Raw genomic sequence first — 57,671 nt, forward strand, 5'->3', positions numbered from 1 at the left:
ATGTTATTATATATATGAAGTAGTAATAAAATTACACTTCATTATCAATAAAATAACCATAGTTGAGAATGATAACTGAGATTCAATGTCATACACATTTGAAAATTTCAGTTTCACATTGGATTTTCAACTTTTTTTACTCGTTATTCTTTAATTAATGAAGGATTTAAAATGGCTTAATTATAGCTTTTTATACTTTCATAGATTTTAAGAACTTCTAAAGTTGACTATTCAATGCCAAGATGTAATAATACTAAACAAGAGATTAGAATTATTATAAACAAACAATTATTTTTAAGTAATTCTAATTAACACTTAACTTTTCAGGAGGAATTTATCTATGTCTTTAATTAACAAAGAAATTTTACCTTTCACAGCACAAGCTTATGATCCAAAAAAAGATGAGTTTAAAGAAGTTACTCAAGAAGATCTTAAAGGTTCTTGGAACGTTGTATGTTTCTATCCTGCTGACTTCTCATTCGTATGCCCTACTGAATTAGAAGATTTACAAAATCAATACGCTAAATTACAAGAATTAGGCGTTAACGTGTACTCAGTATCTACAGATACACACTTCGTACACAAAGCTTGGCACGACCATTCTGATGCAATCAGCAAACTAGAATACAGCATGATTGGTGATCCTTCTCAAACAATCACTCGCAATTTCGATGTGTTGGATGAAGAATCTGGTCTAGCACAACGTGGTACTTTCATTATCGACCCTGATGGTGTGGTACAAGCAGCAGAAATCAATGCTGACGGAATCGGACGTGACGCAAGTACATTAGTTAACAAAATTAAAGCCGCTCAATATGTACGTCAACATCCAGGTGAAGTTTGCCCAGCTAAATGGGAAGAAGGTTCAGAATCATTACAACCTGGTTTAGACTTAGTAGGTAAAATCTAAGGAGGCATTAAAATATGCTTAATGCTGATTTAAAGCAACAATTACAACAATTACTTGAGCTTATGGAAGGTGACGTTGAATTCGTTGCCAGCCTAGGCTCTGATGATAAATCAAACGAACTCAAAGAATTATTAAATGAGATTGCTGAGATGTCAGCACACATAACAATTACTGAAAAATCTTTAAAACGTACACCAAGTTTTTCAGTTAACCGCCCTGGTGAAGAAACAGGTATTACATTTGCTGGCATACCTTTAGGCCATGAATTCAACTCTCTAGTATTAGCTATACTACAAGTGAGTGGTCGAGCACCTAAAGAAAAGCAATCCATTATCGATCAAATTAAAGGGCTCGAAGGTCCATTTCATTTCGAAACCTTTGTAAGTCTTACTTGTCAAAAGTGTCCTGACGTCGTTCAAGCGTTAAACCTAATGAGTGTTATTAATCCTAACATCACTCATACTATGATTGATGGCGCTGTTTTCCGTGAAGAATCTGAAAACATTATGGCAGTGCCTGCCGTCTTCTTAGATGGTCAAGAATTTGGTAACGGACGCATGACAGTTCAAGATATTTTAACTAAATTAGGAAGCACGCAAGATGCCTCTGAATTCAACGATAAAGATCCTTATGACGTGTTAATCGTTGGTGGCGGACCTGCAAGTGGTAGTGCTGCAATTTATACAGCACGTAAAGGGCTACGTACAGGTATTGTCGCTGATCGCATTGGTGGTCAAGTTAATGATACTGCTGGTATCGAGAACTTCATCACTGTTAAAGAAACGACAGGTTCAGAGTTCTCATCAAATCTTGCAGAACATATTGCACAATATGATATTGATACAATGACTGGTATTCGTGCTACAAATATCGAAAAAACAGATTCAGCTATTCGAGTAACTTTAGAAAATGATGCTGTTTTAGAAAGTAAAACTGCCATCATTTCTACAGGTGCAAGTTGGCGCAAACTAAACATCCCAGGGGAAGACCGTCTAATCAATAAAGGCGTGGCTTTCTGCCCTCACTGTGACGGACCTTTATTTGAAAATAAAGATGTCGCTGTCATCGGTGGTGGTAATTCTGGTGTAGAAGCAGCTATTGATTTAGCCGGCATCGTTAAACACGTAACATTATTTGAATACGCTTCTGAATTAAAAGCTGATAGCGTATTACAAGAACGTCTACGCTCACTACCTAATGTTGATATTAAAACGAGCGCTAAAACAACAGAAGTAATTGGTGACGATTACGTTACAGGTATCAGCTATGAAGATATGACTACCGGAGAGTCACAAGTAGTTAATTTAGATGGAATATTTGTACAGATTGGATTAGTTCCTAATACATCTTGGTTGCAAAATGCTGTCGAATTAAATGAACGTGGCGAGGTTATGATTAATCGCGATAACGCAACAAACGTTCCTGGTATCTTTGCAGCTGGTGACGTTACTGATCAAAAAAATAAGCAAATTATTATTTCTATGGGTGCTGGTGCCAATGCTGCACTTAATGCATTCGATTATATAATTAGAAATTAATTTTTAAAACGTTACTTATCATAAATATTTTAACCTCACAGAGTTCCCATGGTGGAGCTCTGTTTTTTATTATAAAAAACCTATTGAAACAAGTATATTATTCATATAATCCGACATAATTTAGTCATATCTAACGGTAAATGTAGTTCTAAAATATTCAAATATTTTTCGACAAATGATACTCTAATAGATGTATAAATTTAAAACACTGTTTAATGATAGAGACGTAAAAGGAGTTACTCAATTCTATGAAAAAGAGAGTCATTACATACTTGATACTAGCATTGTCTTTAACACTTGCAGCATGCTCAAATACGAACGATAACAATAACCAAGAGCATCACAGCAACGCTCATGCACCTAAAAATGCTAAAACTTTAAAGGAAAAAGATATTTTTTCTTCAAACAAAAAAGGACAAAAAATTAGCGAAAAAGAGATGACGCAAGCTTTAGAAAAATATTTACAAGCGAATAGCGATGTACTTGATAATAAGTATGTCATGCAACATAAATTAGATAAGCAAAGTGATAGTAATCCTAAAATCACAGAATCACAAGCTGATCGTCTTAGCAAGTTATCCAATTTAGCAGTTAAAAATGATTTGCATTTTAAAAAATTTATAAAAAACAATCACATCCCTGAAGAATATAAAGATCCAACAGATCGTATAATTAATTATTTTCACGCTTTAAATAGTACTATTTCAAACGTAGATGAAGACATTGAGAAATTAAACTACCAACCACAAAATTCAATTAACGTTGTTGATGTACCCACAAAATATTCAGGTGATGTAAATAAAAAACAACAAGATAAAATCACTACTTTCCTTAAGAAAAAAGGAATAGACACAGAAGTATTTAATAAATAAAACAAAAGGCTTTTTCTATAGCACATTATTTTACTTGCCCAAAAAAGATGTTGGACTAACATCTTTTTTGGGCTTGTTTGATATTCGAGTTAATTCATCATCTCATCTTTTTGAAACATGCTTTCGCTATTTTGACAATTCAATATATTTAATACACAATAAAATTAATATAGCATATATATTTTTCTAAATAAAAAGAAATGAGGAAAATCATTATGAAGATACGTTTAACATTTATTATCTTAGCAATACTATCTACCATCGGCTTAGTACTTGTTTTAGCAAAATATCCAACAGGCCCACACACAATCAACTATAACGAACCTTATACAGTACTCATAGCCATTACGACAATAGTTATAATGGCTTTACCAGCACTCATATTAGGTATATTTAATCATCTTGCATGTAGAATCATATCGGCGATATTACAAATAAGCGCACTGATGATATGGGGGTTTTTAGTAATCATTAGCTTAATGATGGGACAAATTGTCATTACGCTTATGGCTTCCTTAACGATACTTGCATTACTTGTTAGTTCTATTGTCACACTTTCAGTACACCCATCTACTTCAGATAGAATAAATTAATCAAGTAAAGGGGTAAGAGAGGTAGAATTTACATTATAATCCTCTTTGTTGAGGGCCCATCCCCAACTTGCTTTGCTTGTTAAATTTCTCGGTGAAATTCTCTTTGTTGGGGCCCCACTCTCTTGTAAAAAATGGTTTGATATTTGTGTATATTTTTAATTCTATCATTGACTGATTGTATGTTATGAAAGCCTGAGGCATCGATAATCAATGCCCCAGGCTTCACTCACAATCCTATATTATATATAACAATATTGCTACGGTTGTTGATAGACCTCAATCATACCTTTTGATAGAGAATTAATATCAATTTAGCCAGCAATTGCAATTTTACAACTCAAATGATTATATATCTATTCAAAACTTCATTTCTTTTTTAATTAAATATGGATAACAATTAAGAATTTCCGTCGATAAGGCTTCTTCCTTAGTTATCATTTTAAAATAGACGAAAAAACATCTAATTACAACTTGGTGCGCAACTATCACTACACATCTTTGCCGTTGATTAAGCTCATTTTCAATGAAAGTAACCACTCTATCATAGACATCTTGATAACTTTCTCCTTGTGGTGCTTTTTGTGAAAAACTATGTCTAAAGTATTTATAATTAGGATCATGGAAATATTTTTCGAACCTTTTGTCTTTACAAACTTCTTCTTTATTTTTCCCTTCAAAAACACCTAACGAACGCTCTCTTAACGTCTTAGTATATATTGTTGGAAGATCATAAGGAAATAGCTCATCATACGTTTGCCTTGTTCTTTTTAAATCTGATACATATACAGTGTCAATGTATTTATTTTTTAAATAAGCAGATAGTTCTCTAGCGCTTTTTATACCTCTTTCCGTCAAAGGGATGTCTAACTGTCCACAAAAATATAGATACCCGTGCTTATTATCATAATTGGACTGCGACTCACCATGCCTCACTAAATAAATTTCCATTCTATCTCCTCATTTCTGACTTAGCTACTTTTACTTAATAATAAATTAATAGATAAGCCAATTAAAACAAACCCTACAATATAATCAAATATAGCTTTGAATCTTGGTCTGCTGAATAATAATTTAATATATTGAAAGATAAATACACAAAATAAAAACCATAAGCATGTAACTACAACAACTGAAAAAGCAAATAACGCAATCTCAGATTTCATATGTATATTACCGTTAGAAAGAAACTGAGGGAATATACTAACATAAAATAATAAAGCTTTAGGGTTAAGACTTGTACTTAAAAAACCTTGTCTAAAAGAAGTGATATAACTCACATTTCTGACATCAGCTAAAGCTTGTTTACTAAAATCAACAGAACTGTGCGCACTTAAAATACTTTTGATTCCGAGATAAATAAGATAACAAGCACCCAATATTTTTATTGTTAAAAAAACAAAGTGTAAACTCGTAAGTATGTATATAATTCCAAAAATTGCTAATGAAGAGTATAAAATATGCCCCGTAGTGATACCAAATGCGGCCATAAAACCATTCATTTTACTTGAGTTAATAGTATTTTTCATTACAATAATGAAATCTGGCCCAGGCACTATAATAATCAATAATGTAATAATGATAAATGTAATTAAACTGTCCATAAGAAACCTCCTCGATGTCGTTTTACAATTCATTATTACATATCACCAATGGCTTATGAAACCGAATAGAGGCCTTTAAATCAAAGTAATAATTTTCTCAATTTTGTTGGAAATTTTAAAAATCAAAACCTTTAATGTTGTCAGATAAATAGCAATCTGATAATATTAAATTGTAGTTATTAGTAACTACAAAGTCTTTTATATTCATGAACATAATACTCCTGGATGGCGTAACCCAGCGCCATCCTTTTTTATGTTTTATAACATGAAAAAAGCACCCACACCATTTTTATTGGTTTGGATGCTTTGATAACTATAATTAATGTAACTCAAACGATTAAAGACATCATCAATATCTATCATTGAGTTACGTGCGTATAGATAAACACACATACTTTAACTGTATTAATTGATTACTTTCAAATAATCAAGCAACACATTTTCTACCTAAATTAAACTTAATCTATAATTATTATTTTTTTCTTAGTGCTTTTAAAATTAATGAAATAATAAAGATTAAAATAATTGAACCTAATAATGCTGGAAAGATGTGTATTTTACCTAATTGTGGTCCCCATTCACCTAAAATCATAGTACCAACCCATGATCCTACAATACCAGCAATAATATTTCCTAGAATACCTCCTGGTACGTCTTTACCTAAAATTAAACCTGCGATCCATCCAATGATACCGCCGACAATAATCATACCTATTAATCCAAACATAATTGATTGTCTCCTTTATTTATATATTTTATTCACTAGTATGAGATACCCCATGTCAAAAATGATTAAACGCTTTGTATAAATTTTTATTTTACTGATAAAAGCTATTTTACTTTTATTTTTTCAATATTTATTATTATCAACCTCAATCCTATTGTGTTAAGCTATTGAAGATGACTAAAATGAACTATTTCTAAAAATATTTAAAGTAGGTATTTTACATGCAACATAAAAATAAATTTCAACGTATTAACCAAATTATACAAATTATAGGTTTCCTTTCATTTTTAGCAATTCTCACTATCATTACACTTAACTTTTTTATAAAAGGACACTTACAAGGTCATTTTGAAATAGGTTTTAATATTCAAAGTAATCAAGTCTATGTAGTAACGACACTAATCATGGTTACAATCATCTGTACTATATTATCAGCTATTCTAAACATGCTTTCTAATAAAAAACAAAATTACAAACATTAAATGTTAATCATGGTGCCACAACTTCAAAGTATAACCCCTTGGATATGCTAATTGATAAAATGACATCTTGATGTCAACGTAGATACTTTCATCATGAATAGAAGATGTGGCACATAAATTTACATATTTTATATAACTTAAGAACTAAAAGACATATAGAGATTGAAGAATTAACTACTCAACTTAACAAGAAAAATGGCACGCATAACAAACCACTTCAAATTTGGGAATGGTAAGTCATTATCATGAATCAATATTTAAAGATGTCATGCACCTAACCCATTTTTTCAACGTACCTTATCAAATGCTTTAAAAAATAAATTAATGACGTAGTTTTAGGAAGGTAAATATAATAAACTAAGATGTTCCGTTTTAAACCACTTTACAACGCATAATCTTAACTCATTTTGGGATTCAATCTCATAACATCACTGAAAAATATCGTCAAAGGATATGTATCTAAAAATCTAGCTTTCAAATTCCCGCCCTTTTTAAATATTCAAAAACACAAAAACAACCCCGTAAGCCTATACTTACGGGGTTTTACAATAAATAATATATTATTGTTCTTCTTTAACATATGGTAATAAAGCCATATGACGAGCACGTTTGATAGCTGTAGTCAACATACGTTGATATTTCGCTGAAGTGCCTGTTACACGACGTGGTAAAATTTTACCACGTTCTGAGATAAAACGTTTTAATAATTCAGTGTCTTTATAGTCGATGTGTGTAATACCATTTGCTGTGAAATAGCATACTTTTTTACGACGACGTCCGCCTCTTCTTGGTCCACCTGCCATGGTTAACTGCCTCCTTTGACTCATTTTATTTTATTCGTTCATTATTAGAATGGTAAATCATCATCACTGATATCAATCGGCCCATTAGCATTTGCAAACGGATTATCCGACTGATTTGAGTTTGATGAATTATTGTTGTTGTAAGACGTATTTTGTCCTGATTGCTGACCACCAAATCCTTGACCGTAGTCTTGGAAATTATTGTTCTGTGAACGTTGGCCACCTTGTTGTGCGTTTTTAGGTTCAAGGAATTGAACACTATCACATACGACTTCAGTAACAAAAATACGACGACCTTCTTGATTTTCATAACTACGTGATTGTATGCGACCATCAACGCCAGCTAAACTACCTTTAGACAAGTAGTTATTTACATTTTCTGCTTGTCTACGGAAGACTACACAGTTAATAAAGTCAGCTTCGCGTTCCCCTTGAGCATTCGTGAAAGTACGATTAACTGCTAGAGTAAATGTCGCTACACTTACGCCTGAGGGTGTGGTTCTGTATTCTGGATCTTTCGTTAGACGACCTACTAATACAACTCGATTTAACATTTAAACGCCCCCATCTAAATTATTACTTATCTTGGTCTTCACGGATAACGATGTAACGAATGATATCGTCATTAATCTTAGCTAAACGTTGGAATTCGTCAGTTGATTTATTGTTATCAGTTTTAATACGTACGATGTTATAGAAACCTTCTTTGAAATCATTGATTTCATAAGCTAGGCGACGTTTACCCCAGTCTTTTTCTTCTAAAACTTCTGATCCTTCTGAAGCTAAGATACCATTGAAACGTTCAACTAACGCTTTTTTAGCATCCTCTTCAATGTTAGGACGTACGATATACATAATTTCATATGTTCTCATAGTTTATTTGCACCTCCTTGTGGTCTATACGGCTTATCAACATTTAAAGTGATAAGCAAGGAATAATTTTCATTACTCACAGAAAAGAATTATAGCATAGAGCTTTACTTTTTACAATCAATTTCAGATGAATCTTACCCTTAAATATTGATGAGCATTATTTATTTTTGAAAATATCAATACAGATTATTGGTTTAAGACTCCTCTGAGACTTCCCTCGTTGTTCAAACGCAATCATCCTATTTATGTTATACGTTACTTTATATTCAAATTATATTAATGTTACTTAATAGATAGTTGATGCTTCATTTTAGTTATAATAACATCAAAATTATATTTCATATAATTGCACTTGATACTAAATTCATTATAAAGGAGTCGTTTATGTTAAAGAAATTTTCTTACTCAATCATTTCACTTTCAATTTTCGCTACTAGCCTTAATTTTATAGATACTCAAGCACAAGCGTCTTCATCTTCTGTAAGCGAAAAAGGTACAATGGGGTATGGCTATCAACAATACTTAAAAGACCATCCTAAAAAGCAACCTCATAAAACACAAAACCGTTCTACTTTCTCTGCTGAATCTAATATTACTGAAACAAATAATGGTGAAAGAGTCTTAGATATTTCTGAATGGCAAGGGCTTTTAACTAACGAACAAATAAAACAACTAAAGAAAAATTATGATTTTATTATTTTAAGAGCACAGTACGGTTCAGAATATGTTGATAAGACTTTTGAAAAAAATGCAGCATTATTAGAACAAAATAAAATGAAATACGGCGTGTACTCTTATAGCATGTACGAAAGTCCAAAAGATGCACGTTATGAAGCTAACACTTTATCTCAACGTGCCCCCAAAGCCGCCTTTTACATCAATGATTATGAAGAACAAACCGTTACATCCGGAGATGATGAAACAGCGACACAAGCATGGGCAAACGAAATGAGAAAGCTTGCTGGAAACAAGAAGATCCTTTTTTATTCATATGAAAACTTCATGTTAAATCATGCATCAAATGCTGTCAGTTCTTATGATGGCTACTGGTTAGCAGCATATCAAGCTAAGGAACCAAACCGAGAGAAAGTGCTATGGCAATATACAGATAGTTACTACTCTCCTGAATTAAATCAAAATGTCGATGCAAATTACATTGACGAAAATGTGAATTCGTCTTGGTTCACTTCATAAATACGAACGCATACGAACAAAAACACTTCACTTCAACGAACATTTGTTCTAAAATACATATGAGGTGTTTTTCATGAGATTAAATTTAGATTGGAATAAAGATTTCCAAGAGTTTCAAGATATCTTAAATAGTGGCATTCACCCAGAATGGCTATACTGCGCTAAAGCAAATTTAGTTCTTGAACCCGCATACACTGGTGAGGGCAAACAATTTTTTAGTACACAAGACATCATTAAAGCAAGTAAAATCATTCCATTTTTTTAAGAATTTGGAATCCTTACATAAGAGCAATGAAAGTTTAATGGAAAGCTTCATTGCTCTATTAATCAATGATTCTATTTCCTAACTACAAATGATCGCCTCATTAATAGTTGTCATTGTAGTATGCAGATTAATTTATCTCCTAATTTTCAATTTTATTATCAAAAAAACACCCTAAAACTAGAATTTGCTTCTAATTTTAGAGTGCCTCATTAATATAAATACATGCTTTAAGTTAAACATTAAAACGGAAATGAACAATATCCCCATCTTGCATGATGTAATCTTTACCTTCTAAACGTTGTCTTCCCGCTTCTTTAGCACCATTTTCGCCACCATGTTGTACATAATCTTCATAGCTTGTTACCTCTGCACGAATAAAACCACGTTCGAAATCAGTGTGAATAATTCCAGCACATTGTGGTGCAGTCATTCCTTGTTTAAATGTCCAAGCACGCACTTCTTGCACACCGGCAGTAAAGTAAGTAGATAAACCTAGCAAATCATATGTTGTTCTAATGAGTCTGTCTAAACCTGGTTCTTCAATGCCTAAATCTTCTAAGAACATTTCTTTATCTTCATCATCTAATGTGGCGATTTCTTCCTCAATTTTTGCACTAATAACGATAACTTCTGAATCTTCGTTTGCTGCATATTCACGAATTGCCTTCACTTTATCATTATCTTTATCTCCAATTTCATCTTCACCAACATTAGCAATGTATAACATTTTCTTAGATGTTAATAACTGAGCTTGATTAACCCACTTTTGATCATCTTCATTGAAATCAATACTGCGTACTGGTTTACCGTCTTCTAACGCTTCTTTAATTTGTGTTAATATACGTAATTCCATCTCAGCTGTTTTATCTTTTTGGCGAGCCATCTTCTCTATTTTCGGTAAACGTTTTTCAACAGATTCTAAGTCTGCTAAAACAAGTTCCATATTAATGACTTCTATGTCATCAAGCGGATTAACACGCCCTGATACATGTGTAACATTCTCATCGTCAAACGCACGAACCACCTGACATATAGCATCTACTTCACGAATATGTGAAAGGAATTTATTTCCTAAACCTTCGCCCTTAGATGCACCCTTAACAATACCTGCAATATCAGTAAACTCAAAAGTAGTAGGAATTGTTTTTTTAGGTTGAACCATTTCTTCTAATTTTATTAAACGTGAATCTGGCACTTCAACGATACCAACATTGGGATCAATCGTTGCGAAGGGATAGTTTGCTGCTAATGCGCCAGCTTTAGTAATTGCATTAAATAGGGTAGACTTACCTACGTTAGGCAAACCTACGATACCTGCTGTTAAAGCCATTATTCATTCTCCTTACTTTCTTTGTCTTGATGAAATTCAAGAACTTTTTTCATTTTCTTATTAAACACTTGCCGTGGAATCATGACACTGCGCTGACAATGTTCACATTTAATACGAATATCAGCGCCCATTCTAATAATCTTAAAACGATTTGTTCCACATGCATGTGGTTTTTTCATTTCTACTATATCATTTATTCCATACTTTGACGTCATGAAATGACCTCCAATGATGATTAGCTTTTTCCTTCATTATAATTTGAAATGACTGGTTGTGGCATGCGAATACCTTCTTGTCTAAACATTTTTTGAGTTTCTTTACGAATAATACGAGCGCCTGAAAATCCTTCACCAGGAATTGTTTCTGCTGAAATTCGTATAGTAACCTTATTAGATTCTATCGCATCAATGCCATCAACAACTGGATCGCTGACAAATAAGTAATATTTACTGCGTAAAGAAACAAATAAACGATTGAGTTTCTTTTCAACTTGATCTATATTTTCATCAACTGATACTGGTAGTTCTACAATAGCAGTCCCATTTGTAATTGAAAAGTTCGTAATTTCACCCATGCTACCATTAGGTAAAATAGTCAGTTCTCCTGAAATTGTATTAATTCGCGTTGATCTTAAACCAATAGATTTCACAGTACCTTCTGCTACCGTAGTTCCTGAACTATTAATTTTAACATAGTCACCCACATCAAATTGATTTTCAAAGATAATAAAGAAACCTGTAATAATATCTTTCACTATCGTTTGCGCACCGAAACCAACCGCAATACCTACAACTCCAGCACTAGCAATAATACCTTCGACGCTAATACCAAACTTACTTAAAATTGTTGTGATAACAACAAACCATACGATATATTTTACTATGTTTTGTACAAGAGAAATCAGTGTTTTTGAACGCTTTTTATTCCCTTTTTTACTTTTATTTTGAATTTTAAATGCTTGCTCAATAATCTTATTCAAAATTGCTATAACAACAATCGCTACAAGGATATAAATTAAAATCATTATTACTTTAGTAATTAAATTTTCATATGTTTCAACCTTTGTTAAAGGTTCGAACAATGAAGATAAAATATGTTTTAGTTGATTCATATATAATATGCCCTCCTTTTCATTTTTTCATAATTCATTTATTATAACTTAATTTATTCATTTAGATAATACGTCTATGGTTTTAAAATACTATCCTTTTGAGGGATATTTATAAAACTATGTATATGCTTCCTGTTTATAGAGGGCTAACCTTTTAATATTCCATATAATCTTTATTAAGTTGACGAATCAAGCGTTTGAATTCTGCTTCAGATTTAAATTCAAATGTGATTTTTCCAACATTTTTTGATGTCGAAATATCTACTTTCGTACCATATTGCTTTTTTAAAAATCTTTCCTGCTGTTGAATCATTTTCGGTTTACTTCCCTTAGTCTCTTTGTCAAGTTTCATTGAGATGTCTTTACTGACTAAACCATTGACGTACTCCTCTAAATACCTTACACTCCAAGACTCCTGGGCCGCTTGTTTTGCCGTCTTTTTTATTTTACTGGCGTCTTTCAAAGTTAATAACGTACGCCCATGAGCACTAGATAACGCCCCGTGTTGAACCATCTGAGCAACATCTTTAGGTAACTGTAATAACCTAAGCATGTTGGCAATATAAGGACGTGACTTACCTAATCGTCTCGCAACTTCTTGTTGGGTAATGTTCAAATCTGTCATCATTTTTTTATAACTTTCTGCTTCTTCAATGGCATTTAAATCTTCTCTCTGTAAATTTTCAATAATTGCCAATTCCATCATATCTTCATCAGATAGTTCTTTAATAATAGCTGGCACTTTTGTTAATCCCGCCAATTGAGATGCTCTAAATCGTCGCTCACCCACAACAATATAGTAACCTTGAACAGTTTGACGTAATACAATAGGCTGTAGTATACCATGTTGTTGAATTGATGAAGCTAAATCATTGAGTCGTTCTTCTTCAAACGTCTTACGTGGCTGATAAGGATTAGGTCTAATTAATTCTAGTGCAATAAATTGCACACTATCATCATTATTCATTTTCAACCTCTGATCATCTGTATATGCCATCTCTTTTCCACATCTTTCTATCTTAGTTTAAGTACCTCTAATGAATAATCAATCCTCATTGATTCATTCCTTATTTTAAAAAAGTTCAATCCAATAATACAAGCCTTTCAAATTAATACTAACAGCTTAATATGAAGCTTATTACGTCATATATTTTCAGATGTATTTCTGATAATAAATTAATAGTTAAATCAAAATTTTCAGAAAAATCATTGACAAATAAATTCAAACTATGTAATCTATGTATTAACAATTTAAAAAACATTTTACACACTGTAAAAAGGAAAGTAAAACTTACACTGCTTATACAGAGAGTCTTCACACGCTGAGAGAAGGCATTGAAAGAAAGTTTGAAAATGGCCTTGGAGTGTTGATGCCAATATGAGGTGTCAACGGGTTCGCCCGTTATAGCGATACAGTATTAACATTGATGTTAAATGGCGTACTGGAAATTTTATACGTCACAATTTATCGTTAATACTCATTTATTCACATATGGATTAAATGAGTTTTTGTTTTATTTAATGATGTTACGATAAGAAAATTGTGTATCAGCTATTTTCAGTATACTGTTTTAACACTATGGCGTACTGATTGAGGTTACTTTAGTAATAAAGTAGCAAACAAAGGTGGTACCGCGAAGTTTAAGCTTTCGTCCTTTACATCCGAATCATTCGGGTCTAAAGGACGGAAGCTTTTTTATTTTTACTGAATAGGAGGAGCTAGCTATGAAGGATACAGATTTAGCTCAAATTGCTTTAACACAAGATCACACTGGCGCAATTGCCAATCCAATATATTTATCTACTGCATATCAGCATCCTCACCTAGGTGAATCAACAGGCTATGATTATACACGAACGAAAAACCCTACAAGAATAGCCTTTGAAGAAGCTTTTGCACAGCTTGAAAAAGGCATTGCTTCATTTGCTACTTCCAGTGGTATGGCAGCGATTCAGTTAATATGCAATATATTCAAACCAGGTGATGAAATTCTCGTTGCATTTGACCTTTATGGTGGAACGTTTCGGTTATTCGATTTTTACGAAAAACAATATGGGTTGAAGTTTAAATATGTAGACTTTTTAAATTATGAAGAAGTGGAAAAAAACATCACGCCACAAACTAGAGCATTATTTATTGAACCAATCTCAAATCCGCAAATGATTGAAATTGATGTAGAACCATATTATATCCTTAGCAAAAAACATCAACTGTTAACAATTATCGACAACACTTTTTTAACACCTTATCTTTCGACACCACTCGAAGAAGGTGCAGATATCGTTCTGCATTCAGCAACAAAATATATTGGCGGACATAACGATGTGTTAGCTGGAGTTGTAACTGTTAAAGATGCTCAATTAGCTGAACAATTGAATCAATTCCATAATATGATTGGAGCAACGCTATCACCTCTTGATAGTTATCTTTTACAAAGAGGTTTAAAGACATTACATCTTCGCATAGAGCGTTCCCAAGAAAACGCTCAAAAACTTGCACAACGATGTCGTCAGTCAGATTCAATTGATGAAGTTTTATATAGCGGACGAACAGGCATGCTTAGTTTAAGACTGAACCAAGCATATAGCGTCGCTAAATTTTTGGAAAATTTAGATATTTGCATATTTGCAGAAAGCTTAGGTGGTACAGAAACATTTATCACCTTCCCTTATACACAAACACACGTTGATATGCCAGATGAGGAAAAAGACAAACGTGGCATTGATGAATATCTCATCAGATTGTCTGTAGGTATAGAAGATTATAACGATATAGAAGCTGACATAATTCAAGCATTAGAGAATTCTAAAGTAGGAGTGATTTCATGAGTTTATCTAAAGAAACAGAAGTAATATTCGATGTACGTAGAGGTAAAGACTACGACTCAGCTAACCCACCACTTTACGATTCATCTACGTTCCATCAAAAAGTGTTAGGTGGTGAGAGTCAATATGATTACGCACGAAGTGGTAACCCTAACCGAACTTTACTTGAAGAGAAATTGGCACGCTTAGAAGGTGGTAAATATGCATTTGCTTATGCTTCAGGCATTGCCGCAATTTCAGCCGTTTTACTCACATTAAACGCAGGGGATCATGTTATTTTACCTGATGATGTTTACGGGGGGACATTTAGATTAACTGAACAAATACTCAATCGATTCAATATTGAATTTACTACAGTTAACGCCACACATATAGATCATATCGCTGAAGCTATTCAATCAAACACAAAACTCATCTATGTAGAGACACCTTCAAATCCACTTTTCAAAATTACAGATATTCATGCTGTAGCAACGCTAGCAAAGGAACATAAGTTACTATTAGCTGTTGATAATACGTTTATGACACCTTTGGGTCAATCACCTTTAGCACTAGGCGCTGACATAGTTATTCATAGTGCAACTAAATTTCTAGGTGGACATAGCGATTTAATCGCAGGTGCAGCAATTACTAATAATAGAGAGGTTGCAAATGCATTGTACTTATTACAGAACGGCACGGGCACAGCCCTTTCTGCATATGATAGTTGGGCACTTGCAAAACATCTTAAAACATTACCAGTTCGTTTTAAACAATCTGTTCATAATGCTGAACGTCTTGTTCAATTTTTGAGTCAAAGAGAGGAGATTTCTGAGGTGTATTACCCAGGAAATAATCCTACACACCTCAAGCAAGCTTCAACTGGAGGTGCAGTGATAGGTTTCCGACTTAAAGATGAATCTAAAGCACAAAAGTTCGTCGATTCTCTTACTTTACCGCTTGTATCAGTGAGTCTCGGTGGTGTAGAAACTATCCTATCACATCCCGCAACAATGTCTCATGCAGCAGTGCCAGAAGATGTGAGACGTGAACGTGGCATCACTTTCGGGTTATTCCGTTTAAGTGTAGGTCTTGAGAATCCAGAAGAACTCATCGCAGATTTTAACTACGCTTTAAAGGAGGCTTTCAATGAGTCATTTACTGAACCAATTAAAGAGCAACGTTTTAGTAGCTGATGGCGCTATTGGAACAATATTCTACTCGGAAGGACTTGATACTTGTCCGGAAGCCTACAACCTTACTCATCCAGATAAGGTCGAGCGGATTCATCGTTCTTATATCGAAGCTGGTGCAGACGTCATTCAAACGAATACGTATGGTGCCAACTTTGAAAAATTAAAGTCCTTTGGTCTTGAACATAAAGTTAAAGAAATTCACCAAGCTGCAGTTCAAATTGCCAAACGTGCAGCAAATGAGGACACAATTATACTTGGAACGGTAGGTGGATTTAGAGGCGTCCGGCAAGAGGATATTAGCCTTTCAACAATTCAATATCATACAGAACTTCAAATCGATACATTAATTGATGAAGGTGTAGATGCCCTTTTGTTTGAAACTTATTACGATTTAGATGAATTAACTCGCATCGTCACTGCCACACGACAAAAATACGATATTCCAATCATCGCTCAACTCACCGCTTCAAATACGAATTACTTAGTTGATGGCACTGAAATTAATGAGGCATTGAAATACGTAGTTGAATGTGGCGCCAATGTAGTTGGATTAAATTGTCACCACGGCCCACACCATATGCAACGATCATTTTCACATATAGAACTTCCTAAACATGCGTATTTATCGTGTTATCCAAACGCGAGTTTATTAGATATCGAGAATAGTGAATTCAAATATAGTGATAATGCTCAATATTTTGGAGATATAGCTCAAGAATTAATTAATGAGGGAGTCAGATTGATAGGTGGTTGTTGTGGCACAACCCCTGAACATATTCGCTATATTAAATCAGCAGTTAAACATTTAAAACCCGTTAAAGATAAAAAGGTAATCCCTATTAATAAAGCTTCATCCAAAAAGCAAACGCGAGTTCTTAAACAAAACCTTACTTCTAAAGTTAAAAATGGCCCAACAGTCATTGTAGAACTTGATACACCCAAACATTTGGATACTGATACATTTTTCGATAATGTAGGCAAATTAGACGAAGCTGGCATAGATGCTGTTACATTGGCGGATAATTCATTAGCTACCGTAAGAGTGAGTAACATCGCAGCAGCAAGTTTAATCAAACAACGCTACGATATTGAGCCTCTTGTACATGTAACATGTCGTGACCGTAATTTAATAGGATTACAGTCTCATCTCCTAGGTTTATCACTCATTGGCGTCAATGAAATACTGGCTATTACCGGAGATCCTTCTAAAGTAGGCCATTTACCTGGAGCTACAAATGTTTATGACGTGAACTCAAAAGGCCTTACAGAACTTGCACTAAGATTTAACAAAGGTATTAACACTGACGGCGATGCGCTGAAGAAACATACTAACTTTAACATCGCTGGTGCGTTTGATCCTAACGTACGAAAATTAGATGGAGCCATTAAACGACTTGAAAAGAAAGTAGCAAGTGGCATGAGTTATTTCATAACTCAACCCGTTTATAGTAAAGAAAAAATTATTCAAGTATATGAAGAAACAAAACATTTAAATACACCTTTCTTCATAGGTATCATGCCAATCGCAAGTTATAACAACGCACTTTTCTTACATAATGAAGTGCCTGGCATCAAAATGTCAGACGATGTACTTAACCAATTCAAAGCTGTTAAAGATGATAAAGAAAAGACTAAAGAATTAAGTTTAAGACTTTCTAAAGAACTCATTGATACAGTACACGAATACTTCAACGGTCTGTACATTATTACACCTTTCCAAAAGGTAGATTATTCGTTGGAACTCGCAGCATACTCTAAATCAATCACTGCCAACAAGGAGGCAATATTATGACAACAATTAAAACTTCAAACTTAGGATTCCCAAGATTAGGTAGAAAAAGAGAATGGAAAAAAGCAATTGAAAATTATTGGGCACATAAAATTGACAAAGCAGAATTAGATCAAACACTGACTGATTTACACAAAGAAAATCTTTTACTTCAGAAAAATTATCATCTTGATAGCATTCCAGTTGGAGATTTCTCTTTATATGATCATATTTTAGATACGTCTTTATTGTTCAATATTATCCCTGAACGTTTCCAAGGACGCGAAGTCAATGATGATTTATTATTTGATATTGCTCGTGGTAACAAAGAGCATGTTGCAAGTGCACTTATTAAATGGTTTAACACCAACTATCACTACATTGTACCTGAATGGGACAACGTAGAACCTAAAGTTGAAAAAAATACGTTATTAGAACGTTTTAAATATGCACAATCAATTAATGTAAATGCGCATCCTGTAATTGTTGGTCCTATCACATTTGTAAAATTATCAAAAGGTGGTCATCAATCGTTCGAGGAAAAAGTTGAAACATTACTTCCTTTATATAAAGAAGTTTTACAGTCACTTGTAGATGCAGGTGCTGAGTATATTCAAATTGACGAGCCTATTCTAGTGACTGATGATAGCGAAAGTTATGAAGACATTACTAGAAAAGCATACGACTATTTCGCAGATGAAGGTTTAGGAAAATACCTCGTTATTCAAACTTATTTTGAACGTGTTCACTTAAAATTCTTAAGTTCATTACCAGTAAGCGGTTTAGGATTAGATTTGGTACACGATAACGGCTATAACTTAAAACAAATTGAAGCTGGTGATTTCGATCAAAGTAAAGCACTTTATGCAGGAATCATTGATGGCCGAAATGTATGGGCTGCTGATATTGAAGCGAAAAAACAATTAATCGAAACATTACAACAACACACACAACAGTTAGTCATTCAACCCTCATCATCACTTCTACATGTTCCAGTATCACTAGATGATGAAACACTTGATGAATCTATTGCAGAAGGATTAAGTTTTGCTACTGAAAAGTTAGACGAATTAGATGCATTACGTCGCTTATTCAATGATGATGACCTGTCAAAATATGAACATTACAAAGCACGTTATGAACGCTTCCAAAGTCAATCATTTAAAAATCTTGAATACGATTTTGAAAGTGTACCGACACATCGTAAATCACCATTTGCTAAACGCAAGCAATTACAAAACCAACGTCTAAATTTACCAGATTTACCTACGACTACGATTGGTTCATTCCCTCAAACTCGTGAAGTCCGTAAATTTAGAGCAGATTGGAAAAATAATCGCATTACAGACGCTGAGTATCAAGAATTTTTACAAAATGAAATCGCTCGTTGGATTAAAATCCAAGAAGATATTGGTTTAGACGTACTTGTACACGGTGAGTTTGAACGTAACGACATGGTTGAATTTTTTGGGGAAAAACTTCAAGGTTTCCTAGTAACAAAATTCGGTTGGGTACAGTCTTACGGTTCTCGTGCAGTTAAACCACCAGTTATATATGGAGATGTGAAGTGGACTGCCCCACTTACTGTAAAAGAAACAGTATACGCGCAAAACTTAACTGACAAACCAGTAAAAGGTATGCTTACAGGTCCAGTTACTATTTTAAACTGGTCATTTGAACGCGTAGACGTACCTAGAAAGGTTGTTCAAGATCAAATTGCCTTAGCCATTGATGAAGAAGTGTTAGCTTTAGAAGAAGCAGGTATCAAAGTCATTCAAGTTGACGAACCAGCGTTGCGTGAAGGCTTACCTCTACGTTCTGAATATCACGAACAATATTTAGAAGATGCTGTACATTCATTTAAATTAGCGACATCATCTGTGCATGATGAAACACAAATTCATACACATATGTGCTATTCTCAATTTGGACAAATCATTCATGCCATCCATGATTTAGATGCAGACGTTATTTCTATTGAAACTTCTCGTAGTCACGGAGACTTAATTCAAGATTTCGAAGATATTAATTATGATTTAGGAATTGGATTAGGTGTTTACGATATTCACAGTCCACGTATTCCAACCGAAGAAGAGATTACTACTGCAATTAATCGTTCATTACAACAAATTGACCGTTCTCTATTCTGGGTTAACCCAGACTGTGGTCTAAAAACACGTAAAGAAGATGAAGTAAAAGATGCATTAACAGTGTTAGTCAATGCAGTTAAAAAGAAACGTCAAGAATCTGAATCAACAACAGCATAATACGAGCTAGAGGTGAGACAAATGTCACAGTATCCACTTTGGAATCAATTAAATACATTAAAAGAGGCTCAGTGGGTCGATTTAACACATACTTTCGACCCAAATATCCCTCGTTTTAGCGAATTTGAAAAAGGTGAAGTCTCAACGCTATTCAATGTTAAAGATCATGGGTTTTATGTACAACGTTGGAGTATCGTAACTCAATATGGAACACACATTGATGCTCCAATCCATTTCGTTGAAAATAGAAGATATTTAGAAGAATTAGATTTAAAAGAACTTGTTTTACCATTAATTGTTTTAGATTATTCTAAAGAAGCTGCACAAAATTCAGATTTTATCGTATCACGTAAACATTTAGAAGACTGGGAACAACAACACGGTCGCATTGAAGCAGATACTTTTGTCGCATTACGTACTGATTGGTCAAAACGTTGGCCAGATATAGAAAAATTTGAAAATAAAGATGTAGATGGCTATCAACATCTTCCAGGTTGGGGCCTTGATGCATTAAAATTTCTCATTGAAGAACGTGGTGTTAAATCCATAGGTCACGAAACATTTGATACTGATGCCTCAATTGATACAGCTAAAAATGGTGACATTGTTGGCGAAAGATATATCTTAGGGCAAGACACATTCCAAGTCGAATTACTTACCAATTTAGATCAATTACCTACCAGAGGTGCAATTATCTATGCAATCAGTCCAAAACCAAAAGATGCACCAGGCTTTCCAGTTCGTGCATTCGCAATAAAACCTTAATTAATGTCTTTCATCTAGCGTTCTCAACCACGTGGTGTTCAAGTTGTGCACAAACGCTATGGTATGATTCCATTAATGTTCATCATCATAAGATTTTAATAGCAATGAAATCTTTCTAACTAAGTAAAAAGCTATAAACGAAGTTTTTAAAACGACTTCGTTTATAGCTTTTTTAATACACATTTTTATTATATAAAAACCGTGCTCCACTAAATATTAAACGCCATATTTAGATACAAGCGTAGCGATACCTTGACCGCCTCCGATACATAAAGATGCCACACCTGTTGGCTTAGCATCACTTAATTGATGTAATAATGAAACTAAAGTGCGTGCACCCGAAGCCCCTATTGGATGTCCTAGTGCAATCGCACCACCATTAACATTGACTTTATCTTGCGGTAATTGCAACTCACGGTTTACAGCAATTGATTGCGCTGCAAAAGCTTCGTTTAATTCAAAAATATCAACATCATCTATCACTTTATTAGAACGTTTTAAAGCTTTACGTATCGCTTCAACTGGACCAATGCCCATAATTGAAGGCGCCACACCACTCGCACCAAAACTATCTAATACAGCTATAGGTTGTATGCCCAAAGCTTTCGCTTTGTCCTCCGTCATAACGAGCATAGCAGCAGCACCGTCATTGATACCAGATGCATTACCAGCAGTTACTGATCCATCTTTTTTAAATGCTGGGCGGAGTTGTGCTAACTTATCAATTGTCGTTTGAGGTCTAATGCCTTCATCTTGAGAAATCATCAGGGGATCACCTTTACGTTGTGGTACCTCTACAGGTACAATTTCAGCATCAAACACACCTGCTTGTTGTGCACGTGATGCTTTTTGTTGGGAATCGAATGCAAATTGATCTTGTTCTTTACGACTAATCTGATACTGTTCAACTAGATTTTCGGCTGTGATGCCCATATGGTAGTCATTAAACTTATCAGTTAAACCATCAGCTATCATACTATCTTCTAAAGTTTGATTTCCCATTTTAAAACCGAAACGACTATTTTTAAGAAGCATTGGAGATTGAGACATACTTTCCATGCCTCCAGCGATAACAATCTCATTATCTCCCGCTACAATAGATTGATAGGCAAGTTGAATCGCTTTTAATCCAGAACCGCAAACTTTATTTACAGTAAAAGAAGGTACCGCTTCTGGCACACCACCATGAATCGCAGCAATACGAGCAGGATTTTGTCCTTGACCTGCCTGTAACACGTTCCCTAGAATAACTTCATTGATTTCATTAGGATCTATTTGACTATGTTCTAAAATTTGACGAATAACTGTTGCACCTAGTTCATAGGCAGGTATATCCTTAAATGCACCACCAAACACGCCTATAGGTGTTCGATATGCTTCAGCTAATACTATGCGTGACATGTCATATTCATCTCCTTAATATAACTTATACTTTTCTAAAAATGAGGGAAGAAGCAAACCTTCTTTTCTTATTGTCATTATATTTGGATATTCAAATCTATTATTTAAGAGTTTATCTCTTACCTTCATTGTATTTAAATGAGTATTACATACTTTAATTGTAGTAAACACATTCCACATTATATTACCAAATTTACATAGAAAAATTCCATTATGATCTATCGTCATCAAATGCATCACTTTCTTTCTAAGCAATAATCAATTTTAATTTCAGAATCACTTTCACTTCACTAAATATAGTTAATTCATTGCTGTAAAAAAGAGGAAACCATAAAAGAAATACTCATGTCTATACAAACGGGGTAGTCTAACCGTCCCACTTAACACAAGGCATCTTTATAAGATTTCCTCAACATCTACTATTATATCTACGATGATTTAACATTTCTAAGTTTTATTATGCAATCAATACTTACTTTCCTTTATATTTGTCACCCACGCTTCATAATAGAAACAACATATTCTATACTTATCTTTCCTATCAATTCACTGGTAAAGTGTTTTTAGAATCACCAACATCATTGATAATAGATTAAGAAGCCGTATATAAGCGTCTTGATATCCCATAGACTTTTATGAATAAGTATAAAACAATCGCCATTGTTAAAAAACAGTTGAGACATATCATCTATTATTTATTCTAAACATGAAATCATTGATTTATTTGCACTATTTTTTCAAAAAATGAATCCTATCAACGTATATGTATAAAAATTACATTAAAAGATTTTGACTAAAACCCTGATTTATTCAACAACCTTTTAATATAGATGAAGATTATTTATTTTGATACTGCTTAATCGCATCTTGTATCGTATCGTGTAAACTAGGTTCTTGTAACCAATGTTGGAACTTTTCCATAATTTCCCTTGGGGTCGTAATGTTTTCAGGAAAATTAATATCTTTCATACCTTCAAACAAATCTCCAAAATGACTTTTCTCACCTTCAAAATTCTTCATAAAACGATAAAAGCTCAATACCTAAACCTCCTATATTTTGCAACAATAGGTATATATTACCAAAATGAAGGCATTTACAAAATACATTTGTTTAAATTTAAGTAAAAAATTAATAGTTGAGGTTTTATTTATATGTTAAAAGTATTTCTTTTTTAAAACTAATAAATTTTATTAAAACTTGTGGTACTAAAAATCAATTTTATACAACCCCTAAAGAGTATAATATATATGTCATTTTGACTAATAAAATTGTCATAATGACAAATATATTATATAGTTTATATGTAAGGAAGTGATACAATTTGCGCAATAGACTTAAAGAATTACGAGCCCGTGATGGATATAATCAAACAGAGCTTGCTAAAAAAGCTGGAATATCACGACAAACGGTGTCTTTAATAGAACGCAACGATTTTACACCATCTATATTAACCGCAATAAAAATTGCAAGAATTTTTGGTGAACCTGTTGAAGATATCTTTATTATGGAGGAGGAAGACTTTTGAAAATAAAAAGGTATGCACTTCTATGTTTATTAGGAGGATTAGTTGGAGGCATCATCGGATACATCATAGGAGCTATTAACTGGGAGAAGTTATTTAATTATGCACAGTTCGCTAACTTTAAAGTTGTGCTTTATACAACCATCGTAGCATCATTAATAAATGTTATACTCACTGTGTATTTATTTATAGTCCAAAATGCGTCACTTCACTATAAAGCTAAAATTGACGCAAATATTTCAGATGATTTAGCAGATACATATGAAAATAAATCATACACCAAATCATTGAAAGTAAGATTTATTTACACAATGCAATTAATTGTCGCTTTTATTGCAATTTTAATACCCGTCATAGGAAATGCATCTGACAATCACATTGCTCTAATAATGATTCCTTTCATTATTACAATCATTTCATCCATAATGATTGGGATATTTTATAGAAAATTTGATGCTCGATACCCTAAATTAGGAGAGAAACATTACACTGAAAAAGCATTTAATATTATGGACGAAGGAGAGCGATACATCACACTCGTTTCCTTGTATAAAGTGCACCAGCAAAATATTGTATTACTTTTTATAGGAATTATGATGTTGGGGATATTCTCAATAACTACAGGCATGAATCAATCACTAGGCATGATTTTGTTCATCATTTTATTTATCTATAATTCATTGGGATATTTACTGAAAGTCAGTAATTTTTATAAATCAGAACAGAAATCCTAAAACTATTTTAAAGAAAAGGAGTAAATTATGGAAAACTTATTAGAAGTTCAGCAACTCAATAAATCATATAAGAATTCAGAATTTCAGCTTACTGACATCACATTCTCTGTTAAACCTGGCGAGGTAGTGGGTTTAATTGGAAAAAATGGTTCAGGTAAGTCTACCCTCATTAATACACTTGTAGGAAATAGACATAAAGATAATGGTTCACTGAAATTCTTCGATAAAGAGGTGACAGAGAACGACTTCAAATATAAAGAACATTTAGGCGTAGTTTTTGATGATTTACGTGTTCCAGATAAATTAACTCTACAATCTATCAATAAAGTTTTTACTGAAATATATGATGCTTGGAACAGTGATACATTCTTTTCTTTAATCAAAGCATTTGAACTACCAACAAATAATCAAATTAAGACATTCTCAAGAGGAATGCGTATGAAAGCAGCTTTAACAATTGCTTTAAGCCATGATGCTAAATTATTAATCTTAGATGAAGCTACAGCAGGTATGGACGTATCAGGACGTGAACATGTGTTAGAAATTCTAGAGGATTATTTAGGAGACGATCGTGCCATATTAATTTCATCACATATTTCTGAAGATATTGAACAGCTAGCTACTCAGCTCGTTTTTATGCGTGATGGTCGAATTATTTTAAAAGAAAGTAAAGAAGTTTTATTGAGCCAATACGGTATCATCGATCAACCAGTTGAGCATTTCAATATTTCAAATGAGTATCTAATCGCAACGCGCAGACGTAATGATCGACAAATCAGTTTAGTGAATAACTATCAAAAAGTACCTGATGCACAACCACTAAAGACAATCGATGATGCAACTAAAATTATTATGCGAGGTGAAGTATAATGAAAGGTCTTACTCTTAGTATATTTTATACAGCTAAAAAATCATTTTTCATCTACTTAGTAGTCGGAATTATTGCTGCAGTCGTTTTCTCATTTTTAAATCCAACGATGAACAGCTTTCTTGCTATCATTTTTTTAATATCTCCTATTACGGATAACTTCAAACGTGAAAAAGACTCAAGATGGATGAATTACATATCCACACTTCCTGTTAGAAGAGCTGATTATGTTAAAAGTTATTATACTATTTTTCTCTTGTGTGCATTAGTTGGGATACTTGCAGGTGTACCTAGTGTCGGTCTAATCACACAAAGTTTAAGTATGGTATTCATTTCACTATGTGTTGCCATTGGTGGTGCAGGGACTTTCTCCATTATGTTTCCTCTAACATTCAAATTCGGTTCTGAAAATTCAAATGTCATTGTGATGACTACAACATTTGCTGTCATTATTATCTATTTCTTATTCTATATCGCATCAATGATATTGAGTAATCAAACAGGAAGTGGCTCTATGGTTACAATGCTGAGCAACACACAAAGCTATGTTGTATATTCCATTTATGGAATACTTGGATTGATTTCAATGATTATCTCTTATATTTTATCGATTAAAATTTTTAACAAACAAGAACTATAATATTAAAAACCCCCTAAATTTTCGGTAATTGAGAATTCAGGGGGGTTATTTATATCTTTTAAGTTTTTAATAATTTATTTGCATTTAAAGATAATTATTTATTAATATATTTATAAATAGTTAATTAAAAATGGGATAAAGGAGTACTTTAATGACATTATTAACTAAAGTTTTAGATACTTTAACAGGCATATGTGTTGCTTTATTGTTTACCAAGTATTTTGTAAATTATGCAAATGATATGTTTGACTGGCACTTAAGATGGTATTTCCTAGAAAATGTACCTCACTTAGCGCTCATTTTGTTTATTCTAGTATTTATCTTTGCTGTTCCTTCTGAAATGATTAAAGATAAAATAAGAAAAAGCATAATGATTCATAATCAATAAGTATATGACCATCATATTTTAAGTGTCACTGGCTCAATAGAACCCAACTTATCAGATTAGATGATAAATAAATGTATCTCGTAGGAGTTTAAAAAGAAAGAGGCACGCTTTTCCTATACTAATCTAGAACTACTTTATACACATTCGTTATTTACTCTAAATCATTGCTCTTTATTTCGGTCAAAAAGGGCCTACTGCATTCGAACTAAATTTCGAGTTATTAGTTGAATTATCAATCCTTTCGTATATCAATGTCTCCAATCAACTCTAGATTCATCTTACTTCTCAGTTTTTACAGCTAATACACTGATATGTTTATATATATGTATTAAAGGAACAGATTAAAAAAGAGAAGATCCATATACATTAAATTTTAACTAAAACTTGTGATAACTTTTATCTTTAATGCATATGCTACCTTTTTGATGGGTATTTTTAGTAATACCATCGATATATGAAAGGAGTAATATGATGAGTAATATCACAGTTTATAATGTCATTGAATTGGGCGTAAACAATCTTTTAGCCGATTATGACAATTGGAATGTTGAAGAAGTATTAGATAAAGAAACTCAACATTTCCCAAACACTTTACATTGGCAATATGGTCATGTATTAACAATCTTTGAACAAGCATTATCATTAGGCAATCAACATGTCGTAGATGTTGAAAAATATAATAAATTGTTTGGATATGGTTCAAATCCTAGAGACTGGAAAGGACAAGATGTACCTGCTATCAACGAAATCAAACAACACATTCAAACATTACCAGAACGTGCTAAAAAATTAACACACGAGCAGTTAGCTCAGAAATTAGACCAACCTATCGCAGGTTGTAACACACTTGATGAATTATTAATGTTAAATGCTATCCATGTGCCTTTACACACTGGTAAAATTGAAGAAATGACACGTGTACTTCGTGAAAAATAAGCATAATATATTTAAGCGTCTGGATTATCATCTCCAGACGCTTTTAAAGTTGTTAGAGGATTATCAAATTTTATTTGAATGCTTTCGCTAAAACAAAGATAAACATATCTTTCGAGGAGTTTTATCTAGTATACGTACATTCTTCTCTCAACAAGCTAAAAACATAACTATCTGAGAATTCTCCTTGTAAACGTTCATTACTTCTCAATATACCTTCTTGTGTAAACCCTAGTCTTATAGGTATAGCTCGACTTTTCTTATTTTTGGTAGACATTCGTATTTCAATACGATTAATATCATATTCTTCATATACATAATGAATTAAAGTTTTAGTACATTTAGTCATAATACCTTTCTTTTGAAAGTCTTCAGCTAAATAATAACCAATTGAAGTTGTTTTATTAACTAAATCTAAGTAATGCAATCCTATGACTCCAATCAATTCTTTATTATTCCATATTCCACAATGAAATCCATTACCATCGATAAATTGTTGCAACGCCGAATGGATAAAGTGTTTACTATCTTCAACCTTCTTCGTATGTTCAACAAAAGGTAGAAATTCAGCTAGATAATCACGATTGCTATCTACTAATTTAAATAACTGTTCTGCTTCTCGTTCTTCTAATATTTTTAATTTAATATTTTTATTTATTTGATAACTAAACATACAAAACCATCCTTTTTTAGAATTTTCTGTTATTTTAGTATACACGAATATAGGATTATGTCATAAAACTTGATTACTAGAATTCGATATTCTCTAAGTCACAAGTGTGTATGTAGTTCTCTTGTTTCTATTGTCTTATACCTACAACCAATATTAGAGTGAAAAAGCTTAACTTAAGATAGATAATCATCAACAACACAAACGTTAAAAACACTGAGATAACTTTTTTTAAAATATACTTCTCAATATTGATTAGTAAAATCCAAAAATTGTATTTATTTTTATAGATGTCTTAGAAACTTTACATTTTCTATAGAATTTTCGTTGATAAGAGAGTTAAAACAAGATTTTTACAAACAACTTGAAAAATAAATTGAACCACCACAGATTTAAATTAATCTTTATCAAACTTCGATACAGTCTTAACTATAAATTTTTAATATTTAGCAAATATATTCATAAATAAAGCTTAAATTATAGGATTGTTTGGAAATATGAATAATGGAGAAGACTATTACCTGTAAGCGCTAGAAACCTCAAAATAGTGATAGTCAATTTTATACAAAAACTTGAAAACTCTATCTAATTTTTCAAAACCAAAGATAAAGCGATTGGGCTAAATGATTTTTCTTTCAGAACTTTCCTGTAGAAAATCTTTAAGTTAAGAAATTAATGATATCTAGTCAATCTCAATGAAGAAGATAATAATAAATTTGAGGAATTCGAGTGATAAAATTTGTTTCAATTGCGAGGATATTCTATATATTCATTCATTTTAAAAATGAACATTTCTCAAAAACCAAATGCTTTCTAAACTATTGCAAAAATCTAATTGCTTTTCATTTATTAAATAATACAACGAATTATATTTAATCAAAATAATTTTCTAATTAGATTATTTTAAATTATTAAAAAATATGCAACCTTTAACAATATGTATACACAGAAAATATCTTTATTTATTAATAAATTTCTAAAAAATTAAATCTTTTACTTTCGTAATAAATTAAACGTAATTTATCATACAATTTATCCCTCCAACATTTAAAAGTGTTGATAGCAAATAAACAGCTATGATTGTCACACAATTCTGTAAATTATACACATACGATCAAGCTATTGTGGATAATTTCACCCTTACTTAAACATTGCTATAACAACTTTTTTATTTTTCACCTTTCTAGTTATCCACAAATCACTTCTCATCTTTAAAAACATTAATAATTTTTTAATCTTAATTTTATATTGAATTAACGACCTTGGATTACGATTGAAAAGAAGATGAAAATAAGGGATGAAAATATGAATTTCGTTAAATCAAAAACTGACTTATTTAGACTCATAGACAATGAAGCTCAAACATCGACATCTAAGGTGGTTTTATTCTTAATATTAGGAACTATATTTTTAGATGCATATGATATTACTATTTTAGGTACAATGACTGATCAACTCACTCAACAGTTTCATTTATCACCAGCAACGCTATCTATAGTAATGACCTCTTTACCTATTGGTGCATTATTTGGTGCATTACTTGGTGGTACATTAGCATATCAGTTTGGACGCAAGCGCATTTTATCAATTGCCTTACTAACACTCACTGTAACGTCTCTTGGTGCAGCATTCGCACCAAATGTAATTATTCTAATAATATGTCGTTGTGTAATGGGGTTTGCTATTGGAATGGATAGTCCAGTTGCTTTCACTTTTATTGCGGAAATAAGTAATTTAAAGCATAAAGGAAGAAATGTTAATTATTGGCAAGTCGTTTGGTATGTTGCAATAGTTACTTCTGCTTTAGTGGTCATTGCGTTCTTTATGCTAGGGGCTGGTGCACATTTGTGGAGATATGCAGTTGGATTTGGTGCATTTATTGCTTTTATCTTGTACATCTTGCGAATTAAATATTTACACGAAAGTCCGACATGGGTGATTAATCATTATTCTTTAGAAAAAGCAACTGAATTTGTAAGAAAATATTATCATAAAGACATCCACCTAGAGGGAACGCTTGACGATGATTTAAGTTCTGATGTGACTTCGCCTCAAAATTCTTGGACAGACTTATTTAAACCGAGATATATAAAAAGAATTATCCTGGCAACCGCAATTTCAACGTTACAAGGTATGCAGTACTATGGTGTTGGTTTATACATACCTATTATTGCAACTTATCTTATTAGTAAGGATAAAATAGGTGTATTATTGGGCACTGCTATAGTCAATATTGCAGGTATTCTAGGCGCATATTTAGGTGCTCAATTGACTTATAAATTAGGTACACGGAAGCTTACAATGATAGGCTTCACACTTGTTTTAATTTCAATGGTATGTGTAGGACTCTTTTATCATCATCTACCAATGCTTCTTAACACTTTCCTTATTGGATTGTTTTTATTTGGCCATTCAGGAGGTCCTGGTACTCAAGGAAAAACAATTGGCGCCTTATCATTCCCGACTCATTTACGTTCACAAGCTACTGGCTTTGTAGAATCTGTAAGTCGTACTGGTAGTATCATAGGCACTTTTGTCTTTCCAATCATACTTGCTGCGGTAGGTCTAACGAATACTATGTTAATCTTGTCCATTGTCCCTTTACTCGGAATTATCATAACAGTATCTATAAAATGGGAAGCTGTCGGTAAGCATATTGAAGTAGAATAAATATTAAAAACCTCTTAGTACGCATGTCATTAAAAAAATGCACTAAGAGGTTTTTATTTAATTAGTTAGGAAATGTTCCAGGATTAAAACTACCGCCCCACCGATTAAATGGCCAGTATCTCAAAACTACTTTTCCAACAACTTGATTTTTATCTAAAAGACCTACTTCATCCATACGACTGTCAATACTGTTTTGACGATTATCACCTAAAACCAAGTATTTACCGTTAGGAATTTTCATATTGCCATTCGTACCCTTAAGATCTTTAGACTTAAAGTTTTCCGTTAGATATTCTCCAACTTTATGTTTTTTATTTTCACTTAAATAAGGCTCATCTACTTTTTTGCCGTTTAAATATAGTTGATCTTTTTTATATTCTACTGAATCACCTGGTTTACCAATAAGTCGCTTAATATAATCCTGCTTCGCGTTAGCATGAAAAATCACTACATCTCCTGTATCAATATGATCAAGCGTTTTTGCTATACGACTTACTATCACTTTTTCTCGATTTTCAAATGTTGGATGCATAGACGCTCCTTTGACTGTATAAGAAGCAAATAAAAACTTTTGCACAAGTGTGACGATAACAATTGCAACGATTATGGCTACAATCCATTCTATTATTTCTTTCTTCATTATTATAGCTCCCTTGATATGTTTTTATGTCATTTATCACTGAGCTTACATGGGCTCATAAAAGATTACTGAACAACACCATTTTTAACTTTAATGTGTTTTCCTTTTTCAATTTTGTCATATTGTTTTTTAGGTACAACAACGACACGCTTTCCTTGTTTGGTCTTTACAGTAACAGTATAAAGTTTCTCATGAGGCTTCATTTGTTGTTTCAACATATTAAATTGAGCATCTACACTGTTTTTCTTTTCATGTTGATTTAAAAACGAATATGCAAAGATATAATAGAATAACCAATTATTATAATAAGTTGTAGCTATATATTGAGACGAATACGGTGCACTTGAATCATATGGCCTTTGAGATGGCATTAAAGAACGAGATTGTGCTTTTTGGCTTGATACACTCTGTTGTCCTTTATTTTTGGTTGCTGTCACACGACTTGATTTTGTCGCTTGTTGAGCAGCACGCTGACTAGATTGTTGTGCATTACGAGACGCATTTATTGCACTAGAACGACTCATACTTGTACTTGAAGAAGTTGAACCTCTAGATGCAGAAGCTGCACTGCTACTTGAACTAGAACTTGCCGAACTGGAACTACTCGTTCCGCCCGATGTTGTTGCATGAGAATATGTACTGACAATACTTAAAGAAGACGTGAGAAATACCATCATTACGCAACTTGTTTTGTATAATAGCTGTTTCATTTTGTCACCTTTCTTTTACTTCGTAACTTCATCTTTCGAAATGGCTTTGCCTTCAACATCATCATCACCATAAATCATATATGGTGGTCGGTATACATGAATTTTCTTCCCATCTTTTACAATATATGGTTTTTTATTACCATCATCTAGTATATGTTCATACACGTGATCTAAATCAGCTTTTTCTATATGTGATTTACCTTTTTTATCTTTATATTTAATCTCAACATTTGGCGTTTCAGAATCTCCATCATTTAATATTTCATAATAAACATAATCATATTTATCAGATTTTTGACTTTCCTTAGATGGCTCTTTTTGTTTTCCAGAACCTCCACATGCACTTAAAGTAACAGTTATGGTAAGTATACTTATGATCATAAATACTTTTTTCATATTAATACTCCTTTTCTCCATTTATAAATTCATAATAAATTATAACAAACAATTTTTAAATTATTATTAATGATTAACTAAAACCTTATTTTTAAAAATTCAGTTTAAATTAAGCGTCATGGATAATCCGGCAAATTAAACCAAAAGCATACACTTATATGTATTTTGATAAATTATAAAACAAGTATCTTTCAAACATGTAAGTTTCATGTCTATAAATGTAAGTTTAGATAAAGGCAAGGAGGTCACAACCATCCTACAATTTAAATATAGATAACTAAAGGAGTGAGAGGATGGCTATTTTAACAGCAAATCAATTATCAAAAGTATATGGTCACAAACAAAAATATCGAGCTTTAAATAATATAAGTTTTTCAGTTGAAAAAGGGGAATTCGTAGCTGTCATGGGTCCATCTGGATCAGGTAAAACGACTTTACTCAATGTGTTAAGTTCAATAGATACTATTTCAGGTGGAACTGTGGAAGTTGAAGGCAAAGAAATTAATAAACTGAGCCACAAAGAAGTGACAAATTTTCGAAAACAACATCTCGGTTTTATTTTTCAAGATTATAGCGTTTTACCCACATTAACAGTAAAAGAAAATATTATGCTACCACTCTCAGTACAAAAATTCCATAAATATGAAATGGAACAAAATTATAAAGAAGTGGCTGAGGCATTAGGTATTTATAACCTGGGAAATAAATATCCAAGTGAAATTTCTGGCGGTCAGCAACAACGTACGGCGGCTGCCCGAGCATTCGTCCATAAACCAACGATCATTTTCGCAGATGAACCTACTGGCGCCTTAGATTCTAAAAGTGCCCAAGATTTGTTACATCGTCTAGAAGATATGAATAAACAATTTAATTCAACCATAATGATGGTGACACATGATCCTTCAGCCGCTAGTTACGCTGAGAGAGTCATTATGTTAAAAGACGGTGATATACACTCAGAAATCTACCAGGGTAACGATTCAAAACAAACATTTTACCAAGAAATTATGAAACTTCAAACCGCACTAGGTGGTGTCACTCATGACATTTAACCAACTTATCCTTAAAAATTTAAGAAAAAATATTAAGCATTATGGAATGTTTCTATTTTCATTATTGATTAGCATTATACTTTATTTTAGTTTCTCAACTTTAAAATATTCACATAGTATTAATAACTCAGATTCTTCAACTATTATTAAAAATGGTGCCACAATTGGTGCTACAATTCTTTTTATCATTATTGTTGTTTTCTTAATGTATGCAAATCATTTATTTATTAAAAGGCGTACAAAAGAGTTTGCCTTATACCAACTGATAGGTTTAACACGTAGAAATATTCTAAGAATGCTCAATATAGAACAACTAGTATTTTTTATTGTAACAGGAATTTTAGGCACTTTAATTGGTATTTTTGGTTCAAAACTTTTACTTGTTATCGCTTCTAAATTAATGAAGTTAAACACACATATCTCTATTGGCTTTGAACCCCAAGCTATACTTATTACTATCGTAATGTTAGCTGTCGCTTTTTTATTGATAATGATACAAAATTACATTTTCTTAAAAAAACACAGCATTTTAGCTTTGATGAAAGACAATTATACCCCGGAAGCTACCCAAAAACGAATAACTACGTTTGAAGCAATCAGCGGTGTTTTAGGAATTATAATGATAGTATTTGGATATTATATGTCTACTGAAATGTTTGGTGTTTTTAAAGCTTTAACAACTGCTTTGATTACACCTTTTAGCATACTTTTCTTAACTATTATAGGTGCTTTCTTATTCTTTAGAAGTTCTGTATCACTTATTTTTAAAACGCTAAAACATATTAAACATGGTCGTGTAAATATCACAGACGTTGTCTTTACATCATCTATCATGCACAGAATGAAGAAAAATGCGATGTCTCTCACAGTTATTGCTATCATTTCAGCTTTCACTGTTAGTATTCTTTGCTTCGCGGCAATTACACAATCTAATACTAATACAACTTTAGAAATGACTTCTCCAGATGATTTTAATATAAGCCAGAATAAAATAGCTACGCAATTTAAACATAAACTAGATCAAGGAAATTTAAAATATCATCAACGGACTTATGAAGTAATCAATCCAAAAACATTAAGCGACCACGTCATGAAGAGTAAGAATGGTTCTGATATGTCTACTAATACAACATCATTAATGATGAACTCACATCTCAAGGGTCATGAAGCTAAAATAACGAATATACAATCATCAACGGGATTAATAGATATTCATTTAAATCATAAGATAACAGTTAAAGGAAAATCTAAACAATCTATTATCGTTAAAGACAAAGATGACTCTAAAATATATCCATCACAATTATCATTTGGAGCTCCTATAGTTGAGGTGAGCCCGGAGGTCTATAACACATTAAAAACTGACAATATTGTTAATAAGATGTACGGTTTTAATTTCAATACTCACAAAGATGTGAAAAAAGCAGAAAAAATTGCCTCAAAAGTTAATCGTAATATTGTGTCGCACGATGAATATAAGAAATTTATAAACCAAAGCAATGGCATACTTATATTTGTAACATCATTCTTAGGAATAGCATTTTTAATGGCTGCTGGTTGTATTATTTACATTAAACAAATGGATGAAACTGAGGATGAACTTGATAACTTTAAGATATTACGTCGTATAGGATTTACCTACACTGATATGTCTAAAGGTTTACTATTAAAAATTGCATTTAATTTTGGATTACCGCTTCTCATTGCTTTATTACATGCATTATTTGCAGCACTTGCATTTATGAAACTTCTAGGAAATGTCTCAATGTCACCTATATTTATAGTAATGATTATATATACAGTTGTTTATTTCATTTTTGCTATGATTTCATTTATACACTCGAGTCGTATGATTAAGCATTCTATTTAGTAACTCAATTCACAAAATTATTTTAATAAAGGACGTTTTTTACTATGAAATTCAAAGAATTAATCAAACAATCATATGAGGATTTAAAAAATTTAACAATCAATTGGTTTAACGTACTTAGTTTAACTGTAATCATATTTATTTTAAGTAACATTGTCACACCGCTTATTGGTATACCTGTGGGTTTACTCGGTGGTGCATATGTCCTAAAGAGACGTGAAGAGAAAAATAAATAACCATAATACAAAAGCCCTCAATAGAGAGGTCAGTGTGACCTCTCTATTAAGGGCTTCCTTATACTATAAATAAAGTTATTTATTTGTAATACCGTCTGCTTCTTCGATTCTCATGATATTATCCATAATACCTAGATAGAATTGACCTAATTCTCTACCTGTATGTGTTAAATCAAATGCATCCATACCTACTAAATCTAAATGGTCCCAATCATGTTGAACAGGTCTCACTTGCCAAACTCCTTTATCAGTAGCTGGTGTATGATCATCAACTTTTTTAAAGGCTTGGTTAGAAGGATGTTGTGATGATATAACTGGAACTACACCATCATTCGGTCTAATTTCTTTGTTTGCATCCTTACCAATAATACGACTGGTTAAGTTCAACAAAAGAATTTCACTAGAATTAGGTAATTCATTACCAAGAGGTCCTGTGTGCGTCGCAGACCCCGTATAAGTAGTGTAGACAATATTAGGATTTAGACTTGTTTGTTGATTAATTTTTTTAGCACCTTGCGTTGTCAGATCATTAACAGCTTGATCTTCAGTATTCCAAATCTTACTTTTGGATACACGTTCCGCATAATCAATGTAGCTTTCATTTGGTTGTTGTTTTAATCCCCATTGAGAAAAACCTAAATCTATATCTACATCTTTACCACCACTTAATCTACCAATACGATTAATCGTTTCTTTTACAAGTTTACGTGTGCCAATTTTATCTGCCGCCGGTGTACCATTATGTGGTGTGCCAAGTGTAGTAATTGAAGCAACCATATTATCTTTACCACCTGTAAATAAATCGGATATAGTACCCCCATGTTGACGTTGATATTCTATTTCTTCTTGGTTACCATTTCTTAAGAACTCTTCCATTTGACGAATGGTTTGACCACCCATACTGTGACCTATAAAATGAATTTTTTTGCCAGGTTCCCAATCACGCATGATACCCTTGTATGTTCGACCATAGCGATGATGACCATATTTAGCTGCATGCGCTGCGCCGTAATCAACACGTCCTCCTTTGACATAGTAATACAATTCTACTGCGCGATCATAGTTACTACTAAAAGCACCGATATTTGCTTCATGTACATTGTATCCCTCATTAGTTAAATTTCTGTCAATATTGTATTTTGTACCACCCCAATATTTTGGAGCTAAACTAAATTGATTATCACCTGCAAAGCCTAGGAAACCATGGACAAATACGACTGGATATTGGTTTTTGAACTGTGCTTGATGTGTAGACTGATGATTTTGATTAGAATTTGCTGATTGCTTTTGTGTCTCCCTTGTTGTACTTCTATTAGATTGTTCTTTTGTAGCTACTTGATGATGATTTTTTTGTGATGTTGATGTATCATTTTTAGGCTCTTGAGTATGTTGTCTAGCATCTTGAGTGTCATTAGCTTTTTTAGAATCAACGTTAGTTGTCTGTTCATTTTCAGTTGTTTGAATTTGATGTTTTGTTGTTTTTTCTTGAGGGAGTTGTTTAGAGCTATCTTGTTTTGCTTTTGATTGTGTTTGATATGTAGAATCATTAGACGGCTTTTGTAATTTCACTAATGGTTGATCGAGTTCTTCTGAGTCGCTATCTTTTGTTCCTATTGATTGATTATGACTGTTAGAACTCTGAGTATGTTGATTGCTCGCCTTTGAAGTTTGGCTTTCACCTTTTATGTCATTATTTTCTCTCTCATTTGATTGAGTAGCTACGTCTTGTTGATTTACATTTTTAAACGGTTGGACGTCTTGTTTTACTGAGCTTTCTTCTTCTACTTTTGGCTGATTTGCTGTCTCATCACTTTTCAGTTGTGCACTTTCAGCTACAGAATGTTGATTGTTTTGATTTGTTTTAGATTGATCAATTCTTTGTACTTGTTGACTATCAGCAGTACCTTGTTTTGAAGCTTTTAGCGTTTCTTCTACCTTATCATTTTTTAATTGTTGTGTTGTTTGCGAGTCTTCTGGGTGTGCATCCGCATGTTGCACTGAAATTTCAGCTGCTTGAGCTTGTTGCCCTCCGATGAAAATTGTTACACCTGTAATAATTGATACTACTCCCACTGCGTACTTTCTAATGCTAAATCTTTTTATTCTATTATTATTTTTCAAAGAAATCACCTCTATAAGATTTTTCCCTTATAAAGAATGAAAAAATAACTGCTAAATTTAAAATAACATAAAAGTCATTAATTTTTTTAACTAATTTAGTTAAATTTTTGTTAACTTTTTAGTTTTTAAAACATTTTATTGATTCGATTACAGCATTTAAACTAATTCAATACATTATTTTTAATTATATTTATCTATTTTATCGCATTAATCACAATTAAAATTGATAAAACGATATTATTAATAACAATTCAGGTATCATTAAATGAAAAAAGTAGCATGAGAAACATTTTAAATAACTAATCTTAGTTTTTGAGGTGAGTCTTCTCAATGTTTAAAGTTATATATCATCTTAAATTTTCAAATGACCTTTCTATATTTTGCTCGATAGACAATACTCTTGTATATCCTACAATAATGAGTTTTTACCTCACAAAATCAAAACCACCCGTACAAACGGATGGTTTACTTTGCATCTATAATTTTTTCTATTGATCAACCACTATTCGTGCGCTGATAGTAAGCTAACTACATTAGCTTTTTTATTTTTCCTGAAAATAATTATAAATACCCTTCTATAGAAATTTAATCTACATCAATATTTTCTAATAATTAATTACGAATATAATATTTAATCACTTTATATTTCCATATCTATATTTTAAATTCATATTACGAATTAATTAAAGCTTGTGCTAATTTTAGTTAATACATACACTACTTTTATCTTTTTATTCAATTCATGAAAATTAAAATTTTTTTGCATTCTTCAACTGACCGATAGATAGTCAGAAATAAATGTTCATGTATACATTAACCCCCTCTACTTGAAACAGTGAGGGGGTATAGGTGATAAAGGCTAATAACTACTATGCTCTCAAATTATCGTGTGTACTTAACCATTAAGTAATATAATGCAACAGTATAAACACTAATAGCTGTGTTAACAAGAATTTCGACCATATGGTACCTTACGATAAACCGTTCTATGTTATAAATTATTTAATAATATCAATTAATTCTTTTTTAGAAGCTGAACGTGCGGGTATCCAACCGAAAATGATGCCTATCAATGTTGATACACCTACAGCTAGGATGACGGAACCTAGACTGACGGAACTCTTAACCATTTCAGGTGTCACGAGATCAATCAATGTAGCAATAATAATACCTAGAATTAATCCGATGATACCACCTATGAGACATAACACAACACTTTCTACTAAGAATTGTATTTCAATATCTCGACCTTTAGCGCCAAATGCACGACGAATTGCAATCTCTTCTGTTCGTTCAGTGACTGAAATATACATGACATTCATCACACCAATACCTGCAATAAAGAGTGATATTCCCGCAACAGCAGCTACAAAGTAAGTAATCGTGTCTAAGACTGAACCTATCGTTTTCATCACCGCTTCATTATCTTCATAACTATATTGACCTTCAGATACGCCAGTTCCTTTTTTATTCAACGCTTTTTCGACCTTTTTACCTACGTCTTTCTTATCTGAACCTTTTTCAACTGTAACTAATAATTGAGGCATACCTTGTGTCAAATTGCCCATATATTTATTAAATGTTTTTGTAGGTATTTGAATTAATGACTCAATAGGCATCCCACTTTCATCAACTTCTGAGCTATCAGAGACGCCTACGACTTTAAACCCTTCTCCATTTACATAGATAGATTGACCCATTGCATGATTATTAAATACTTTTTTAGCAATTTTTTTATCTATAACGGCTACTTTTTCTAGCACTTCATTATCATCATTCGTAAATCCTTTTCCTTCATCTACATCTGTCAGTTTATCAACCTTTTTTAAACTAGCATCACTACTGCCATGTGTATTCGTAATTTTGACTGAATATGTGCTATCTTTATCCTCTTTTACTTTAGCACTCTTAACACCATTAACCTGTTCAACAACACTCATATCCTCTTGCTTAAATGGATTGTTTTTAGGTGCATCCATATTTTCTGTCATGTAGGAAATTGAAGCTTGATTTTTACCAGCTCCAGCATTATTGAATTGCTCAGTCGTTGACTTCTTAAAACCATTTCCCAACGACATGATAGTAATTACTGATGCGATACCAATAATGATTCCAATCATCGTAAAGATATTACGTCGTTTGTTTTTTAAAATGGAACGAATAGCAACTGATATGACATTTGAAAAGTTACTCACGTGTCAACACCTCTTCCTCTTGCACACGTCCATCCAAAATATGGATAATACGATCAGCTTTTTCCGCCACTTCACGATCATGCGTTACCATAATAATAGTTGTATTCTGTTCTTTGTTCAGTTTTACGAAAAGCTCCATAATATCTTGAGATGTCTTCGAATCAAGAGCGCCAGTAGGTTCATCGGCAATAATAAACTTAGGGTCATTAATAATTGCCCGGGCAATAGCTACACGTTGTTGTTGCCCTCCTGACAATTTATTTGGTAAGAGATGCTCTTTACCTTTGAGACCGACGTCATGAAGTCCGTCTAAAACTTTGCTTTTTCTCGCTTTATTACTCAAACCATTATAAATTAGCGGAATACTTACATTTTCTAAAATAGTGTTATTTTGAATCAATTTAAAATTCTGAAAAACGAAACCTACAGTATGATTTCGAATTTCTGCGAGCTTATTATCTGAGCTTTTTTGATAATTCTCATTGTTAAAAAAGTATTCTCCTTCATAACCACGATCAATAAATCCCAAGATATTAATTAACGTACTTTTACCTGAACCAGACGGACCCATGATAGCAATAAATTCACCTTCATCAATATGAATATCTATGTCTTTTAAAATATGATTTGATTCATTTCCATTTTTAAAGTGTCGATTGATTTTTCTCAATTCAATCATGATGACACCTCTACTTTTTCTCCATCATTTAAATTACCTTTTGGTTTTTTAATGACTTTATCGCCAGATTTCAATCCTTTTTTCACAATGATTTCACCATTATTACGTTCTATTTTAATTTCACGTTTGTGAACTTTATTATTCTTATCAACGACAAATACGTTATTATCTTTTGTTAACACGTTATTTGGTAACTTTTTAGTTTTAAGAGGGATTTTAGCATCCATAGAGAAGCCTGATCTCACGGGTATATCTAAATCACCAATAATAACTTTATATTTTGATGTTTCGCCACTTTTACCACCTGTTGGCTGATTAATTGTAGGATTAGATGCCGTCATTTCAGTTCCTTCTTCACTATCACCTTGTGCCCCTGATTGTGCCGATGATGCTGCACTATCGTCACTTGTATCATAGCTTGTAGGAAGTTCATCTATTTTAAGGATTTTGCCTTTTCCTTTTTTACCTGTGCTATTTACTGTGACATCTACTTCATCGCCTTCTTTAATTTTATTAATATCAAACTCTGTAATAGTTGCGTTAATTTGAGGATTTGAAGAAATTAATTGCAAAATAGGTTGCCCTTCACCTACATCTGAATCATTTTTAATATTGATTTTACCATCGAATGATGCATTCATGCTGTCATTGAGTTGTCTGTCATATTGTGACAATGACTGCTGAACTTCATTTAAAGCACTTTGATCTTGAGTCAATTTAACTTGTAATTGATGATTGTTAGGACTTTGATTTACTTTTTGATAATCATCATTAACTTGAGATTGTGCTTGATTCACTTTGTTCACTAGTTGTTGGCGTTTATTCCCATTTGTATCATAATTGATGATACGTTCACCCTGTTTAACTGTTTGACCATCTTGTACTGAAACACTTAAGAAATTACCCACAGATTGATTATTATTATAAGTTTTCACAGATTCTGGAGACGCTTTGCCTTCTAAACTAATAGGTGTCTCTTTTCTTACTGTATATGTATCGTAAGCCTTACTATCTTTACTACCTGAACCATTAACTTGTTTTAATATAAAAGCAGCAATGATTAATACGACAATAATTACAATACCAATGATGCTCCACAATAGTTTTTTATTCATATATATTCTCCTTGTGTAATAGATTCACAAGAAAATGATAACACACTTGTAAAATTATTAATCTTTTATATGTAAAAAAATCACTAAATCTTATAATTTTTAATATAGTAGCAATCATTTTGTCTTTAAATTAGTATTAGTAATTATATTTAATTAAATTTAAGGATTTTACATTTTATATTATGTAATAAAATGTTACCATCAAACTAACCTTAATAAGTAAAGGAGATATATTACATGAGTACACAGGAATTAAAAGAAAATGATATTCAGAACTCAAGTATTCCATTTGTTAATCATTTTAACAAACTAAGACATCAGCCAAAATGGATACTTAAATCAATCATAATGATAGTATTAGCTATTATTAGCGCTTTCATCACATATAATACTAGCAATGATCTATTAGATGACCAATCGATAGCTAATAGCCAAATGGATGAAAATATGTTTCGTATGACTACAACTATAGGCGCTTTCATAGGAACAATCTTTAGTGTTGTTGTTGTATTTTTAATCTTTTTAGTTATTTCTAAAATATTTAAATCAGATGCCAAAGCGAGCAGTTTATTCTCAGCTGCACTCTCTTATTCAATCATTATTTTAGGATTTACAACTATTATTTCTTTAATTCAAATAGTTTTTGGACTAAAGATAACAGACTATAAGCTTGATAGCTTAAACATTTTTTCAAAGGATAATAAAACACTCATGGCTTTCAGTTTAACTAATCTTTTAAAAGCCTTTTTAACAGGTGTTGTCTATTACTCAACAAGTCGATTATCTAAAAAAACATCTATAATATTAGGAATCGTTGCACTCATCATATTAATAGGATCAGGTATGATAGGTGGAATGAATAGCTAAACGCTGCTATTAAGTGCAATAAAAACTATGTAAGGAAATATTTATGAAAACAATAATCATAATGATTTGTATTATGTGTTGTTTCATATTTCCCATTATTATTATGAGTGGACAAAGCAATAAATAATCATTCTTAGAGTAGGCTGGGTGTCAAATTCAATAGGCATCCAGTCTATTCTCTTTTTGATTTTTATAAAAAATAATCAGTTAAAATGATACTTAAGTAACTTATACCGATGATCACACCAACAAAGAAAATAAAAGAAATTAAAGATGTCCATATATATCTAAACTTACTTTTCTGCACCTCTTTAGGATCTTTACCATTAATAAACGCTAATATCCTGTCGTATGTTTCAATTTCATTTTTTATTTTAATTTTTTCTAATTTTGTAGAAGCAATGATACCTATTAAAAATACTAAATATGTTATTCCCATTCCTAACCAATGAAAGTAATGAATCATAGGACCTATGAGAACACTTCCTAATACCATTGGAATTATCATCATCCATGTCCAAAAGTCTAATTCTTTTTTAATATTTTTGATTTGCACGTTTTTCAAATCATCCTCCACTAGTTCATCTAGAGATACCTTGAAGAGTTGACACATAATAAGTAAATTATGAATATCCGATAACTTTTATCATTTTCCCAATTTGAAATGGTTTGTCTTGAAACAAACATTTTCTCTGCTAAAAATTCTTGTGAATACCCATCTCTTTCTCTAAATTTTTTGATTTGATTGCTAACATTCATTACGTTAAACTCCTTAATTATGATTTGAAATCATTTAATATTATTATTAAATCAAATCAAGTTTTCTCTACAAAAGCTATCAAATAGTTTTTACGATGTCACTCTTATCATTGTCAAAATGCTTTGACATATTATGGTTAAAGGTTTTAATAGACTGACCTTAGGCTAACTTGTTACATGAAATACAAAAAACGCTCCTCGAAAGAAGCGTTTTTCATATCAATGATATATACGTAGAACTTGATTCAACATCTTTTTAATGTAATTTTCATCCAGAGTTTCAGGTTTAATTAATATATTAAAATAGATGGGTGAGAAGATTAAATCGATAAACAAATCTTGTTCTTCCTCTTTTATGTGCTTACGAACAATCTCTTTTAAAACTTTGCGATTATGATTAAAGTAATTAGTCATAAAAGTTTCTCTAGCTTCCATTTGTTGATGACTAATTAAAATTTCAATCACAGCACTACCTAGTTTTGTTTTATAGATATCTTTTATTTTTACTAAAAACTGGAATAAATCATCATATAAATTATCTTGATTATGAATCACAATATATTGAGATTGTTCAATAAACGCAGACATGATAATTGAAGATTTATCCTTCCAACGTCTATAAATAGTTGCTTTAGAAATACCAGTATTCTCAGAAATTTGATCTATAGTAATATCTCTAAAATGAGTCGTTTCCAATAAACGTTGAATCTCAGTATAAATTTTTTTATTGATTGTTGGATCTTTTGGTCTTCCAGCCATGTTTATCCCTTCTTTTATGTGCGATGAATTCCACAATTTCAAAAATAATCAATGCACTTACAAACCAAGCTACAAAACCACCAATAATACTCAATAGCCACATATGTGTAGCTTGTAGTAATCCCCAGGTTGCTAGTATACTACATAAAACTCCTATCATACCGAAGACTGCACCTCTGCTCACATGCATAGCTACTTCATTGCCAAATTGCATCCCAGTAATACACATTGAAACTAAAAACACTGCGGGAAAGGTTGCAAATATACCTCCAAATTCCTTCCATGGAAGCACGACAGAAACAATATAACTAATTAAAACAGCTAAACCACCAACTAAAAATTTAATAATTGCTAACTTCATTTTTAATCCTCCAATTTAAATATGTCTGACTAAGAAAATCGCAACAGAAATCACAAACCAGCAAAGAATTGCAAATACTGTTCCACTCCTATAATTTTTCTTACCAATAAAAATTGAAGTAAAGAACACTGTTACAATACATGAGATAATCCCAACAATTGCTCCTGTACTTAAATGAATTGACATTTGAATGAGTTGCTGTCCTTTATGGTCTATAGCTAACGCTATAATAGCTGCAAGGTAGACTGCCGGCATAGTGGCAATAATACCACCTAATTTCCCTCCTACTTTATCAGCCATAATTGATGCAAGTGCAACAGCAAATCCTCCGATAACGAAATGTAGTATAGCACTAGAAATTGATATACCAAACACAATAACCCTTCTCATCCATATTTATTAAACGAAACGTATCGTTTACTTTTAGTTTATAGCGTAAATCAATTGTTGTAAATATATTGTTTAAATCACCTAATTTTCTAAATAATAACAATTTTTGTTTCACGTAAAACATTTTAAAGTCACTTTTTATCAATTAAAATATTATAAGTTTATCTACTATAATCACGCTTTCATTGAGTGACACAATACAAGTTATCTTTGTTATGGTTAAGATGTTATTAGGTACATTTAATATGATCATTAATGTTGATAGTTGCTATTTAGATATTTTATTACACAGAATTTTTTACCGTTATAATATCAAAGATAATTCACTATAATACGATAAAAAAGAGCCTGATACATCATCACAATATGTACCAAACTCTTATAATTATTTCTTATATATCTTTATTTTAATTTCATAATAATCTTCATGTTCTTTATCTTTTTGTTCAACACGTATACCTGATTTTTCTATCGTTTCAATACTCTTACCTAGTTCTTCTTTTGCTTGTGTTACATCTTGAGAAAATTGGAAAGTCTGCGCTTTTACTTTTTCTGGTCCAGTTTTCTGACGTACTCTATCCTCAGTTTGTTTCACATTCAACTTCTGACTAATAACTTGTTCGATTAATTCTTCTTGTGTTTCATCGGGTAATACTAATACCGCTCGTGCATGTCTTTCTGTAATCTTACCTTCACGTAATCTCTTAATCACATTGGGTGCTAACTTCAATAATCTAAGTTTATTAGCAATGAAGCTTTGGCTTTTGCCTAAACTTTTTGCTAATTCATTTTGAGTCGTTCCCCCGATTTCAAGTAACTTTTTATAAGCTTCCGCTTCTTCGACGACAGATAAGTTTTCGCGTTGAATATTTTCAATCAATGCAACTACCGCTGTTTCTTCATCATCCATATCTCGAACAATGACATCTACTTGAGGTTTATGCAACGACTGTAATGCTCTAAATCGTCGTTCGCCGGCTATAATTTCGAACATATCTTCTTCAATTGGACGTACAACTATAGGCTGTAATAACCCATGCTCTTCAATAGACTCTGCTAATTCTTTAATCTTATTTGGCTCAAATACTTGTCTAGGTTGATAACGATTGGGTACGATACGTTCAATATGAATGGATTCTACATTATTATTACGTTCTTCTTCAGTATAACCAATGATGTCATCTTTATTTTTTAAACCAAATAATTTTGAAAAAGGTTTCTTCATTATCCATTCTCTCCCTCTCAATTATTTATCATACTATGATGTCTTAACTTTCAACTAGTGGAGATTTGTTTGGCGTACCTGGTTTTCTAGGGTATTTTTTTGATGTCTGTCTACGTTTATCAATAATAATCATTTGTCGCTCACCGGCATTTTCAGGTAATTCAAAAGTATAAGTATCTTTCACATTACCGCCTAAAATATTAATAGCAAACGTCGCTTCTTGCAATTCTTCTTTACCCTTTGAAGATTTAAGTGCAAGGAACTGTCCACCTTTTTTTACTAAAGGTAAGCACAGCTCACTTAAGACAGTCAATCTCGCTACTGCACGAGCTGTAACAATATCATAAGACTCCCTGTAGACACCCTTGCCGTATGTTTCTGCTCGATCATGCACAAAACTAACATCTTCAAGACCTAGTTCTGCAGCTAAATGATTTAGAAATTGTATTCTTTTATTTAGAGAATCTACAATCGTCACTTTCAACTCAGGATATACTATCTTTAAAGGTATACTTGGAAAACCTGCACCAGCACCGATATCACAAAGACTTAATTGACCGTTAAAATCATAATAAAAACTGGGCGCTATTGAATCATAAAAATGTTTTAAATAAACATCATGTTCATCAGTAATACTTGTCAAATTCATTTTTTTGTTCCATTCAACAAGTAATTGATAGTATTTTTGAAATTGCTCTTTTTGCGTATTAGATAGTTCTATGCCTTGCTCGCTTAATTTCTCTGATAACCATTCAATACTCATTATTGTTTCACCCTTTGAAGCTTACCTTGTTCTAAATAAACAAGTAGAATTGAGATATCTGCTGGATTCACACCTGAAATTCGTGAAGCCTGTGCAATATTTAATGGTTTAACTTCAGCTAACTTTTCGCGTGCTTCAGATGCTAAACTATCTACCTTGCTATAATCTAAATCCTCAGGAATTTTTTTCGCTTCCATTCTTTTAACTTTTTCTACTTGTTGTAAAGATTTATTGATATAACCTTCATATTTTGTTTGAATTTCAACTTGCTCCTCAACCGCTTCAGGAAGTTGATGTGATTCTTCTAAGATTTCTAAAATTGTTTCGTAGTTCATTTCCGGACGACGTAATAAATCAATCGCTAATATACCATCTTTTAATCTTGAACCACCCTTAGCTTCAATAATTGCTTGCGTATGTTCATTTGGTTTAATACGTACATCGGTAAGTCGTTGTATTTCATCTTTGATTTGTTGACGCTTTTCATTAAATCTTGCATAGCGTTCTTCTGATATTAAGCCTAACTCATACCCCATATCAGTGAGACGTAAATCAGCATTATCATGACGTAATAATAATCGATATTCCGCACGTGAAGTTAATAATCGATACGGTTCATTTGTACCCTTAGTGACTAAATCATCTATAAGTACACCAATATATGCGTCTGAACGACTGAGTATTTTTTCACCTGTACCTAAAACATTACCAGCAGCGTTAATACCTGCCATAATACCTTGTCCCGCTGCTTCTTCATATCCTGACGTTCCATTAATCTGACCAGCGGTATACAAGTTTTTGATCGCTTTTGTTTCTAACGTTGGCCATAATTGAGTAGGTACGATTGCATCATATTCAATAGCATAACCTGCACGCATCATATCTGCTTTTTCAAGACCTGGAATGGTTTCTAACATTTGACGTTGAACATGTTCAGGTAAACTAGTAGATAATCCTTGCACGTATACCTCATTCGTATTACGTCCTTCAGGTTCTAGGAAAAGTTGATGTCTTGGTTTATCGTTAAAGCGAACAAATTTATCCTCAATTGATGGACAATATCTAGGCCCTGTACCTTTAATCATACCGGAATACATAGCAGATAAATGTAAGTTATCATCAATGACTTGATGTGTATCTCCATTTGTATAAGTTAACCAACAAGGTAATTGATCTAAAATAAATTCGGTTGTTTCAAAACTAAACGCACGACCTATATCATCACCTGGTTGGATTTCAGTTTTAGAATAATCGATGGTTCTCGCATTTACACGAGGTGGCGTACCCGTTTTAAATCTAACGATATCAAATCCTAATTTTCTTAAATTATCCGCTAGCGTTACAGATGGTAATTGATGGTTAGGACCACTAGAATATTTTAAGTTTCCTAGTATAATTTCTCCACGTAAGAATGTACCAGTTGTAATAATGACAGCTTTAGAACGATATTCTGTACCAATGTTAGTACGAACACCTTTAACTTCATTATCTTCTATAATGAGTTCATCAACCATACCTTGCATGATGTCTAAATTATCCTCATTCTCAAGTACACGCTTCATTTCTTGTTGATATAATACTTTATCTGCTTGAGCACGTAAAGCTCTAACAGCTGGACCTTTCCCTGTATTAAGCATACGCATTTGAATATGCGTTTTATCAATAGTTTTTGCCATTTGTCCACCTAAAGCGTCTATTTCACGTACAACGATTCCTTTCGCAGGACCACCTACAGATGGATTACATGGCATGAAAGCAATATTATCTAAATTAATTGTTAACATCAGCGTTTTAGCACCCCGACGAGCTGAAGCTAGACCTGCTTCAATACCGGCGTGACCAGCACCAATGACTACTACATCATATTCTTGAACCACTATTTTACCTCCCAAAAGTCTTAAAATCTTGAATTGTAGACGTCTTACCGTCTAGTTTATATTTTTATATCATTATTTTCCTAAACAAAATTGACTAAATAGTTGATCTATTAATTCATCGCTCGCTGATTCTCCAATTATTTCTCCTAGAATTTCCCAAGTACGTGTTAAATCAATCTGCACCATATCCATTGGGATACCAGACTCAGCAGCATCAATCGCATCTTGAATTGATTGTCTCGCTTGTTTCAACAATGAAATGTGACGTGAATTCGATACATAAGTCATATCTTGATTTTGTACTTCGCCACCAAAGAATAAATCTTTAATTTGTATTTCTAATTCATCAATACCTTCTTGTTTAAGCATCGATGTTTGTATAAGTGGCATATCACCAATCATCTCTCTTAGTTCGCTAACATCTAATCGTTGCTCTAAATCTGTTTTATTAATGATTACAATAACATCCTCATTTTTAATGACTTCGAATAAAGTTTGATCATCTTCCGTCAGAGGTTCATTGTTATTAAGCACAAATAAAATTAAATCTGCTTCACTTAAAGCTTTCCTAGAACGTTCTACACCAATCTTCTCTACGATATCTTCAGTATCTCTAATACCCGCAGTATCTACAAGTCGTAATGGGACACCTCTAACATTGACATATTCTTCTAACACGTCTCTTGTTGTACCAGCGACCTCAGTCACAATTGCTTTATTATCTTGAATAAGGTTATTTAGCATCGAAGACTTCCCAACATTAGGACGTCCTACAATAACAGTAGATAACCCTTCTCTCATTATTTTACCTTGTGCACCTGTTTCAAGTAATCGATTGATTTCTTCTTTAATACGCTTAGACTGTTCTAGTAAGAAATCTGTTGTTGCGTCTTCTACATCATCATACTCTGGATAATCAATGTTAACTTCAACTTGGGCGAGTATCTCTAATATGGATTGACGTTGTTTCTTAATTAAATCACTTAAACGTCCTTCTATTTGATTCATCGCAACCTTAGAAGCTCGATCAGTTTTGGAACGTATAAAATCCATAACCGCTTCTGCTTGAGATAAATCTATACGACCATTTAAAAATGCACGTTTTGTATATTCACCTGGTTCTGCCATACGTGCACCATAAGTCATAGTTAACTCTAATATACGATTAATTGTTAAAATACCACCATGGCAATTTATCTCAATAATATCTTCTCGTGTGAAAGTTTTAGGGGCACGTAAAACAGACACCATGACTTCTTCAACTGTTTCATTTGTTTCTGGATCAATAATATGACCGTAATTTATTGTATGCGTCTCAACTTCAGATAACTTTTTCTTTCCTTTATATAAGATATCTCCGATTTCAATAGCTTGTGGCCCAGATAATCTCACAATTCCAATAGCACCTTCACCCATAGGTGTTGAAATACTTGTAATCGTATCAAAATCCATAAGAGTCTCGCCTCCTTATTAATGTAAAAATTCATTATAACATTGTAATTTGTTTCTTTTAAAAAAGCTAATAAATTGTTCAATATTAATATGTAAGCCTTCGGTTTGTGTGACGTTAGACTTCGGTTCGTCTAAGTCCCCTGCCCTACTTGATCTTTTTATTAAACACTTTTGCAATTTTAAGCACATGCTCTAAACTACTTTGAATCTCCAGTGTATTCATATCTTTTGCTGGTTGCCTCGCTATAACTATAATATCTTTAGCGATAATATTTTGCTTATGCACTTTAAAATTCTCTCTTATCGCTCTTTTAATTCTATTTCTTGTAACAGCGTTTCCCAGTTTTTTTGAAACACTTATTCCTAAGCGAAAATGTTTTAAATCTCTATTTTTATAGGTATAGACAACAAATTGTCTATTTGCAACAGACTTCCCATTCTTGTATATCGCTTGAAAGTCTGAATTTCTCTTAATACGATATGCTTTTTCCATTAAACATCACTCGCTTATTCTAATCTATTCATTTTAATAGTAACAATTATCTATTAACAAAACATACGCATATATTATTTTGAAAATGATATCAGAACAATACTTAAATATCATTTTATTATTTAAACAAAAAAAAGACCACTGATGATTCAGTGATCTTATGCAGATAAAACTTTACGGCCTTTACGACGACGACGCGCTAAAACTTTGCGGCCATTTTTAGTGCTCATGCGTTTTCTGAAACCATGAACTTTACTATGTTTACGTTTATTTGGTTGATAAGTACGTTTTACCATGCAAAACACCTCCATCTGAATTCAATTACCAATATTTCCAACTTCCTACCTAGAAATTGGTTCATATAAATAGATAAATTAACGAAGTATATATTAGCTTCAATTACTAACATACTTCATCTGAGCAATTGCTCTCTTATTGTGTCTGCTATTAAGAAATTTGTTCTATAGCTTATTATTATCTAGTCATAATTCAAGCAACTACTACAATATAACAAAATACCTTTTATAAAGCAAGATGAATTTACGAATATAACGATTGAAAATCACTTGTTGTGATTTAATATAAGAAATCTTTTTTCTTCATCAAATTATTACCAATTTTAATAATAATTTGTCATATACATAGTTCATACAATCCATATAAATTATTTCCCAAAGTAAAAAAAGAAATTGTGACGCTTATTTGAAGTTATCCACTTATACACAGAAATTCTCTCAAAAACTGTGGATAACATATGCGCTATACACACAGTTATTCAAAATTTAACAACATATTCACAGCCATTTGACATCACTTGGAGTTAAAAAGTATAATTATGTGGATAAGTCGTTCAAATTATGATTTTATAAGGATTTATTCATTAAATTTATATACATAAATGGTGTGCATAAATCATAGTTATGTTTAAGTTATCCACTGATTGTGATTAACTTGTGGATAATTATTAACATACTGTGATTATTTTTATCCACCTATGTTATTTCTGTGTATAAGTCTAAAATTTTAAGAAAGATGGAGTTATTTATGTCAGAGAAAGAAATTTGGGATAAAGTTTTAGAAATTGCCCAGGAAAGAATTTCAAACACTAGTTATCAAACGTTCATAAAAGATACGCAACTCTACTCACTTAAAAATGACGAAGCCATTATATTAGTAAGTCTGCCTTTCAATGCGAGTTGGCTTAATCAGCGATATTCAGAAATTATGCAGGCTATTATTTATGATGTCATCGGTTATGAAGTGAAACCACATTTTATTTCTGAAGATGAACTTGCATCCTACAACAATGTAAATACACAAGAAGTTCAAGAACCCCAAATACAAAATTCTTCTATAGATGATAAGACTTGGGGAAAAGAACAATTTAATATGCACAATACATTCGATACATTTGTCATTGGACCTGGCAATCGTTTCCCACATGCTGCAAGTTTAGCTGTTGCAGAAGCACCGGCAGAAGCTTATAATCCATTATTTATATATGGAGGCGTAGGTCTAGGTAAAACACATTTAATGCATGCAATTGGACATCATGTTCTTAGTAACAAACCTAATGCTAAAGTCATTTACACTTCTAGTGAGAAATTCACAAACGAATTTATTAAATCAATACGTGATAATGAAACTGAAGCATTTCGTGAAAAGTATCGTAAAATTGATGTTTTATTAATTGATGATATTCAATTCATTCAAAATAAAGAACAAACGCAAGAGGAGTTCTTCCATACTTTTAATGAATTACATCAAAATAATAAGCAAATCGTTATTTCAAGTGATCGTCCACCAAAAGAAATTGCTAAGCTAGAAGACCGTCTACGTTCTCGTTTTGAGTGGGGGCTAATAGTTGATATCACGCCACCTGATTACGAAACAAGAATGGCAATATTACAAAAGAAAATTGAAGAAGAAAATCTTGATATTCCGCCAGAAGCTTTGAATTACATCGCCAACCAAATTCAATCAAATATTCGTGAACTTGAAGGCGCATTAACTCGACTTTTAGCGTACTCAAAATTACAAGGGAAACCTATTACAACCGAACTTACCGCAGAAGCGTTAAAAGATATCATTCAATCACCTAAGTCTAAAAAGATTACAATTCAAGATATCCAAAAGGTAGTTGGTCAATATTATAGTGTAAGAATTGAAGATTTTAGTGCTAAAAAACGTACAAAGTCAATTGCTTACCCACGACAAATAGCTATGTATCTATCTAGAGAATTAACTGATTTTTCATTACCTAAGATAGGTGAAGAATTTGGAGGTCGCGATCATACAACAGTTATCCATGCCCATGAAAAGATTGCAAATGATATCAAGTCTGATCCTACATTTAAGCAAGAAGTAGAAAACTTAGAAAAAGAAATTAGAAATCAGTAATGGGAAATAAATCAATCAATATTGAATAAATTGAAAATTAGCAGATTGTAAACGGTCTTTTAGGGAATAATTACTAAGTAAATCAATTCCCAATACTTAAAAAGATGGGCAGTTGTCCCTCTGAATAACAATAGCAATTGTGGATAATGTGAAAAATTAATACACAACATACACAGTTTATCCACATGTGTATAACTGTGATATTCGTAAGTTTTTTAGACTTATCCACCAATCCACAGTGCCTACTACTATTACTATGATTTTAAAACCTATATAATTATATATAAACGACTGGAAGGAGTTTAAATTTAATGATGGAATTCACAATCAAAAGAGATTATTTTATTAATCAACTTAACGACACATTAAAGGCTATCTCACCTAGAACAACTTTACCGATTTTAACAGGTATCAAAATTGATGCTAAAGATAATGAAGTCATTTTAACTGGGTCAGATTCAGAAATATCAATAGAAATCACTATTCCAAAACAAGTTGATGGTGAAGAAATTGTTGAAATTACAGAAACAGGATCAGTTGTACTTCCTGGTCGTTTCTTCGTTGATATTATTAAAAAACTTCCTGGAAAAGAAGTTAAATTATCAACTAATGAACAATTCCAAACATTAATCACATCAGGTCATTCAGAATTCAACTTAAGTGGTTTAGATCCTGATCAATATCCATTATTACCTGAGGTATCACGAGATGACGCTATTCAATTGTCTGTTAAGGTACTAAAAAATATCATTGCACAAACTAATTTCGCAGTGTCCACCTCAGAAACACGACCAGTACTTACTGGTGTAAACTGGCTTATACAAGATAATGAATTAATATGCACAGCAACAGATTCACACCGCTTAGCTGTAAGAAAATTACAGTTAGAAGATGAATCAGAAAATAAAAATGTCATCATTCCTGGTAAAGCTTTATCTGAATTAAACAAAATTATGAGTGACAGCGACGAAGATATTGATATTTTCTTTGCTTCTAACCAAGTGTTATTCAGAGTGGGGAATATTAATTTCATCTCACGTTTACTTGAAGGTCATTATCCAGATACGACACGTTTATTCCCAGAAAATTATGAGATTAAATTAGGAATTAACAATGGAGACTTTTATCATGCAATTGATCGTGCATCTTTATTAGCACGAGAAGGTGGAAATAATGTTATTAAATTAAGTACAGGTAATGAATTAGTTGAACTTTCATCTACTTCTCCTGAAATTGGTACTGTTAAAGAAGAAGTTAACGCTAATGATGTAGAAGGCGGAAACTTGAAAATTTCTTTCAACTCAAAATACATGATGGATGCTTTAAAAGCCATTGATAATGATGAAGTAGAAGTAGAATTCTTTGGTACAATGAAACCATTTATCTTAAAACCAAAAGATGATGATTCTGTAACGCAATTAATTCTGCCTATTAGAACATATTAATAAAAATTAAAGTTACAATCGTATTAGATTGCTAAATCTCTTATACAAAGGAGCCTGTGCATTTGTCGCATAGGCTCTTTTATATTGATACCAAACCTCATTTCAAACATTCAAAACTTAATATAGACGAATGAGATAATTATCGTGAATGTAAAATTAATTTTAAATGTACTGAGCGCTTTTCATAGCAATAATAAATATATTTGAGTATTCAATTACCCTTGTGGAAAAAGTGTGCTAAAAACCCCTTTAAAATTAAAATTCAGTGTAAGTTTCTAAAATGATTGTAAGTAAATTATAAAATTTGTAGCAGCTTTTGATAAAATAAAATATATATCAAAGTAAACGATTTCATTCTTTATTTTAAATGAAATTCAAAGTAAAAAACGGTATAATATATTAATGACACATACAGAAATGGAGTGAGAAATTTTGGTTCAAGAAGTTGTTGTAGAAGGAAATATCACTTTAGGTCAATTTCTTAAAACTGAAGGAATCATAGAATCAGGTGGACAAGCCAAATGGTTTCTACAGGATTTTGAGGTTTTAATTAATGGACAACGTGAAACAAGACGTGGCAAAAAATTAGAACACAACGACCGCATTGATATTACAGATATCCCTGAAGATACGGGTTCCTTTTTAATCATCCATCAAGGTGAACAATGAAACTTAATACACTCCAATTAGAGAATTATCGTAACTATGAACAGGTGACATTAGATTGTCATCCTGAAGTGAATATCCTTATTGGTGAGAACGCACAAGGAAAGACAAATTTACTTGAATCAATTTATACCTTAGCGCTTGCTAAAAGTCATCGTACGTCAAATGATAAGGAACTCATACGTTTCAATTCTGATTATGCTAAAATAGAGGGTGAGCTAAGTTATAGACATGGCACGATGCCGCTTACGATGTTTATAACTAAAAAAGGTAAGCAAGTTAAAGTGAATCATCTTGAACAAAGCAGACTAACTCAATATATTGGACATTTAAATGTCGTCTTATTTGCGCCTGAAGATTTAAATATCGTTAAAGGTTCGCCACAAATACGTCGACGGTTCATAGATATGGAGTTAGGACAAATATCTGCTGTCTATTTGAATGATTTAGCTCAATATCAGCGTATTCTAAAGCAAAAGAACAATTACCTTAAACAGTTACAAATTGGGCAGAAGACAGATACAACAATGCTAGAAGTCTTAAACCAACAATTTGCTGAATATGCACTGAAGGTTACATTACGTCGAGAGCACTTTATAAAGGAATTAGAAACACTTGCACAACCCATTCATGCAGGTATTACAAATCATCGAGAGACACTGACACTCGATTATGTTCCAAGTTTGAAGTTAAGTAATTATGAAGCTAATCAATCTGAGTTAATTGAAGAAGTATTAGCATTGTTAAATGACAATTTACAAAGAGAGAAAGAACGAGGTGTATGTCTCTATGGCCCACATCGTGATGACTTAAGTTTCAATGTAAATGGCATGGATGCTCAAACGTATGGTTCACAAGGTCAGCAACGTACAACTGCGCTATCAATTAAGTTGGCAGAAATTGAATTAATGAATATTGAAGTAGGAGAATATCCAATCTTACTTTTAGATGATGTCTTGAGTGAGCTTGATGATTCACGTCAAACTCATTTGTTAAGTACGATTCAACATAAAGTACAAACATTTGTGACAACAACGTCAGTTGAAGGAATAGATCATGAAATAATGAATAACGCTAAGTTATACCGTATTAGTCAAGGTGAAATACTAAAGTAACGAGAAAGTGATGGTGAATACATTGTCAGATGTAAACAACACAGATAATTATGGTGCTGGACAGATACAAGTTTTAGAAGGTCTCGAAGCGGTTCGTAAAAGACCGGGTATGTATATTGGTTCAACTTCAGAAAGAGGGTTGCACCATTTAGTATGGGAAATTGTTGATAATAGTATTGACGAGGCATTAGCAGGTTATGCTAGTCATATTGAAGTTATAATTGAGAAAGACAATTGGATTAAAGTTACTGACAATGGCCGTGGTATACCTGTTGATATTCAAGAAAAGATGGGACGCCCTGCTGTCGAAGTTATCTTAACTGTACTTCACGCTGGAGGTAAATTCGGAGGTGGCGGATACAAAGTATCTGGCGGTCTTCACGGTGTTGGATCTTCAGTTGTTAATGCACTCTCACAAGATCTTGAAGTTTATGTACATCGTAATGGCACGATTTATCATCAAGCCTATAAACAAGGTGTGCCACAATTTGATCTTAAAGAAATTGGCGATACAGATAAAACAGGTACAGTTATTCGATTCAAAGCCGATAAAGAAATCTTTACAGAAACAACAGTTTATAACTATGAAACACTTCAAAAGCGTATACGTGAGCTTGCTTTCTTAAATAAAGGTATTCAAATTACTTTAAAAGATGAAAGGGAAGAGGAAGTTAGAGAAGACTCATATCATTATGAAGGCGGGATTAAATCCTATGTAGATTTATTGAATGAGAATAAAGAACCTCTTCACGATGAACCTATATATATCCATCAGTCTAAAGATGATATTGAAGTAGAAATTGCACTTCAATATAACAGTGGATATGCAACCAACTTATTAACGTATGCGAATAATATTCATACATACGAGGGTGGTACGCATGAAGATGGCTTTAAACGTGCTTTAACACGCGTTTTAAATAGCTATGGAACACAGAGTAAGATTATTAAAGAGGATAAAGATAGACTTTCAGGTGAAGATACACGGGAAGGTTTAACAGCAGTCGTATCAATTAAACATGGCGATCCTCAGTTTGAAGGACAAACCAAAACAAAATTAGGAAACTCTGAAGTACGTCAAGTTGTTGATAGATTATTTTCTGAACACTTTGAACGTTTCTTATATGAGAATCCGTCTGTAGGACGTATTATTGTTGA

58 protein-coding genes, 2 pseudogenes and 1 other annotated feature (1 of these 61 only partly in view) are annotated in these 57,671 nt (G+C 32.4%); of the genes and pseudogenes, 29 read left to right on the forward strand and 31 right to left on the reverse strand.

Annotation, left to right across the window (positions count from 1 at the left end):
- Window positions 1-340 precede the first annotated feature (340 nt).
- From ahpC to HMPREF3058_RS04605, 4 genes are all read left to right on the forward strand, one after another.
- Window positions 341-910, forward strand: coding sequence for an alkyl hydroperoxide reductase subunit C (gene ahpC, locus HMPREF3058_RS04590; RefSeq protein WP_002447697.1), 570 nt, complete (start codon window positions 341-343; stop codon window positions 908-910).
- Between the two features lie 14 nt (window positions 911-924).
- Window positions 925-2,448, forward strand: a complete 1,524-nt coding sequence (gene ahpF / locus HMPREF3058_RS04595; protein WP_002475278.1) for an alkyl hydroperoxide reductase subunit F — start codon at window positions 925-927, stop codon at window positions 2,446-2,448.
- 248 nt (window positions 2,449-2,696) lie between these two features.
- Complete coding sequence (locus HMPREF3058_RS04600; RefSeq protein ID WP_002491677.1) at window positions 2,697-3,320, forward strand: NDxxF motif lipoprotein; 624 nt, start codon at window positions 2,697-2,699, stop codon at window positions 3,318-3,320.
- A 215-nt stretch (window positions 3,321-3,535) separates the two neighbouring features.
- The gene (locus HMPREF3058_RS04605; protein WP_002458608.1) at window positions 3,536-3,913 is read left to right on the forward strand and encodes a hypothetical protein; all 378 of its coding nucleotides are present in this window, start codon (window positions 3,536-3,538) and stop codon (window positions 3,911-3,913) included.
- 357 nt (window positions 3,914-4,270) lie between these two features.
- Here the strand turns inward: HMPREF3058_RS04605 and HMPREF3058_RS04610 are convergent, their stop codons facing one another.
- From HMPREF3058_RS04610 to HMPREF3058_RS04620, 3 genes are all read right to left on the reverse strand, one after another.
- Window positions 4,271-4,861 carry a histidine phosphatase family protein gene (locus HMPREF3058_RS04610; protein ID WP_002502294.1) on the reverse strand — a complete coding sequence of 197 codons (591 nt, stop codon included), beginning with the start codon at window positions 4,859-4,861 and terminating at the stop codon, window positions 4,271-4,273.
- A gap of 20 nt (window positions 4,862-4,881) precedes the next feature.
- A complete protein-coding gene (locus HMPREF3058_RS04615) occupies window positions 4,882-5,514 on the reverse strand; it encodes a LysE family translocator (RefSeq protein WP_002447691.1) in 633 nt (210 codons plus the stop codon).
- Between the two features lie 472 nt (window positions 5,515-5,986).
- On the reverse strand, window positions 5,987-6,241 hold the full coding sequence (locus HMPREF3058_RS04620; RefSeq protein WP_001832461.1) for a GlsB/YeaQ/YmgE family stress response membrane protein: 255 nt from the start codon (window positions 6,239-6,241) through the stop codon (window positions 5,987-5,989).
- A 221-nt stretch (window positions 6,242-6,462) separates the two neighbouring features.
- On the opposite strand from HMPREF3058_RS04620, the gene HMPREF3058_RS04625 reads away from it, so the two are divergent.
- Window positions 6,463-6,723, forward strand: coding sequence for a hypothetical protein (locus HMPREF3058_RS04625; protein WP_002458611.1), 261 nt, complete (start codon window positions 6,463-6,465; stop codon window positions 6,721-6,723).
- Window positions 6,724-6,836: 113 nt separating this feature from the next.
- Window positions 6,837-7,036 (forward strand): annotated as a pseudogene (locus HMPREF3058_RS12495) (XRE family transcriptional regulator).
- 247 nt (window positions 7,037-7,283) lie between these two features.
- Here HMPREF3058_RS12495 and rpsR read toward each other — a convergent pair.
- The 3 genes from rpsR to rpsF are packed head-to-tail and all read right to left on the reverse strand — an operon-like array spanning window position 7,284 to window position 8,399.
- The gene (rpsR, locus tag HMPREF3058_RS04630) at window positions 7,284-7,526 is read right to left on the reverse strand and encodes a 30S ribosomal protein S18 (RefSeq protein ID WP_001831354.1); all 243 of its coding nucleotides are present in this window, start codon (window positions 7,524-7,526) and stop codon (window positions 7,284-7,286) included.
- 44 nt (window positions 7,527-7,570) lie between these two features.
- Window positions 7,571-8,080 (reverse strand): single-stranded DNA-binding protein, encoded by a 510-nt coding sequence (gene ssb, locus HMPREF3058_RS04635; RefSeq protein ID WP_002447681.1) that lies wholly within the window; start codon window positions 8,078-8,080, stop codon window positions 7,571-7,573.
- Window positions 8,081-8,102: 22 nt separating this feature from the next.
- Entirely contained in the window at window positions 8,103-8,399 is a 297-nt protein-coding gene (gene rpsF / locus HMPREF3058_RS04640; RefSeq protein WP_001831345.1) for a 30S ribosomal protein S6, read from the reverse strand.
- 384 nt (window positions 8,400-8,783) lie between these two features.
- Here rpsF and HMPREF3058_RS04645 point away from each other — a divergent pair, with 384 nt between their 5' ends.
- Window positions 8,784-9,593: a GH25 family lysozyme gene (locus HMPREF3058_RS04645; protein WP_002447680.1), complete on the forward strand. Its 810-nt coding sequence runs from the start codon at window positions 8,784-8,786 to the stop codon at window positions 9,591-9,593.
- A gap of 73 nt (window positions 9,594-9,666) precedes the next feature.
- Window positions 9,667-9,858, forward strand: a complete 192-nt coding sequence (locus tag HMPREF3058_RS04650) for a hypothetical protein (protein WP_001831355.1) — start codon at window positions 9,667-9,669, stop codon at window positions 9,856-9,858.
- Between the two features lie 232 nt (window positions 9,859-10,090).
- Here HMPREF3058_RS04650 and ychF read toward each other — a convergent pair whose 3' ends face one another.
- From ychF to HMPREF3058_RS04670, 4 genes are all read right to left on the reverse strand, one after another.
- Window positions 10,091-11,188, reverse strand: coding sequence for a redox-regulated ATPase YchF (gene ychF, locus HMPREF3058_RS04655; protein ID WP_001831336.1), 1,098 nt, complete (start codon window positions 11,186-11,188; stop codon window positions 10,091-10,093).
- Complete coding sequence (locus HMPREF3058_RS04660; protein WP_002447678.1) at window positions 11,188-11,403, reverse strand: DUF951 domain-containing protein; 216 nt, start codon at window positions 11,401-11,403, stop codon at window positions 11,188-11,190. Before HMPREF3058_RS04660 ends, ychF begins: the two co-directional genes overlap by 1 nt.
- A gap of 20 nt (window positions 11,404-11,423) precedes the next feature.
- Complete coding sequence (locus HMPREF3058_RS04665; RefSeq protein WP_002458618.1) at window positions 11,424-12,299, reverse strand: mechanosensitive ion channel family protein; 876 nt, start codon at window positions 12,297-12,299, stop codon at window positions 11,424-11,426.
- A 154-nt stretch (window positions 12,300-12,453) separates the two neighbouring features.
- Window positions 12,454-13,296, reverse strand: a complete 843-nt coding sequence (locus HMPREF3058_RS04670) for a ParB/RepB/Spo0J family partition protein (protein WP_002491696.1) — start codon at window positions 13,294-13,296, stop codon at window positions 12,454-12,456.
- Between the two features lie 266 nt (window positions 13,297-13,562).
- Window positions 13,563-13,959 (forward strand) — a binding site (T-box leader).
- 65 nt (window positions 13,960-14,024) lie between these two features.
- Here HMPREF3058_RS04670 and HMPREF3058_RS04675 point away from each other — a divergent pair.
- Genes HMPREF3058_RS04675 through HMPREF3058_RS04695 form a run of 5 tightly spaced genes read left to right on the forward strand, consistent with a single transcriptional unit; the run spans window position 14,025 to window position 21,100 of the window.
- Window positions 14,025-15,128: a PLP-dependent transferase gene (locus tag HMPREF3058_RS04675; protein ID WP_049386215.1), complete on the forward strand. Its 1,104-nt coding sequence runs from the start codon at window positions 14,025-14,027 to the stop codon at window positions 15,126-15,128.
- Window positions 15,125-16,300 (forward strand): cystathionine beta-lyase MetC, encoded by a 1,176-nt coding sequence (gene metC, locus HMPREF3058_RS04680; RefSeq protein WP_002491727.1) that lies wholly within the window; start codon window positions 15,125-15,127, stop codon window positions 16,298-16,300. The genes HMPREF3058_RS04675 and metC overlap by 4 nt, the downstream gene beginning before the upstream one ends.
- Window positions 16,254-18,092 carry a bifunctional homocysteine S-methyltransferase/methylenetetrahydrofolate reductase gene (locus HMPREF3058_RS04685; RefSeq protein ID WP_002502269.1) on the forward strand — a complete coding sequence of 613 codons (1,839 nt, stop codon included), beginning with the start codon at window positions 16,254-16,256 and terminating at the stop codon, window positions 18,090-18,092. Before metC ends, HMPREF3058_RS04685 begins: the two co-directional genes overlap by 47 nt.
- Window positions 18,089-20,335, forward strand: a complete 2,247-nt coding sequence (gene metE, locus HMPREF3058_RS04690; RefSeq protein WP_049386216.1) for a 5-methyltetrahydropteroyltriglutamate--homocysteine S-methyltransferase — start codon at window positions 18,089-18,091, stop codon at window positions 20,333-20,335. Before HMPREF3058_RS04685 ends, metE begins: the two co-directional genes overlap by 4 nt.
- A 21-nt stretch (window positions 20,336-20,356) precedes the next feature.
- Window positions 20,357-21,100 carry a cyclase family protein gene (locus tag HMPREF3058_RS04695; protein WP_002491751.1) on the forward strand — a complete coding sequence of 248 codons (744 nt, stop codon included), beginning with the start codon at window positions 20,357-20,359 and terminating at the stop codon, window positions 21,098-21,100.
- A gap of 216 nt (window positions 21,101-21,316) precedes the next feature.
- On the opposite strand, the gene HMPREF3058_RS04700 is transcribed toward HMPREF3058_RS04695, so the two are convergent.
- From HMPREF3058_RS04700 to HMPREF3058_RS04710, 3 genes are all read right to left on the reverse strand, one after another.
- On the reverse strand, window positions 21,317-22,501 hold the full coding sequence (locus HMPREF3058_RS04700; protein WP_002491728.1) for an acetyl-CoA C-acetyltransferase: 1,185 nt from the start codon (window positions 22,499-22,501) through the stop codon (window positions 21,317-21,319).
- Window positions 22,502-22,516: 15 nt separating this feature from the next.
- Window positions 22,517-22,729 (reverse strand): hypothetical protein, encoded by a 213-nt coding sequence (locus HMPREF3058_RS04705; RefSeq protein ID WP_002447670.1) that lies wholly within the window; start codon window positions 22,727-22,729, stop codon window positions 22,517-22,519.
- A gap of 609 nt (window positions 22,730-23,338) precedes the next feature.
- Window positions 23,339-23,539, reverse strand: a complete 201-nt coding sequence (locus tag HMPREF3058_RS04710) for a sterile alpha motif-like domain-containing protein (RefSeq protein WP_001831332.1) — start codon at window positions 23,537-23,539, stop codon at window positions 23,339-23,341.
- Window positions 23,540-23,823: 284 nt separating this feature from the next.
- On the opposite strand from HMPREF3058_RS04710, the gene HMPREF3058_RS04715 reads away from it, so the two are divergent.
- From HMPREF3058_RS04715 to HMPREF3058_RS04740, 6 genes are all read left to right on the forward strand, one after another.
- Window positions 23,824-24,027, forward strand: a complete 204-nt coding sequence (locus HMPREF3058_RS04715) for a helix-turn-helix transcriptional regulator (RefSeq protein WP_001831346.1) — start codon at window positions 23,824-23,826, stop codon at window positions 24,025-24,027.
- A complete protein-coding gene (locus tag HMPREF3058_RS04720) occupies window positions 24,024-24,758 on the forward strand; it encodes a DUF3169 family protein (protein ID WP_002491718.1) in 735 nt (244 codons plus the stop codon). Before HMPREF3058_RS04715 ends, HMPREF3058_RS04720 begins: the two co-directional genes overlap by 4 nt.
- 27 nt (window positions 24,759-24,785) lie before the next feature.
- Entirely contained in the window at window positions 24,786-25,628 is an 843-nt protein-coding gene (locus tag HMPREF3058_RS04725) for an ABC transporter ATP-binding protein (RefSeq protein ID WP_002437236.1), read from the forward strand.
- A complete protein-coding gene (locus HMPREF3058_RS04730; protein WP_002491740.1) occupies window positions 25,628-26,266 on the forward strand; it encodes an ABC-2 transporter permease in 639 nt (212 codons plus the stop codon). The genes HMPREF3058_RS04725 and HMPREF3058_RS04730 overlap by 1 nt, the downstream gene beginning before the upstream one ends.
- Before the next feature lie 151 nt (window positions 26,267-26,417).
- Window positions 26,418-26,654, forward strand: a complete 237-nt coding sequence (locus HMPREF3058_RS04735; protein ID WP_049386217.1) for an epilancin biosynthesis-related protein ElxI1 — start codon at window positions 26,418-26,420, stop codon at window positions 26,652-26,654.
- 471 nt (window positions 26,655-27,125) lie between these two features.
- On the forward strand, window positions 27,126-27,590 hold the full coding sequence (locus HMPREF3058_RS04740) for a bacillithiol transferase BstA (RefSeq protein ID WP_001831338.1): 465 nt from the start codon (window positions 27,126-27,128) through the stop codon (window positions 27,588-27,590).
- Window positions 27,591-27,711: 121 nt separating this feature from the next.
- Here the strand turns inward: HMPREF3058_RS04740 and HMPREF3058_RS04745 are convergent, their stop codons facing one another.
- Window positions 27,712-28,260 carry a GNAT family N-acetyltransferase gene (locus HMPREF3058_RS04745; protein WP_002491731.1) on the reverse strand — a complete coding sequence of 183 codons (549 nt, stop codon included), beginning with the start codon at window positions 28,258-28,260 and terminating at the stop codon, window positions 27,712-27,714.
- A gap of 1,302 nt (window positions 28,261-29,562) precedes the next feature.
- On the opposite strand from HMPREF3058_RS04745, the gene HMPREF3058_RS04750 reads away from it, so the two are divergent.
- Window positions 29,563-30,927 (forward strand): MFS transporter, encoded by a 1,365-nt coding sequence (locus HMPREF3058_RS04750; RefSeq protein ID WP_002499497.1) that lies wholly within the window; start codon window positions 29,563-29,565, stop codon window positions 30,925-30,927.
- A 61-nt stretch (window positions 30,928-30,988) separates the two neighbouring features.
- On the opposite strand, the gene lepB is transcribed toward HMPREF3058_RS04750, so the two are convergent.
- From lepB to HMPREF3058_RS04765, 3 genes are all read right to left on the reverse strand, one after another.
- On the reverse strand, window positions 30,989-31,567 hold the full coding sequence (lepB, locus tag HMPREF3058_RS04755; protein WP_002458534.1) for a signal peptidase I: 579 nt from the start codon (window positions 31,565-31,567) through the stop codon (window positions 30,989-30,991).
- A gap of 65 nt (window positions 31,568-31,632) precedes the next feature.
- Entirely contained in the window at window positions 31,633-32,277 is a 645-nt protein-coding gene (locus HMPREF3058_RS04760; protein ID WP_002474867.1) for a hypothetical protein, read from the reverse strand.
- A 15-nt stretch (window positions 32,278-32,292) separates the two neighbouring features.
- Window positions 32,293-32,673, reverse strand: a complete 381-nt coding sequence (locus HMPREF3058_RS04765) for an LptM family lipoprotein (RefSeq protein WP_002474869.1) — start codon at window positions 32,671-32,673, stop codon at window positions 32,293-32,295.
- A 293-nt stretch (window positions 32,674-32,966) separates the two neighbouring features.
- Here HMPREF3058_RS04765 and HMPREF3058_RS04770 point away from each other — a divergent pair, with 293 nt between their 5' ends.
- The 3 genes from HMPREF3058_RS04770 to HMPREF3058_RS04780 are packed head-to-tail and all read left to right on the forward strand — an operon-like array spanning window position 32,967 to window position 35,831.
- The gene (locus HMPREF3058_RS04770; RefSeq protein WP_070731162.1) at window positions 32,967-33,725 is read left to right on the forward strand and encodes an ABC transporter ATP-binding protein; all 759 of its coding nucleotides are present in this window, start codon (window positions 32,967-32,969) and stop codon (window positions 33,723-33,725) included.
- On the forward strand, window positions 33,715-35,595 hold the full coding sequence (locus HMPREF3058_RS04775; protein ID WP_002499498.1) for an ABC transporter permease: 1,881 nt from the start codon (window positions 33,715-33,717) through the stop codon (window positions 35,593-35,595). Before HMPREF3058_RS04770 ends, HMPREF3058_RS04775 begins: the two co-directional genes overlap by 11 nt.
- A gap of 44 nt (window positions 35,596-35,639) precedes the next feature.
- Window positions 35,640-35,831, forward strand: a complete 192-nt coding sequence (locus HMPREF3058_RS04780) for a VraH family peptide resistance protein (protein WP_002447657.1) — start codon at window positions 35,640-35,642, stop codon at window positions 35,829-35,831.
- Window positions 35,832-35,906: 75 nt separating this feature from the next.
- Here the strand turns inward: HMPREF3058_RS04780 and lip are convergent, their stop codons facing one another.
- The 4 genes from lip to HMPREF3058_RS04800 all read right to left on the reverse strand — a co-directional run bounded on the left by lip (window position 35,907) and on the right by HMPREF3058_RS04800 (window position 41,941).
- A complete protein-coding gene (lip, locus tag HMPREF3058_RS04785) occupies window positions 35,907-37,952 on the reverse strand; it encodes a YSIRK-targeted triacylglycerol lipase (protein WP_070731165.1) in 2,046 nt (681 codons plus the stop codon).
- Between the two features lie 998 nt (window positions 37,953-38,950).
- A complete protein-coding gene (locus HMPREF3058_RS04790; RefSeq protein ID WP_002487246.1) occupies window positions 38,951-40,147 on the reverse strand; it encodes an ABC transporter permease in 1,197 nt (398 codons plus the stop codon).
- Complete coding sequence (locus HMPREF3058_RS04795) at window positions 40,140-40,826, reverse strand: ABC transporter ATP-binding protein (protein WP_002458527.1); 687 nt, start codon at window positions 40,824-40,826, stop codon at window positions 40,140-40,142. The genes HMPREF3058_RS04790 and HMPREF3058_RS04795 overlap by 8 nt, the downstream gene beginning before the upstream one ends.
- Window positions 40,823-41,941 (reverse strand): efflux RND transporter periplasmic adaptor subunit, encoded by a 1,119-nt coding sequence (locus tag HMPREF3058_RS04800; RefSeq protein WP_070731169.1) that lies wholly within the window; start codon window positions 41,939-41,941, stop codon window positions 40,823-40,825. The genes HMPREF3058_RS04795 and HMPREF3058_RS04800 overlap by 4 nt, the downstream gene beginning before the upstream one ends.
- A gap of 237 nt (window positions 41,942-42,178) precedes the next feature.
- On the opposite strand from HMPREF3058_RS04800, the gene HMPREF3058_RS04805 reads away from it, so the two are divergent.
- Entirely contained in the window at window positions 42,179-42,808 is a 630-nt protein-coding gene (locus HMPREF3058_RS04805) for a YIP1 family protein (RefSeq protein ID WP_002503272.1), read from the forward strand.
- Between the two features lie 190 nt (window positions 42,809-42,998).
- Here HMPREF3058_RS04805 and HMPREF3058_RS04810 read toward each other — a convergent pair.
- The 10 genes and pseudogenes from HMPREF3058_RS04810 to rpmH form a co-directional block, all read right to left on the reverse strand.
- A pseudogene (locus tag HMPREF3058_RS04810) lies at window positions 42,999-43,567 on the reverse strand (helix-turn-helix transcriptional regulator).
- Window positions 43,568-43,786: 219 nt separating this feature from the next.
- The gene (locus tag HMPREF3058_RS04815; protein WP_002447651.1) at window positions 43,787-44,326 is read right to left on the reverse strand and encodes a TetR/AcrR family transcriptional regulator; all 540 of its coding nucleotides are present in this window, start codon (window positions 44,324-44,326) and stop codon (window positions 43,787-43,789) included.
- On the reverse strand, window positions 44,292-44,687 hold the full coding sequence (locus tag HMPREF3058_RS04820) for a DUF3147 family protein (protein ID WP_002502257.1): 396 nt from the start codon (window positions 44,685-44,687) through the stop codon (window positions 44,292-44,294). Before HMPREF3058_RS04820 ends, HMPREF3058_RS04815 begins: the two co-directional genes overlap by 35 nt.
- 15 nt (window positions 44,688-44,702) lie before the next feature.
- A complete protein-coding gene (locus HMPREF3058_RS04825; RefSeq protein WP_002458524.1) occupies window positions 44,703-45,062 on the reverse strand; it encodes a DUF3147 family protein in 360 nt (119 codons plus the stop codon).
- Window positions 45,063-45,462: 400 nt separating this feature from the next.
- Window positions 45,463-46,302 carry a nucleoid occlusion protein gene (gene noc / locus HMPREF3058_RS04830; protein WP_001831794.1) on the reverse strand — a complete coding sequence of 280 codons (840 nt, stop codon included), beginning with the start codon at window positions 46,300-46,302 and terminating at the stop codon, window positions 45,463-45,465.
- A 43-nt stretch (window positions 46,303-46,345) separates the two neighbouring features.
- Entirely contained in the window at window positions 46,346-47,065 is a 720-nt protein-coding gene (rsmG, locus tag HMPREF3058_RS04835; RefSeq protein WP_002458523.1) for a 16S rRNA (guanine(527)-N(7))-methyltransferase RsmG, read from the reverse strand.
- The gene (gene mnmG / locus HMPREF3058_RS04840) at window positions 47,065-48,942 is read right to left on the reverse strand and encodes a tRNA uridine-5-carboxymethylaminomethyl(34) synthesis enzyme MnmG (protein WP_001831818.1); all 1,878 of its coding nucleotides are present in this window, start codon (window positions 48,940-48,942) and stop codon (window positions 47,065-47,067) included. The genes rsmG and mnmG overlap by 1 nt, the downstream gene beginning before the upstream one ends.
- Window positions 48,943-49,014: 72 nt before the next feature.
- Complete coding sequence (mnmE, locus tag HMPREF3058_RS04845) at window positions 49,015-50,394, reverse strand: tRNA uridine-5-carboxymethylaminomethyl(34) synthesis GTPase MnmE (RefSeq protein WP_002447646.1); 1,380 nt, start codon at window positions 50,392-50,394, stop codon at window positions 49,015-49,017.
- Window positions 50,395-50,539: 145 nt separating this feature from the next.
- A complete protein-coding gene (gene rnpA, locus HMPREF3058_RS04850; protein WP_001832522.1) occupies window positions 50,540-50,887 on the reverse strand; it encodes a ribonuclease P protein component in 348 nt (115 codons plus the stop codon).
- Window positions 50,888-51,045: 158 nt separating this feature from the next.
- A complete protein-coding gene (gene rpmH / locus HMPREF3058_RS04855; protein ID WP_000240855.1) occupies window positions 51,046-51,183 on the reverse strand; it encodes a 50S ribosomal protein L34 in 138 nt (45 codons plus the stop codon).
- Between the two features lie 748 nt (window positions 51,184-51,931).
- On the opposite strand from rpmH, the gene dnaA reads away from it, so the two are divergent.
- From dnaA to gyrB, 5 genes are all read left to right on the forward strand, one after another.
- Window positions 51,932-53,287, forward strand: coding sequence for a chromosomal replication initiator protein DnaA (dnaA, locus tag HMPREF3058_RS04860; protein ID WP_002475480.1), 1,356 nt, complete (start codon window positions 51,932-51,934; stop codon window positions 53,285-53,287).
- A gap of 311 nt (window positions 53,288-53,598) precedes the next feature.
- Window positions 53,599-54,732 carry a DNA polymerase III subunit beta gene (gene dnaN, locus HMPREF3058_RS04865; protein WP_002447644.1) on the forward strand — a complete coding sequence of 378 codons (1,134 nt, stop codon included), beginning with the start codon at window positions 53,599-53,601 and terminating at the stop codon, window positions 54,730-54,732.
- Window positions 54,733-55,164: 432 nt separating this feature from the next.
- On the forward strand, window positions 55,165-55,401 hold the full coding sequence (yaaA, locus tag HMPREF3058_RS04870; protein ID WP_001831806.1) for a S4 domain-containing protein YaaA: 237 nt from the start codon (window positions 55,165-55,167) through the stop codon (window positions 55,399-55,401).
- Window positions 55,398-56,513, forward strand: a complete 1,116-nt coding sequence (gene recF, locus HMPREF3058_RS04875) for a DNA replication/repair protein RecF (RefSeq protein ID WP_002447643.1) — start codon at window positions 55,398-55,400, stop codon at window positions 56,511-56,513. Before yaaA ends, recF begins: the two co-directional genes overlap by 4 nt.
- Window positions 56,514-56,523: 10 nt before the next feature.
- On the forward strand, window positions 56,524-57,671 hold the 5' portion of the coding sequence (gene gyrB / locus HMPREF3058_RS04880; RefSeq protein WP_002487274.1) for a DNA topoisomerase (ATP-hydrolyzing) subunit B. It continues 784 nt past the right edge of the window; 1,148 of the gene's 1,932 nt are visible here — the first part of the coding sequence; the start codon lies at window positions 56,524-56,526; the stop codon falls past the right edge of the window.

The sequence above is a fragment of the Staphylococcus sp. HMSC068G11 genome, from assembly GCF_001815825.1.
Taxonomy (GTDB): domain Bacteria; phylum Bacillota; class Bacilli; order Staphylococcales; family Staphylococcaceae; genus Staphylococcus; species Staphylococcus epidermidis.

Coding starts and splice junctions, on each gene's coding strand:
- HMPREF3058_RS04745 (WP_002491731.1), bottom strand. CDS start 28,260: ATGTTTAGTTATCAAATAAATAAAAATATTAAATTAAAAATATTAGAA.
- HMPREF3058_RS04805 (WP_002503272.1), top strand. CDS start 42,179: ATGAGTACACAGGAATTAAAAGAAAATGATATTCAGAACTCAAGTATT.
- dnaA (WP_002475480.1), top strand. CDS start 51,932: ATGTCAGAGAAAGAAATTTGGGATAAAGTTTTAGAAATTGCCCAGGAA.
- HMPREF3058_RS04650 (WP_001831355.1), top strand. CDS start 9,667: ATGAGATTAAATTTAGATTGGAATAAAGATTTCCAAGAGTTTCAAGAT.
- HMPREF3058_RS04695 (WP_002491751.1), top strand. CDS start 20,357: ATGTCACAGTATCCACTTTGGAATCAATTAAATACATTAAAAGAGGCT.
- HMPREF3058_RS04750 (WP_002499497.1), top strand. CDS start 29,563: ATGAATTTCGTTAAATCAAAAACTGACTTATTTAGACTCATAGACAAT.
- HMPREF3058_RS04685 (WP_002502269.1), top strand. CDS start 16,254: ATGAGTCATTTACTGAACCAATTAAAGAGCAACGTTTTAGTAGCTGAT.
- HMPREF3058_RS04675 (WP_049386215.1), top strand. CDS start 14,025: ATGAAGGATACAGATTTAGCTCAAATTGCTTTAACACAAGATCACACT.
- rsmG (WP_002458523.1), bottom strand. CDS start 47,065: ATGAGTATTGAATGGTTATCAGAGAAATTAAGCGAGCAAGGCATAGAA.
- ssb (WP_002447681.1), bottom strand. CDS start 8,080: ATGTTAAATCGAGTTGTATTAGTAGGTCGTCTAACGAAAGATCCAGAA.
- HMPREF3058_RS04800 (WP_070731169.1), bottom strand. CDS start 41,941: ATGAATAAAAAACTATTGTGGAGCATCATTGGTATTGTAATTATTGTC.
- HMPREF3058_RS04760 (WP_002474867.1), bottom strand. CDS start 32,277: ATGAAACAGCTATTATACAAAACAAGTTGCGTAATGATGGTATTTCTC.
- rpsF (WP_001831345.1), bottom strand. CDS start 8,399: ATGAGAACATATGAAATTATGTATATCGTACGTCCTAACATTGAAGAG.
- mnmE (WP_002447646.1), bottom strand. CDS start 50,394: ATGGATTTTGATACGATTACAAGTATTTCAACACCTATGGGTGAAGGT.
- HMPREF3058_RS04665 (WP_002458618.1), bottom strand. CDS start 12,299: ATGAATCAACTAAAACATATTTTATCTTCATTGTTCGAACCTTTAACA.
- HMPREF3058_RS04625 (WP_002458611.1), top strand. CDS start 6,463: ATGCAACATAAAAATAAATTTCAACGTATTAACCAAATTATACAAATT.
- lepB (WP_002458534.1), bottom strand. CDS start 31,567: ATGAAGAAAGAAATAATAGAATGGATTGTAGCCATAATCGTTGCAATT.
- HMPREF3058_RS04775 (WP_002499498.1), top strand. CDS start 33,715: ATGACATTTAACCAACTTATCCTTAAAAATTTAAGAAAAAATATTAAG.
- HMPREF3058_RS04700 (WP_002491728.1), bottom strand. CDS start 22,501: ATGTCACGCATAGTATTAGCTGAAGCATATCGAACACCTATAGGCGTG.
- rpsR (WP_001831354.1), bottom strand. CDS start 7,526: ATGGCAGGTGGACCAAGAAGAGGCGGACGTCGTCGTAAAAAAGTATGC.
- HMPREF3058_RS04600 (WP_002491677.1), top strand. CDS start 2,697: ATGAAAAAGAGAGTCATTACATACTTGATACTAGCATTGTCTTTAACA.
- HMPREF3058_RS04795 (WP_002458527.1), bottom strand. CDS start 40,826: ATGATTGAATTGAGAAAAATCAATCGACACTTTAAAAATGGAAATGAA.
- HMPREF3058_RS04705 (WP_002447670.1), bottom strand. CDS start 22,729: ATGACGATAGATCATAATGGAATTTTTCTATGTAAATTTGGTAATATA.
- metE (WP_049386216.1), top strand. CDS start 18,089: ATGACAACAATTAAAACTTCAAACTTAGGATTCCCAAGATTAGGTAGA.
- HMPREF3058_RS04615 (WP_002447691.1), bottom strand. CDS start 5,514: ATGGACAGTTTAATTACATTTATCATTATTACATTATTGATTATTATA.
- HMPREF3058_RS04765 (WP_002474869.1), bottom strand. CDS start 32,673: ATGAAAAAAGTATTTATGATCATAAGTATACTTACCATAACTGTTACT.
- HMPREF3058_RS04660 (WP_002447678.1), bottom strand. CDS start 11,403: ATGACGTCAAAGTATGGAATAAATGATATAGTAGAAATGAAAAAACCA.
- rpmH (WP_000240855.1), bottom strand. CDS start 51,183: ATGGTAAAACGTACTTATCAACCAAATAAACGTAAACATAGTAAAGTT.
- HMPREF3058_RS04610 (WP_002502294.1), bottom strand. CDS start 4,861: ATGGAAATTTATTTAGTGAGGCATGGTGAGTCGCAGTCCAATTATGAT.
- ahpF (WP_002475278.1), top strand. CDS start 925: ATGCTTAATGCTGATTTAAAGCAACAATTACAACAATTACTTGAGCTT.
- HMPREF3058_RS04620 (WP_001832461.1), bottom strand. CDS start 6,241: ATGTTTGGATTAATAGGTATGATTATTGTCGGCGGTATCATTGGATGG.
- recF (WP_002447643.1), top strand. CDS start 55,398: ATGAAACTTAATACACTCCAATTAGAGAATTATCGTAACTATGAACAG.
- HMPREF3058_RS04670 (WP_002491696.1), bottom strand. CDS start 13,296: ATGGCATATACAGATGATCAGAGGTTGAAAATGAATAATGATGATAGT.
- noc (WP_001831794.1), bottom strand. CDS start 46,302: ATGAAGAAACCTTTTTCAAAATTATTTGGTTTAAAAAATAAAGATGAC.
- dnaN (WP_002447644.1), top strand. CDS start 53,599: ATGATGGAATTCACAATCAAAAGAGATTATTTTATTAATCAACTTAAC.
- HMPREF3058_RS04605 (WP_002458608.1), top strand. CDS start 3,536: ATGAAGATACGTTTAACATTTATTATCTTAGCAATACTATCTACCATC.
- ychF (WP_001831336.1), bottom strand. CDS start 11,188: ATGGCTTTAACAGCAGGTATCGTAGGTTTGCCTAACGTAGGTAAGTCT.
- HMPREF3058_RS04730 (WP_002491740.1), top strand. CDS start 25,628: ATGAAAGGTCTTACTCTTAGTATATTTTATACAGCTAAAAAATCATTT.
- HMPREF3058_RS04820 (WP_002502257.1), bottom strand. CDS start 44,687: ATGAAGTTAGCAATTATTAAATTTTTAGTTGGTGGTTTAGCTGTTTTA.
- HMPREF3058_RS04740 (WP_001831338.1), top strand. CDS start 27,126: ATGAGTAATATCACAGTTTATAATGTCATTGAATTGGGCGTAAACAAT.
- HMPREF3058_RS04815 (WP_002447651.1), bottom strand. CDS start 44,326: ATGGCTGGAAGACCAAAAGATCCAACAATCAATAAAAAAATTTATACT.
- HMPREF3058_RS04770 (WP_070731162.1), top strand. CDS start 32,967: ATGGCTATTTTAACAGCAAATCAATTATCAAAAGTATATGGTCACAAA.
- ahpC (WP_002447697.1), top strand. CDS start 341: ATGTCTTTAATTAACAAAGAAATTTTACCTTTCACAGCACAAGCTTAT.
- rnpA (WP_001832522.1), bottom strand. CDS start 50,887: ATGGAAAAAGCATATCGTATTAAGAGAAATTCAGACTTTCAAGCGATA.
- HMPREF3058_RS04645 (WP_002447680.1), top strand. CDS start 8,784: ATGTTAAAGAAATTTTCTTACTCAATCATTTCACTTTCAATTTTCGCT.
- HMPREF3058_RS04725 (WP_002437236.1), top strand. CDS start 24,786: ATGGAAAACTTATTAGAAGTTCAGCAACTCAATAAATCATATAAGAAT.
- metC (WP_002491727.1), top strand. CDS start 15,125: ATGAGTTTATCTAAAGAAACAGAAGTAATATTCGATGTACGTAGAGGT.
- HMPREF3058_RS04735 (WP_049386217.1), top strand. CDS start 26,418: ATGACATTATTAACTAAAGTTTTAGATACTTTAACAGGCATATGTGTT.
- HMPREF3058_RS04780 (WP_002447657.1), top strand. CDS start 35,640: ATGAAATTCAAAGAATTAATCAAACAATCATATGAGGATTTAAAAAAT.